The 56,430-nt window shown below is 73.2% G+C and carries 51 protein-coding genes (2 of these 51 cut by a window edge); 29 read left to right on the top strand and 22 right to left on the bottom strand.

Features of this window, described 5'->3' with window-relative positions; all coding sequences use genetic code 11:
• Positions 1–244 carry the start of a methyltransferase gene (locus ACIRRS_RS14090; RefSeq protein WP_402969623.1) on the bottom strand. It extends 806 nt beyond the left edge of the window, so the window shows 244 of its 1,050 coding nt (coding positions 1–244); it begins with the start codon at positions 242–244; its stop codon lies beyond the left edge, outside the window.
• Positions 241–1,953, bottom strand: coding sequence for an AMP-binding protein (locus tag ACIRRS_RS14085; RefSeq protein WP_402969620.1), 1,713 nt, complete (start codon positions 1,951–1,953; stop codon positions 241–243). Before ACIRRS_RS14085 ends, ACIRRS_RS14090 begins: the two co-directional genes overlap by 4 nt.
• A gap of 676 nt (positions 1,954–2,629) precedes the next feature.
• On the opposite strand from ACIRRS_RS14085, the gene ACIRRS_RS14080 reads away from it, so the two are divergent.
• Positions 2,630–3,490, top strand: coding sequence for a toll/interleukin-1 receptor domain-containing protein (locus tag ACIRRS_RS14080; RefSeq protein WP_402969617.1), 861 nt, complete (start codon positions 2,630–2,632; stop codon positions 3,488–3,490).
• Positions 3,491–3,895: 405 nt separating this feature from the next.
• Here ACIRRS_RS14080 and ACIRRS_RS14075 read toward each other — a convergent pair whose 3' ends face one another.
• Both ACIRRS_RS14075 and ACIRRS_RS14070 read right to left on the bottom strand, forming a co-directional pair.
• Positions 3,896–4,882, bottom strand: coding sequence for a hypothetical protein (locus tag ACIRRS_RS14075; RefSeq protein WP_402969614.1), 987 nt, complete (start codon positions 4,880–4,882; stop codon positions 3,896–3,898).
• A complete protein-coding gene (locus ACIRRS_RS14070; RefSeq protein WP_402969612.1) occupies positions 4,848–4,994 on the bottom strand; it encodes a hypothetical protein in 147 nt (48 codons plus the stop codon). The genes ACIRRS_RS14075 and ACIRRS_RS14070 overlap by 35 nt, the downstream gene beginning before the upstream one ends.
• Before the next feature lie 445 nt (positions 4,995–5,439).
• Between ACIRRS_RS14070 and ACIRRS_RS14065 the strand changes: the two genes are divergently transcribed.
• Complete coding sequence (locus tag ACIRRS_RS14065; protein ID WP_402969609.1) at positions 5,440–5,610, top strand: response regulator transcription factor; 171 nt, start codon at positions 5,440–5,442, stop codon at positions 5,608–5,610.
• A 231-nt stretch (positions 5,611–5,841) separates the two neighbouring features.
• On the opposite strand, the gene ACIRRS_RS14060 is transcribed toward ACIRRS_RS14065, so the two are convergent.
• From ACIRRS_RS14060 to ACIRRS_RS14040, 5 genes are all read right to left on the bottom strand, one after another.
• Positions 5,842–7,569, bottom strand: coding sequence for an ATP-binding protein (locus tag ACIRRS_RS14060; protein WP_402969606.1), 1,728 nt, complete (start codon positions 7,567–7,569; stop codon positions 5,842–5,844).
• A gap of 457 nt (positions 7,570–8,026) precedes the next feature.
• Entirely contained in the window at positions 8,027–8,545 is a 519-nt protein-coding gene (locus ACIRRS_RS14055) for a hypothetical protein (RefSeq protein ID WP_402969604.1), read from the bottom strand.
• Positions 8,546–9,261: 716 nt separating this feature from the next.
• Positions 9,262–9,771 carry a cupin domain-containing protein gene (locus ACIRRS_RS14050; RefSeq protein WP_402969601.1) on the bottom strand — a complete coding sequence of 170 codons (510 nt, stop codon included), beginning with the start codon at positions 9,769–9,771 and terminating at the stop codon, positions 9,262–9,264.
• Between the two features lie 179 nt (positions 9,772–9,950).
• Entirely contained in the window at positions 9,951–10,412 is a 462-nt protein-coding gene (locus tag ACIRRS_RS14045; protein WP_402969598.1) for an SRPBCC family protein, read from the bottom strand.
• Between the two features lie 152 nt (positions 10,413–10,564).
• Complete coding sequence (locus ACIRRS_RS14040) at positions 10,565–11,632, bottom strand: GNAT family N-acetyltransferase (protein ID WP_402969595.1); 1,068 nt, start codon at positions 11,630–11,632, stop codon at positions 10,565–10,567.
• A gap of 30 nt (positions 11,633–11,662) precedes the next feature.
• Between ACIRRS_RS14040 and ACIRRS_RS14035 the strand changes: the two genes are divergently transcribed.
• Positions 11,663–12,133: a MarR family winged helix-turn-helix transcriptional regulator gene (locus ACIRRS_RS14035; RefSeq protein WP_402969592.1), complete on the top strand. Its 471-nt coding sequence runs from the start codon at positions 11,663–11,665 to the stop codon at positions 12,131–12,133.
• A 79-nt stretch (positions 12,134–12,212) separates the two neighbouring features.
• Here the strand turns inward: ACIRRS_RS14035 and ACIRRS_RS14030 are convergent, their stop codons facing one another.
• Entirely contained in the window at positions 12,213–12,839 is a 627-nt protein-coding gene (locus tag ACIRRS_RS14030; protein WP_402969590.1) for a TetR/AcrR family transcriptional regulator, read from the bottom strand.
• A gap of 245 nt (positions 12,840–13,084) precedes the next feature.
• Between ACIRRS_RS14030 and ACIRRS_RS14025 the strand changes: the two genes are divergently transcribed.
• Positions 13,085–13,573, top strand: a complete 489-nt coding sequence (locus ACIRRS_RS14025) for a PaaI family thioesterase (protein WP_402969588.1) — start codon at positions 13,085–13,087, stop codon at positions 13,571–13,573.
• 79 nt (positions 13,574–13,652) lie between these two features.
• On the opposite strand, the gene ACIRRS_RS14020 is transcribed toward ACIRRS_RS14025, so the two are convergent.
• The gene (locus ACIRRS_RS14020) at positions 13,653–14,327 is read right to left on the bottom strand and encodes a TetR/AcrR family transcriptional regulator (RefSeq protein ID WP_402969585.1); all 675 of its coding nucleotides are present in this window, start codon (positions 14,325–14,327) and stop codon (positions 13,653–13,655) included.
• A gap of 96 nt (positions 14,328–14,423) precedes the next feature.
• Positions 14,424–18,254: a type I polyketide synthase gene (locus ACIRRS_RS14015; RefSeq protein WP_402969582.1), complete on the bottom strand. Its 3,831-nt coding sequence runs from the start codon at positions 18,252–18,254 to the stop codon at positions 14,424–14,426.
• A 286-nt stretch (positions 18,255–18,540) separates the two neighbouring features.
• Here ACIRRS_RS14015 and ACIRRS_RS14010 point away from each other — a divergent pair, with 286 nt between their 5' ends.
• The 21 genes from ACIRRS_RS14010 (at position 18,541) to ACIRRS_RS13910 (ending at position 42,030) form a co-directional block, all read left to right on the top strand.
• On the top strand, positions 18,541–19,356 hold the full coding sequence (locus tag ACIRRS_RS14010) for an alpha/beta fold hydrolase (RefSeq protein ID WP_402969579.1): 816 nt from the start codon (positions 18,541–18,543) through the stop codon (positions 19,354–19,356).
• 114 nt (positions 19,357–19,470) lie between these two features.
• Positions 19,471–20,298: an oxidoreductase gene (locus ACIRRS_RS14005; protein ID WP_402969576.1), complete on the top strand. Its 828-nt coding sequence runs from the start codon at positions 19,471–19,473 to the stop codon at positions 20,296–20,298.
• A 30-nt stretch (positions 20,299–20,328) separates the two neighbouring features.
• Complete coding sequence (locus tag ACIRRS_RS14000) at positions 20,329–21,576, top strand: MFS transporter (RefSeq protein WP_402969573.1); 1,248 nt, start codon at positions 20,329–20,331, stop codon at positions 21,574–21,576.
• Positions 21,577–21,706: 130 nt separating this feature from the next.
• The gene (locus ACIRRS_RS13995) at positions 21,707–22,174 is read left to right on the top strand and encodes a TIGR03618 family F420-dependent PPOX class oxidoreductase (protein ID WP_402969570.1); all 468 of its coding nucleotides are present in this window, start codon (positions 21,707–21,709) and stop codon (positions 22,172–22,174) included.
• 34 nt (positions 22,175–22,208) lie between these two features.
• Positions 22,209–23,354, top strand: coding sequence for an FAD-dependent monooxygenase (locus ACIRRS_RS13990; RefSeq protein ID WP_402969567.1), 1,146 nt, complete (start codon positions 22,209–22,211; stop codon positions 23,352–23,354).
• Positions 23,355–23,382: 28 nt separating this feature from the next.
• Entirely contained in the window at positions 23,383–24,444 is a 1,062-nt protein-coding gene (locus tag ACIRRS_RS13985) for a phenazine biosynthesis protein (protein ID WP_402969564.1), read from the top strand.
• The gene (locus ACIRRS_RS13980) at positions 24,445–25,797 is read left to right on the top strand and encodes an aldehyde dehydrogenase family protein (protein ID WP_402969562.1); all 1,353 of its coding nucleotides are present in this window, start codon (positions 24,445–24,447) and stop codon (positions 25,795–25,797) included.
• A gap of 45 nt (positions 25,798–25,842) precedes the next feature.
• Positions 25,843–27,027: an acyltransferase family protein gene (locus tag ACIRRS_RS13975; RefSeq protein ID WP_402969559.1), complete on the top strand. Its 1,185-nt coding sequence runs from the start codon at positions 25,843–25,845 to the stop codon at positions 27,025–27,027.
• Positions 27,028–27,161: 134 nt separating this feature from the next.
• A complete protein-coding gene (locus ACIRRS_RS13970; protein ID WP_402969557.1) occupies positions 27,162–27,680 on the top strand; it encodes a hypothetical protein in 519 nt (172 codons plus the stop codon).
• A 58-nt stretch (positions 27,681–27,738) separates the two neighbouring features.
• Positions 27,739–28,971, top strand: a complete 1,233-nt coding sequence (locus ACIRRS_RS13965; RefSeq protein WP_402969554.1) for a 3-deoxy-7-phosphoheptulonate synthase — start codon at positions 27,739–27,741, stop codon at positions 28,969–28,971.
• A gap of 129 nt (positions 28,972–29,100) precedes the next feature.
• Positions 29,101–29,634: a hypothetical protein gene (locus tag ACIRRS_RS13960; RefSeq protein WP_402969551.1), complete on the top strand. Its 534-nt coding sequence runs from the start codon at positions 29,101–29,103 to the stop codon at positions 29,632–29,634.
• Entirely contained in the window at positions 29,618–31,315 is a 1,698-nt protein-coding gene (locus tag ACIRRS_RS13955) for a GH3 auxin-responsive promoter family protein (protein WP_402969548.1), read from the top strand. Before ACIRRS_RS13960 ends, ACIRRS_RS13955 begins: the two co-directional genes overlap by 17 nt.
• Positions 31,316–31,350: 35 nt before the next feature.
• On the top strand, positions 31,351–32,208 hold the full coding sequence (locus ACIRRS_RS13950; protein ID WP_402969545.1) for a class I SAM-dependent methyltransferase: 858 nt from the start codon (positions 31,351–31,353) through the stop codon (positions 32,206–32,208).
• A gap of 1 nt (position 32,209) precedes the next feature.
• Positions 32,210–33,640: an NAD(P)/FAD-dependent oxidoreductase gene (locus ACIRRS_RS13945; RefSeq protein ID WP_402969542.1), complete on the top strand. Its 1,431-nt coding sequence runs from the start codon at positions 32,210–32,212 to the stop codon at positions 33,638–33,640.
• The gene (locus ACIRRS_RS13940; protein WP_402969539.1) at positions 33,637–34,791 is read left to right on the top strand and encodes a hypothetical protein; all 1,155 of its coding nucleotides are present in this window, start codon (positions 33,637–33,639) and stop codon (positions 34,789–34,791) included. Before ACIRRS_RS13945 ends, ACIRRS_RS13940 begins: the two co-directional genes overlap by 4 nt.
• Positions 34,788–35,582 carry a DUF6182 family protein gene (locus tag ACIRRS_RS13935; RefSeq protein WP_402969536.1) on the top strand — a complete coding sequence of 265 codons (795 nt, stop codon included), beginning with the start codon at positions 34,788–34,790 and terminating at the stop codon, positions 35,580–35,582. The genes ACIRRS_RS13940 and ACIRRS_RS13935 overlap by 4 nt, the downstream gene beginning before the upstream one ends.
• Positions 35,575–36,258 carry a LysR substrate-binding domain-containing protein gene (locus ACIRRS_RS13930; RefSeq protein ID WP_402969533.1) on the top strand — a complete coding sequence of 228 codons (684 nt, stop codon included), beginning with the start codon at positions 35,575–35,577 and terminating at the stop codon, positions 36,256–36,258. Before ACIRRS_RS13935 ends, ACIRRS_RS13930 begins: the two co-directional genes overlap by 8 nt.
• Positions 36,255–37,076: an alpha/beta fold hydrolase gene (locus tag ACIRRS_RS13925; RefSeq protein ID WP_402969530.1), complete on the top strand. Its 822-nt coding sequence runs from the start codon at positions 36,255–36,257 to the stop codon at positions 37,074–37,076. Before ACIRRS_RS13930 ends, ACIRRS_RS13925 begins: the two co-directional genes overlap by 4 nt.
• Positions 37,070–39,784, top strand: coding sequence for an AMP-binding protein (locus tag ACIRRS_RS13920; RefSeq protein WP_402969527.1), 2,715 nt, complete (start codon positions 37,070–37,072; stop codon positions 39,782–39,784). Before ACIRRS_RS13925 ends, ACIRRS_RS13920 begins: the two co-directional genes overlap by 7 nt.
• A 101-nt stretch (positions 39,785–39,885) precedes the next feature.
• Positions 39,886–41,325 carry an MFS transporter gene (locus tag ACIRRS_RS13915; RefSeq protein WP_402969524.1) on the top strand — a complete coding sequence of 480 codons (1,440 nt, stop codon included), beginning with the start codon at positions 39,886–39,888 and terminating at the stop codon, positions 41,323–41,325.
• A 69-nt stretch (positions 41,326–41,394) separates the two neighbouring features.
• Positions 41,395–42,030: a LuxR C-terminal-related transcriptional regulator gene (locus tag ACIRRS_RS13910; protein ID WP_402969521.1), complete on the top strand. Its 636-nt coding sequence runs from the start codon at positions 41,395–41,397 to the stop codon at positions 42,028–42,030.
• Here ACIRRS_RS13910 and ACIRRS_RS13905 read toward each other — a convergent pair.
• Genes ACIRRS_RS13905 through ACIRRS_RS13895 form a run of 3 tightly spaced genes read right to left on the bottom strand, consistent with a single transcriptional unit; the run spans position 41,996 to position 46,400 of the window.
• Entirely contained in the window at positions 41,996–43,522 is a 1,527-nt protein-coding gene (locus ACIRRS_RS13905; protein ID WP_402969518.1) for a long-chain fatty acid--CoA ligase, read from the bottom strand. The genes ACIRRS_RS13910 and ACIRRS_RS13905 overlap by 35 nt on opposite strands.
• A complete protein-coding gene (gene hemA, locus ACIRRS_RS13900; protein WP_402969515.1) occupies positions 43,519–44,772 on the bottom strand; it encodes a 5-aminolevulinate synthase in 1,254 nt (417 codons plus the stop codon). Before hemA ends, ACIRRS_RS13905 begins: the two co-directional genes overlap by 4 nt.
• Positions 44,773–44,819: 47 nt before the next feature.
• Complete coding sequence (locus ACIRRS_RS13895) at positions 44,820–46,400, bottom strand: class I adenylate-forming enzyme family protein (RefSeq protein ID WP_402969512.1); 1,581 nt, start codon at positions 46,398–46,400, stop codon at positions 44,820–44,822.
• A 194-nt stretch (positions 46,401–46,594) separates the two neighbouring features.
• Between ACIRRS_RS13895 and ACIRRS_RS13890 the strand changes: the two genes are divergently transcribed.
• Together ACIRRS_RS13890 and ACIRRS_RS13885 are read left to right on the top strand one after the other, a co-directional pair.
• Positions 46,595–47,479: a hypothetical protein gene (locus ACIRRS_RS13890; protein WP_402969509.1), complete on the top strand. Its 885-nt coding sequence runs from the start codon at positions 46,595–46,597 to the stop codon at positions 47,477–47,479.
• A gap of 115 nt (positions 47,480–47,594) precedes the next feature.
• Entirely contained in the window at positions 47,595–48,326 is a 732-nt protein-coding gene (locus tag ACIRRS_RS13885) for a ComEA family DNA-binding protein (protein WP_402969506.1), read from the top strand.
• 234 nt (positions 48,327–48,560) lie between these two features.
• Here ACIRRS_RS13885 and ACIRRS_RS13880 read toward each other — a convergent pair whose 3' ends face one another.
• From ACIRRS_RS13880 to ACIRRS_RS13865, 4 genes are read right to left on the bottom strand one after another with little or no spacing between them, the layout of a single operon-like run.
• Positions 48,561–50,264, bottom strand: coding sequence for an ABC transporter ATP-binding protein (locus ACIRRS_RS13880; RefSeq protein WP_402969503.1), 1,704 nt, complete (start codon positions 50,262–50,264; stop codon positions 48,561–48,563).
• A 34-nt stretch (positions 50,265–50,298) separates the two neighbouring features.
• Positions 50,299–50,559: a lasso peptide biosynthesis PqqD family chaperone gene (locus tag ACIRRS_RS13875; protein ID WP_402969500.1), complete on the bottom strand. Its 261-nt coding sequence runs from the start codon at positions 50,557–50,559 to the stop codon at positions 50,299–50,301.
• A gap of 37 nt (positions 50,560–50,596) precedes the next feature.
• Complete coding sequence (locus tag ACIRRS_RS13870) at positions 50,597–51,031, bottom strand: lasso peptide biosynthesis B2 protein (RefSeq protein ID WP_402969497.1); 435 nt, start codon at positions 51,029–51,031, stop codon at positions 50,597–50,599.
• Positions 51,028–52,902, bottom strand: coding sequence for an asparagine synthase-related protein (locus tag ACIRRS_RS13865; RefSeq protein WP_402969494.1), 1,875 nt, complete (start codon positions 52,900–52,902; stop codon positions 51,028–51,030). The genes ACIRRS_RS13870 and ACIRRS_RS13865 overlap by 4 nt, the downstream gene beginning before the upstream one ends.
• A gap of 432 nt (positions 52,903–53,334) precedes the next feature.
• Here ACIRRS_RS13865 and ACIRRS_RS13860 point away from each other — a divergent pair, with 432 nt between their 5' ends.
• Positions 53,335–53,463 carry a hypothetical protein gene (locus ACIRRS_RS13860; protein ID WP_402969492.1) on the top strand — a complete coding sequence of 43 codons (129 nt, stop codon included), beginning with the start codon at positions 53,335–53,337 and terminating at the stop codon, positions 53,461–53,463.
• 241 nt (positions 53,464–53,704) lie between these two features.
• Here ACIRRS_RS13860 and ACIRRS_RS13855 read toward each other — a convergent pair whose 3' ends face one another.
• Both ACIRRS_RS13855 and ACIRRS_RS13850 read right to left on the bottom strand, forming a co-directional pair.
• A complete protein-coding gene (locus tag ACIRRS_RS13855) occupies positions 53,705–54,664 on the bottom strand; it encodes an aldo/keto reductase (protein ID WP_402969489.1) in 960 nt (319 codons plus the stop codon).
• Between the two features lie 12 nt (positions 54,665–54,676).
• Positions 54,677–55,633 carry a molybdopterin-dependent oxidoreductase gene (locus ACIRRS_RS13850; protein WP_402969486.1) on the bottom strand — a complete coding sequence of 319 codons (957 nt, stop codon included), beginning with the start codon at positions 55,631–55,633 and terminating at the stop codon, positions 54,677–54,679.
• A gap of 217 nt (positions 55,634–55,850) precedes the next feature.
• On the opposite strand from ACIRRS_RS13850, the gene ACIRRS_RS13845 reads away from it, so the two are divergent.
• Positions 55,851–56,264 carry a VOC family protein gene (locus ACIRRS_RS13845; RefSeq protein ID WP_402969483.1) on the top strand — a complete coding sequence of 138 codons (414 nt, stop codon included), beginning with the start codon at positions 55,851–55,853 and terminating at the stop codon, positions 56,262–56,264.
• Between the two features lie 111 nt (positions 56,265–56,375).
• On the opposite strand, the gene ACIRRS_RS13840 is transcribed toward ACIRRS_RS13845, so the two are convergent.
• Positions 56,376–56,430 carry the end of a helix-turn-helix domain-containing protein gene (locus ACIRRS_RS13840; RefSeq protein WP_402969480.1) on the bottom strand. It continues 662 nt past the right edge of the window, so 55 of the gene's 717 nt are visible here — the last part of the coding sequence; its start codon lies beyond the right edge, outside the window; it ends in the stop codon at positions 56,376–56,378.

The raw sequence follows: 56,430 nt of genomic DNA, 5'->3' as shown, positions 1-56,430 counted from the left end.
GGCGCAGCATGCCCAGGCCCACGAGGTAGCACAGCAGCCGCGTCAGTGCGCCGGGGTCGGTGCCGGTCAGGTCCGCCAGCTGTCGCGTGTCGGCGGGGGAGCCGGCGAGGTGGTCGCCGATCCGCAGTTCGGCCATGGCGTGGAGCGCCTGGGTGCGCCAGGCACCCGTCAGCAGGTGCAGGACTTCGCGTTGGGCGTGGTCGTCGGGCCCGGCGTCCGCGCCGGGGTCGAGGGCGCCGGTCACGGCGCCGCGTCCGACCCGGTCGTCCGCCGGGCGGCCCCGCTCGCATCGGCGGGCCGTCCGGCGCCCGGCAGGGCCTGGTCGCCGGTCAGCCAGTCGCGTAGGACGTTCTTGCGGACCTTGCCGAGCTCGTTGAGGGGGAACGCCGGCACGGTCTCGATGCGGGTGGGCCAGTACCAGTCGGTCATGCCGCGTTCGGCCAGCCAGGCGTGCAGTTCGGCGAGGTCGGGGACGCGGCCGTCGGACGGGACGATGACGGCGCAGGGCAGTTCGCCGTGCTCGGCGGGGTAGCCGACCAGGACGACGTCGGCGATGGCCGAGTGCTCGCGGAGTTCCGCCTCCACGTCCAGGACGGGGATCATCAGCTGGGTGGCCCCGGAGATCCGGTCGGAGGCCCGGCCCGCGTACGCCAGGCCGCCTTCGCCGTCCGGGCGCATGAGGTCGCCGGTGGCGTACCAGCCGTCGGTGTCGGCCGCGCGCCACAGCAGGCGCCCGGTGTCGCGGTCGAAGGTGCCCAGACAGGTGGAGGGACCGCGCAGGTCCACCGGGGAGGCGTCGTCGGGGCCGGCCGAGGGGTCCGTGCGCAGCTCGATGCCGGGCAGCGGTCGGCCGACGCTGCGGGTGGCCCGCTCGGCCGGGTCCTCGGGGCTCGTGGCGGTGATCGCTCCGGACTCGGTGGACCCCAGGCAGTTGACCACGTTCCTGCTCAGCGTCCCGCGCAGGAGGGCGACGAGTTCGCGGGTGGGGCTGGCGGCCATCGCGGCCACCGCCTCCCAGTCGGGCAGGTCGCGCGGGTGGAGGCGCTGTTCGCGGGCGAGGGATTCCAGCATCGCCGGCGGGGCGATCAGGGCGCCGGTCCGGTAGGTGCTGAACAGGTCCAGCCAACGGCCGTCGTCCCACTCGTCGCAGTAGAGGGCACTGAGACCGTGGACGAGCGGGCGCAGGACGCCGTTGCGCAGGCCGGCGCCGTGGCTGAGCGGGGTGAGCACCGGGAACGGTTGTCCCGGCTCCGGGGGCGGGACGACCAGTGGCCGTCTGGCGCCGGCGTGGAGGGTGTTCTGGCTGTGCACGACGGCCGTGGCGCTGCCGGTGGTGCCGGAGGAGAACAGCACGGTCGCGGCCTCATCCGGCGCCAGGGTGCTGCCCCGGGGGGCGATCGGTCGGGCGGCGCGCAGACAGGCGTCGAAGTCGAGCGCTCCGGTGGCAGCCGCGTCCCCGACGATCACGCGGTGGCGCAGGGTCGGCAGGCCGTCGGCGAGCCGGGCGACGGCCTCGGTGTGGTCCGGGCCGGGCCGGTGGTCCGCGGCGACCAGGACCACCGCCCGGGTGGAGGCCAGCATCCGGCCCACCTCGCGCCAGCCGAAGCGCAGCGAGATCGGCATGGTCGCGGCGCCCGCGCGCCAGCAGGCGAGCGTCAGCACGGCCGTCTCCCACCAGTCGGGCAACTGGAACGCCACCACGTCGCCGCGCCGGACACCCAGCGCGTGCAGCCCGCCCGCGAAGCGCTCCACCCACGCGGCCAGCTCGCCGAAGGTCAGTGACACCGCCCGCCGCTCGGCGGCCCGCCAGCTCACGATCACCCGCTGGTCGGGCGTCCGCTCGGCGGCACCGCGCAGATCGTCCAGGAACGTCGCGTCACGCCACCATCCCTGTTCCCGGTAGCGGGCAGCCACTTCGGGCAGCGGACGCATGGTCTCGAACAGATCCGACATGATCGCTCGCTCCGTGAGGATCGGTGGAAACGCCCCGTGCATCAGCCCGGCTCTCCGGCCACGAACGTTTCCACCCCGCCAGGCTGTGCCAGCACACTGTCACAGCCCTGCGGGAAGGGACTCTTCAGCGCGCCGAAAGAGTGGGACCGGCCGCCGCCGAGTGCGGAGATCGAACACCGCTGGTTGCAGTTCTGGTTGCGTTCACCCCCGTCCAGCACCGTTCAGAGCCCGGCCGGTGGGTCACTCCGCCGCAGGTCAGGACGCGTACGGCCGCCCCCGGACAGTCGGACGAACATTTGGAAAGCGTGTTGGGGGCAATCCCTCACGAGTTCGAATCTCGTATCCTCCGCCGACAGAAGGCCCGGACCGCACAAGCGGCCCGGGCCTTCGTCGTTGCATGGCGGCATTGAGCGCAGCTTTGGCGCGACGCTTGGCCCCGCGCCTCCGGCAGGCGTCTCCCGCCACTGCGGCACGACACGATCAACCTCCTGCCCCAGGATCTCGGCACCACTCCTCGCGAACCCCTCGAGCGTGGGGAGCCCCCGCAGCCTGCCCGTTCGGGCGGCCCTGCTCATCAGGAACCTCCCGGCGACCAACTGGCCACGCCCCAGGCGACTCCCCACCACCCGCCCTGACGGTATGTCATACTGACGATAAGTCACCGACTGGAGGTCCGATGTCAGGACAACAGCACACCCTGTTCATCTCGCACGCCTCCGAGGACAAGGAGGAGCTCGCGCGCCCCCTCGCCGTCGCGCTTGAGCAGCTAGGACTTCGCGTCTGGTATGACGAGTTCAGCCTCTCACTGGGCGATAGCCTGTCCGCGTCGATCGATAAAGGACTACAGGAGTCGGAATACGGCTTGATCATCCTGAGCCCCAGCTTCCTCAAAAAGCCCTGGCCTGAGTACGAGTTTCGCAGCCTCCTGACCCTTGAGATGGGCCACTCCAAGAGAATTCTCCCACTGTGGCACAAAATTGATCGCAGCGAGGTCATGAAATTCAGCCCACAGCTCGCCGACAGGGTCGCGCTGAACACCGAGGGGAAGGATTCTCTGAGCCTGGCGCTCTCGGTTCTCAAGGTGGCCTCACCGGAAATGTTCAACGAGCTGTATCGCCGCTACATCTCACAGAAAATGCTCGCCAACGGCGAACTGCCGAAAGAGGACCTTCGCAACCTGCGACGTGGCGAGGTGGGACCTCCCCTGACTCAGGCCCAACTCAGGCGCCTACGCCTGATCCGAGAATCTCTCATGGACGCCTGGCCGCAGGACTGGGAAGAGATGGTTGCGGATTTTCGCCGCGACCTTCTCTCAAGCCGCGAGAAGGAAATCAACATCTGGGAAGCGATCGCGGGTACATATCTCACGACCTGCCGCCTATTCCCGCTAGATCCACCAGAGAGGCGCGACCTCGTATCAAAGCTGATCATGGCGACGCTGGGCGCTGCCAACCCAGCCAGAGATGACGATCCCGAATGGCTCAAATTTGCAAGGTCAGAACTGCTGGGCGAACTAGCAAATCATCCGTCCTCATAGGCGGGCAGCCCGAGATCAGTTCATCGGCGGCTACACGCCGTGACCGGCAGGTGAGAATGCTGTCGTTGGCGAGCATGCTGCTCCGAGCCTTCAGTGGTCTCGCCGCCTTGGAGCTGATGCGCTGGGCTCCGCGAATCCGCTGGCCCGCGGTCCTGCACTGGTTGACGTCCCAGCCCCAGGCAGTCGTGGGCTTCCCACCCGGATCAGCGGAGGACCGATACTTATGATCGCCCGGCTCGCCCTAAGTGGATGCTGGCTTCGACCGCGGTCTCAGTTCTGGTCTCATTCACCGCCGTCCGGCTGGATTCGGCAGTTGTCTAGCGGTTCGCTCCGCCGCAGGTCAGGACAGCTACGGACCCCGGCGGACACCCTTCGGGAGAATTGGAAAGCGTGTTGAAAAAAACCTCACGAGTTCGAATCTCGTATCCTCCGCGCTTCACGAAGGCCTGGACCGTCTGAGACGGTCCAGGCCTTCGCCATGTAGAGGAAGCGCGGCCGTGGTGTTCCGTCAGGCACGGTGCCGACGGATTCGCCAGAAAGCCAGGGTGGCCAGGAGGGCCGCCAGGCCAGCGAAGAGGGCCGTCTCCAGGTACTGGAAAATCTGGTAGCGGTTGGCGGGTTGCTCCGCGATCTCGAGGTGGATGTCGCCCTTGGCCAGGCAGGTGGGCAGTTCGGAGAACGAGCTGTGGTCCGTGCAGTCCTGGAACCAGGCGGTGTGGCCGACCTCCTTGCCCGCAGAGTCGAGGATCGGGCTGGAATCGACGGCCCAGGGCTCGCCGGGGACGCGCAGGCCGCGCCGATGTCGCCGTAGGTGCCGATCTTCGTCAGGTGACCGATCAGTTCGGCGGTGAACGCCACCGAGGTACGGAGTGGCGCTTCGTAGTGTGGGCGGATCAAGGCAGGTACGGCGGTCTGGAGAGCAGCGAAGACCACCAGTGTGGCAGCCATGGCGGGCACGGTGCGGCCGACCACCAGGCCCAGGGTCGCTCCCAGGACGAAGGCGAAGGTCGCGTAGCCCAGCAGGGCGATGCCGCGTGCGGCGAAGAGCACCGGCTCGAAGCGGTTACCGAGGACGGTGGCGACCGGGCCGCTCGCCCAGGTCAGCAGCAGGCTGTACAGGTCGGCGACGGCCACGCTCAGCAGGCCGAGCATTCCGGGTTTGGCCGCGAGCCACCGGCCACAGGTCACGCTCTGGCTCCAGACCAGTCGGTGGGTGCCGACTTCCAGCTCCCGGGCGATCAGCGGTGCACCCCAGAACACGCCGATACCACCGGGGACGGCGAGCAGCAGGTAGCCGAGCAGGTCGACCCGGAGGCTGTAGCGGTCGGCGAAGGCGCCGAGCGGCCCATTGCAGGCGTCATGGGTGGCGCAAGTGCGCGAGGGTGTCGTCATAGGCTCCGTGGACCTGCCTGCCGAGCGCGACGAGATAGGCGGCCAGGAGCAGGAGTGCCCCGAAGCCCACGAGCACCTGTGTGCGGGACTGGCGCCAGGTCATCCAGATCATCGGTGAGCCTCTCCAGTGGTTGATGAGGGTACCCCCGGCCGGAGGCCGGGGAAGGACCGGGTGCCGGGCCGGTCCTCCCGGGCGAGGTAGGCGAGGACCAGTTCTTCGAGACCGACCTCGGTGCTGGTCCACGGTCCGCCGGCCGTCTTGGACGGCATTGACGTCACCCGCGCCCTGGCCGGCTCCGGAGTCGCCGCCCCGCTCCGGGTGGTCATCGTCACGACCTTCGACGAGTACGTCCATGGGGCGCTGCGCGCAGGCGCGGTCGGCTTCGTCCTCAAGGGCGCTACCCCTGCGCTGCTCATCGAGGCAATCCGGGCCACACACGCCGGGGACACCCTGGATCTCCCAGTCCATCACCCTGCGACTGCTCCGAGACCTCGCTCCGACCCTCACGACGCCCGTCGCCCAGCCCGCCCAGCCGCTCTCGGCGCGCGAGACGGAGGTGATCCGTGCCATCGCGAGGGGTCGAACCAACCAGGAGATCGCCGCAGCCCTCTTCATCACCTTGAGCACGGTCAAGAGCCACCTAGCGACGATCCAGACCAAACTCGGCGTCCGCAACCGCGTCGAGATCGCCGCCTGGGCTTGGGAAAGCCGCCTCATGGACTCCTAGGGAAAACACGCTTGCGCTAATAAAGCGTGTTGGGGGCAGCCCCTCACGAGTTCGAATCTCATATCCTCCGCCTCGCCTGAACAAGCACTAGGAGGGCCCCACCGCTCCGTGGTGGGGCCCTCCTTGGTTGTACTCAACGCTGATCAGAGAGCGATCACTGTCACCAGTGGCGAAGCCGTTGCTCGCCACCGGATGCTGTCACAGCCTTGGCCTGCTACTGACACGCGATTCTTACAGGACGTCCTTGATGCGGCTCAGGTAGCGGTCAGTGAACATGCCCCACCAAGTCCGCAGCTCGGAGAACTGCTCCTCAGGAGTCTCGTGCTGCGACTCGGCCTTGGCGTAGGCGACGAGTAGGAGAGTGATGGCCTCCACGGCGCGGCGAGCTGTCCCAGCCACACGGGGGTTCCCATTCTGGTTGGCCTCGTCCGTGAGCAGCCGCAGGGGCTCGTACATCTCCCGGTAAAAGCGGTGGCGCTTATTCAGGCGAACGATCGTCTGAGACTTTAGGTGGGTGATGAGCATCAGCTGATCACCCGGGATGTTCACCGACTCGACTACGAAGGGCAGGGCCTTGACCTCCTCGATGTAGGCCGCCTTCTCTTCCTCCGTGTCCTTCCCGACGTCGTGGGCCAGGTCTTCCCACTCAGTCTGCTCTTCCTGTTCGGTGGGGACGTCCTTGACGCGGCTCTTCGGCATGCTGCGTTCGGCTTCGCTCAGGGCCTTGACGACAAGCTCGTGCTCGCGACGATCCTTCGAGTCCTCTCGGTCCATCTCCCCCCAGATGCGGTCGAGTTCCGTCCGCGCCTTGGGGATCCAGATCTTGGCGAGTTCCCGCAACTTCGTGCGAAGTGCTTCGTTGGGGACGACGCCGCGCTTGACGTTGCGGACGCCCATCATGCGGTCGAGCTCGGGCTTGAAGTGCACCTCGAAGCCGATGTAGCGGTCCGGGTCCTGAACACCTCTGGGGAAAAGCTTAGCCACGTTGGTGTAGCTGATCTCGCGATCGAAACGCATGAAGCTGATCGCACCCAGGTTGTCCGGGATCCGGAGCCGGGTCGCAAGCTCATCGCCACCGCGGCCCTTGATCCGGATGGCTGTCCGAGGAGCCAGCGTGATCACGACGCGCACGAACTGGTCCGTGCCCGGGATCGGGACGAACTCGTCGTGGAAGACTGTCGGCTCGAAGTGTGCCTCGGCCTCGACAGGGTTGCCCCGGCGCTCGGCATCCTCTCGCAGGACCTGGTCCGCCCATGTGCCCTTGCGCATGAAGGTCGGGTCGTGGGCGAGCAGCGGCGTGCCATCGACAGTGACCTTGATGCCGCCGGAGATGAATTCCCGAAAGATACGTGCGAGCTCCGTCATGACCTCGGTGCGAACGAGGTTCGGTGCACTTTGACCGTGCTCGTTGACCACCCGGTCCGGGTCGATCTTCGACCAGCAAACCAGTGTTCCCGGCCCCTCAGGGAAGTAGGTCTGAAGGTGAGCCGGCAGCGGCTCGAGGTCCGGGGGAAGGATGCTGGCCTCGCCTCCTCGCTCCTCGGCAGCGTTGGCGTCGTGCAAGTCGAAGTAGACGTGGTGGATCTCGTCCGAGTCGGTCGTCCGCGACCACGCCTCGATCCTCAGACCGACACTAAGCCCGGCAAGTTTGGCACCTACACCGAACTTGCCAATCGTGGTGGTGGACATGAAGCGGCTGGAGAAGCCGAACTGCATGTAGTGCTGAAGAGTGTGATCGTCCATGCCGCGGCCATCGTCGACCACGACGATCTCGTCCACTACCTTCTTGCGCCCCTTAGGCGCCTCATGGATGTAGAGGTGGATGTTGTTGCTGCCCGCCTCGATGCTGTTATCGATGAGTTCGGCCACTGCGGCGGGGAAGTTGAAGCCGGAGTCGCGAAGGCTGGTCAGGGCCTGCCCCGTGAGCATGACGGGGATGGGCTTGCGAGTATCGGTCATCGGGGGTTCTCTCCTTGTCGCGGAACGTGAGTAAGGGCGCGGCGGAAGGCAGCTTCGAGATCCTCGGAAGGACAGAACGGACAGGTCAGGCCACTCTTTTGTGGACTGGCCGGATGGAGCTGGTTGAGGATCTGCAGGGCGTCCGCGGTGAGTCGGTGGTACCAGGCAGCCTCCAGCCAGAAGGCCCGCTTGGCAGTTCCGGTGGGGACGAAGATGAAGTGGGTGGCATGCCGCATGTATGGATGTCCGGCGAGCCGTGTCTGGAGGCAGGTATCCGAACGACCCACGTAGATCGGGGTGGCGTCGGTGCCCCGGCGGGCCCGGAGCAGGACGTACGCCCCGGGGACTCCGCGGGGGAGGAGGGATTGGACTGACGCGCGCGTGAAGCGGAACGCCAGTCTCACCCCTCCGTCGCTCGGAGCGGCCACCGAAGGTGGCTCCCAGACGCCGAGATCCGTCACGCGGGCACGGGGGTCAGCAGGAAGCGGGTGTGGGCCCGGATGCCCTTCCACGCACGCTCCACCGTCGCGATCGAGACGTGGGCCGCAGCCGCCGTCTGGGCCGCGGTCTGGTCGCGCAACAGGCCCAGCAGGCACGTGGTGCCGTGGGCCCCAACCGTCGCGGCATACGTGGTGAGTTCCCGCAACGTCTCCTCCGCGACCACGTGAGACTCTGGGGTTTCGTAGGACACGAGGTCCACGGTCGCGGTGCCCTGGTCGTCAACCTGGGTCGTGCGGCGGTGGATGGCGTCCGGCAGCGGGCGCTTCGAGGCTGACTCGCGGCCGTTCTGCTCGCTGCGGTCGGCGATCCGGCGCGCGTCGTTGAGGACGTTCCGAACGAGCCGTCCGGCGGATTCCGCGACCCGCTTCTCGCCGAGCGCGAGGCTCAAGGCGGCTTCGATCAAGTCGAGCTTGCGGGAGTCACGGCCGGAGCGCTGCTCCAAGGCGTAGAGCGTGGTGAGTGCGGAGATGCGCACTAGGTCAAGCGGCAACGTAAGCTGCCCTTCCGGTGCCCTGCGGCTATACGCCGGGCCCTGTCTAAGTGATCCACTATCCCTTTGGCCGGAGTCCCCTATCGGTGGACTACGGCATTAGCGGATACATCAAGCGTAGAGCGGCACCCGACGTCGTGCGATGCCTTCCCTACATCTACTAGGGGACAGGCGGGGCCAGGTTCCCCTCACGGGAGGCAATAAGATCTTGGTCGCGGCCCTGTTCGGTGAGGAGAACTCCATGGTGCACAAGCCGGTTGTGCTCACCGGCCCCGAGAGCGGTCACAGCCTCGTCGTATTCTCCTCAGGCTGGGGCGGCAGGCACTACCCAACGTAGGTCGGCCGGAGCGTCGACGGTGCGATCACCCGCTTCGTGAGAGAGTTCTTCGTGGCACCGCAGCCGGGCCGCGGTCCTGTCGACGAGTAGCACCAACAGCGCCAGGTCGCGGTCTCAGTTCTGGTCTCATTCACCCCTGTCCAGCCATGTTCGGCCGCCGGATATTGATTCGCTCCGCCCCAGTTCGGAACAGGTGTGAACCCCGGCAGACGGGGTTCGGGAGAATGGGAAAGCGTGTTGGGGGCAACCCCTCACGAGTTCGAATCTCGTATCCTCCGCCGGCAGAAGGCCCGGACCGCACCACGCGGTCCGGGCCTTCGTCGTTTCCTGGTTGCGGTGGACGGGGAATTCCGGGCCCCGTCGATCACGCGGAACGCTCCAGGGCGTCGCGCCAGGCCGGGCTGTCGACGTAGTGGTTGTCGAAGCGCTCCGAGGAGTCCTTGATCTCCTGGAAGCTCGCCTCGCCGCGCATGACCCGACCCAGCAGTCGCAGGTAGTCGAAGCGGGCCATGCCGGGCGTGAAGGTGAACAGGACATCGGCTTCGTGTCCGGGAGCGGCGGCGAAGGCGTGGGGGGTGTGCGGCGGCACGAGGAGGAAGTCCCCGGCGTTGAGCACGGTGATCTCCTCGCCCAGCAGGACCTGCAGTGCGCCGTCGATCACGTAGAAGAGCTCGGAGGCGCGGGTGTGGAAGTGCGCCGGGGCACCGACGGCACCCTTCGCGAACGTGGAGCGGTAGGCGGTCATCAGACCGCCGGTGGTGTCGGAGTCCGCCAGCAGCGTCATGACGCTACTGGGGTCGCTCGCCGTCTCCGCCTCCGCGGCGCGGGTGAGGACGGCCGAGAAGCTGGCATTCTGGGTGTTCATGCTGGTCATAGCGTTGGACTCCTTGGTGGTGCGCCGTACTTGCCGGCTCGTTGAGACCACTCTAGGGGCGCAAAAGACCCTCACCATGGTGCAAATATGATCGAATTTTTGAGGTCAATTGGCGCCGGGGTTCTGTTCGGTGATGTCGGCCGGCCGGTTGCTGCCGTCGGGTTGCGCACGGTCCCACCTCAGTTGCCGGCGCCCAGCCGCACGGCCAACACCCGGCCCCGCTCGGCCTGCACCGCTCCGGCCTTCCCGGCCGCATAGCGGAGCAGGCCGAAGGGCGCGTGCAGCCGCAGGGTGTCGACCACCAGGGAGCCTCCTTCGCCCCGGGCGGTGATGGCGAAGCGGTAGTCCATCCGCACACCGCCAGGACTGACCACCTCGCCGCTGACCACCGCCTCGCCCGGCAGTCGGGCGCCCTCGGCGCGCAGGGTGACCTGGATGACGTTGTCGTGCCGGACCAGTCCGAGGAACCGGAAGCGCTCGACCGCCACGTAGTGCGTGACCCCGCCCTCGCACCGCACATCCCGCACGTCAACGAGCAGCGGGGACAGGCCGACGTAGTTCCGGGGCTCCGCAAGATGCGCGAGCACGGCGGCGGGCGTCGCCGCGACGTCGTAGGTGCAGCTCAGTTCGGTGCTGGGCACGTCCGACTCCCCTGTCCTGTCCGGCTCCGGCCGTCGTCGTGGACCGGCAACGATCGGTGGATGATCGCACCGTCCTGCCGCCTCTGAAAGGCCGCCGTACCGGGGCGACGCTTCACGAGGTCGAATCTCGTACCCTCCGCCTTCGTCGTGTTTCAGGGGGTCAGGGGCTTGGTGAGGCGGGTGGTGGTGGAGGGGGTTCGGGTGGGGGTGGGGGTGTAGCCCTCGGATTGGTAGAGGGTGAGGTTGGGGGTGCTGCGGGAACCGGTGTGGAGGACGGCCCGGGCGCAGGTGGGGGTGGCGGCGGATTCGGCGGTGCGCAGGAGCCGGCGGCCCAGGCCGTGGCCGCGGAGGTCGGGGGCGACGGCGAGGCGGCCGATGTGCCAGTCGGTGGCGGTGCGGCGGGCGCGGACCATGCCGAGGAGGCGGCCGTCGCGCCAGAGGCCGGTGGTGTGCCAGTCGGCGAGCCAGGCGCGGACGTCCTCGGGTGACTCGTGGAGGGCGGGGATGTCGAGGGTGTCGTTCGCGAGGGCCTCCTCGACCCAGCAGCAGCGCTGGAGGACGGTGACCTCGGGCGCGTCCTCGGGGGTCAGCGGCCGGACGTAGGAGCCGGGCAGCGGGCCGGGGAGGGCCTCGGGGCGTTCGCGCTCGCGCAGGGGGCGCAGGGCGTGGGCGACCCGGGTCAGCTCGTCCAGGACGCCGCGGGCCGCGGCGGCGAGGGGCGGGGTGGGGCGGACCCGGCCGTCCTCGACCGCGTCGCCGATGCGTATCGCGACGGTGGCGGCGAGCGGGACCAGGCGCAGGGTGGTCACGACCTGCTTGGCGTGCTGGACGGCCCGGGTGCCGGCCGAGGTGTGGCCGTAGCTGACGAAGCCGACGGGCTTCCAGGCCCACTCCCGGTGGAGGTAGTCGAGCGCGTTCTTGAGGGTCGCCGGCATCGCGTGGTTGTACTCCGGGGTCACCACGACGAAGCCGTCCGCGGCCTCCACCAGGGCGCTCCACCGCCGGGTGTGCTCGTGCCGGTACAGGCCGGCCGCCGGGTGCTCCTCCTCGTCGAGGAAGGGCAGGCCGAGGTCGCCGAGGGCCACGGGCACCAGCTCGACGCCGAGTTCGGAGGCGGCGGGGGCGAGGGCGTCGAGGAGCCACTCCCCCACGGCCGGTCCGAGGGCGCCGGGGCGGCTGCCGGCCACGAGCACGAGGACGCGCAGACTTTTCGTTGACATGGAAATGAAAGTAGCGGGTAGATTGATTACATGTCAACGAGATCATCGGACGACCGCACGCCCCGCTGGCTCAGCTCCGACGAGGAGCGCGCCTGGCGGGCCTTCCGCCGGGTGGTGGCCGCCGTCCAGGCCGGTACGGTGCGGGACCTCGTCGAGGTCGGGCTCTCGGAACCCGACTACGAGGTGCTGAGCACGCTGTCGGAGCGGCCCGGGAACACCAGCACGCTCCACGAGCAGGCCGCGAAGATGGACTGGTCGCGCAGCCGCCTCTCCCGGCACGCCGGTCGGATGGAGGAGCGCGGGCTGCTGCGGCGCGAGCCCGACCCCGCCGACGGCCGGGGCTGTCTCCTCGTCCTCACCGAGCAGGGCCTCGACACGCTCGCGGAGGCCGCCCCGGCCCATGTCGCCTCGGTGCGACGGCACTTCATCGACCGGCTCGCGCCCGAGGACCTCGCCGCGCTGGAGGCGATCGCCCGGAAGGTGGAGGGTGCCGAGGGCTGAGAGAAGGAGGGAGAAGGGAAGAGAAGGGAAAGGCCCCGACCGGGGAGCGGTCGAGGCCTTCCGTCACGTCGGCGGGGAGTCAGTCGACGAGGATGCTGGGGAGGACGAGGTCGAGGACGCGCTGGAGTTCGAACTCCAGGTCCAGGTCGGCGCCTTCGCGGTCGCTGCGGCAGAGGCGGAAGAGGGCGCCGAGGTAGGCGTCGCGCAGGAGGTGGCCGACCTGGAGGGGGTCGGTGCCGGGGCGGATCTGGCCCGTGGCGACGCCGGCGCGGACGACGTCGGCGAACACCTCGGCGGTGTACGGGTGTTCGGTGATGGGGAGGCCGGCCCGGACCCAGCACATGAGCATGACCCGGCTGAGCTCGGACATCTCCTCGTGGTTGATGTCGACGAGGGCCGTCATGCATCTTCTGAGGGTTCTGCTCACGTCCGTCTCCGTGAGCACCTCCTGCTGGAGCTTCTCCTCCAGCCGCTCCCTGCGCTGGTTGCTCCAGGTGGTGATGAGCTCTTCCTTGTGCTGGAAGTGGTTGAAGAAGGTGCCCCGGGCGACGTCGGCGCGTTCGGTGATGTCGTCGATCGTCGTCTGCTCGAAGCCCTTCTCCTCGAAGAGGCTCAGGGCGGCGGTGAAGATACGTTCCCTCATCCGCTGCTTGTTGCGTTCCCGGCGGCTCGTCGCGACCAGTGTGGCGGAGGTTTCGTCAGCCATGCGTGCTCCTGAGGGGAGTTCGGGACCGCGGCGGGCCGGGTCGGTCGGACCCTTACGGAACTTATACTAGGATTTAAGTTTAGAGTAACATGCCAGGTTCATATTGCCTCCCCTCAACTGGCAAGCGGCAAAGCACACTTCATGACGGCGAGACGTCAATCACAGTGCCGAACTGCACGGATGGTGCAAAAATCGATCCCACGAGTGATCGTTCCTCGACCCCATCGCCGATCGGAGCCGCACGCATGGGTGAGCAGCCCCAGACGCAGACCGCGCCGCGCACGGCGGTGAAGATCCCGGCCGACCTGCTCGGCCGTTTCGCCGAGGCCGGCGTCGACCTCGAGACGATGTTCGCCGGAGGGCACCTGGGCAACCGCATGGGGGTCGAGCTCCTCGAAGCCACCCCCGGCCGCGTCGTGGGCACCCTCCCGGTCGAGGGCAACACCCAGCCGTACGGGCTGCTGCACGGCGGCGCCTCGGCCGTCCTCGCGGAGCACCTGGGCTCGATCGGCGCGACGCTGCACGCGGGCCCCGCGAAGGTGGCGGTCGGCGTGGAGCTGAGCTGCACCCACCACCGGGGGCTGCGCTCGGGGATCGTGACGGGCACGGCGACCCCGCTCCACCTCGGGCGGACCATGGCGACCTACGAGGTCGTCATCACCGACGAGCAGGACCGCCGGGTCTGCACCTCGCGCCTGACCTGCCTCATCCGGGACGTGGCCCCCGAGGCCTGACGGTTCGGGGACGGCGTCCGGCCCACGCCATCCGGCCCACGGCCCGCCCTGAGGGCCGTCAAGTGGCGGGCGATGAGGCCTACTTCGCGTCGTCGGCGACTAGGCCTTCGATGACGAGGCCTTCGGTGGCGAGGCCGTCCGCGACGATGCTGGGCAGCAGGAAGTCCACGGTGCGCTGCAGCTCCGTGGCCAGGTCCTCGCCCTTGAGGTCCCCCCGGCACCACCGGAAGAGCGCCCCCAGGTAGGCGTCCCGGAGCAGGTGCCCCACCCGTACGGGATCGACGCCCTCCCTGATCCGGCCCTCCGCCATGCCGGCCCGGATCACGTCGGCGAACACCTCGGCCGTGCGCGGCTGTTCGGTGATGGGCAGGCCCGCCCGCACCCACGAGGTGAGCATGACCCGGTTGAACTCCGGCTCCTCCTCCTGGTTGATCTCGACGAGCGCCGTCATGCACCGCCCGAGGGCGAGGCACAGGTCGTCGTGTGCGGGCGTGACCTGCCGCATCTTCTCCTCGAATCGCGTCTGGCGCTGACTGCTCCAGGTCGTGACGAGCTCTTCCTTGTGCTGGAAGTGGTTGAAGAACGTGCCCCGCGCGACGTCCGCGCGCTCCGTGATGTCGTCGACCTTCGTCTGCTCGAAGCCCTTCTCGGCGAAGAGGCTCAGGGCGGCGGAGAAGATGCGTTCCCGCATCCGCTGCTTGTTGCGTTCGCGGCGGCCCGTGACGGCGGGAGCAACCGGGGGTTCAGCAGACATGCGCTCTCCAACGACGTGTTGCGTGGCCCGTACGGCGGGGCCTGGCTCTCGTCTGCGAAGTTATACCAGAAGTTAACTTTGATGCGTAGTACTCATTTACACCTTGGTCGATGCAACCAGCTGACCGAGACTCTCCCGGCCGAGCAGGCGGCCCACGGGCAGGTCGATGCCCAGGGCGTTGCGTATGCGCTGACGCAGCCTGACGGCCGTGATGGAGTCCAGGCCCAACTCCCGCAACGGGCGGCGGCGGTCGATGCGTTCGGGCGTCATGCCGAGGAGGGCCGCCGCGTGGGTCAGGACGGCCGTCTCGCGGTCGGCGCAGGGCCCGGGGGCGGGGACGGTCACGGACTCCGGCGCGACGACCCCAGAGGGCCCCTCGGGGGCATCCGCCGAATCCGCCGAATCCACCACCGTCTCCACCGCCCGTGGCATGCCCGTCAGTTGGAGCAGCTGGACCCCGCGCAGCTCCGCCAGGACGCGCTCGCCGTCGTCCGCGTGGATCACGACGTCCGCCCGCAGCACGGTGTCCCCGGGGCCCGCCGCGCCCTCCGCCGCCGGGCGGAGCACGGCCGAGCTCCACACCGGGCTCGACAGGTCGGCCGTGTCCCCGTGCACCGTCACGGAGTCGATGCCGACGGGCAGGTAGGTGTGCCCCGCGCCGTCCGACGCGCTGCGGGGCAGCACCGCCAGCAGCGGCTGCAGCGGGATCTCCCAGGCCGCCGGGTGCCCGGGCGCGGGCACCCGCATCCGCGCCACGGCGCGGCCGCCGCGCCGCCAGAGGCGGACCACGCCCGCGAGTTCGCGGGGGACCTCGTAGCCGTACGCCCGGAGCTGCTCGTAGAAGTCCGGGGCCGGCAGGTACTCGGTGCACTGGGCGAGCAGGTCGTCCAGATCCTCGACCGCGCCGTCGTCGGCCTCCGGCGGGGAGGAGGTGAGGCGGGCCGTCAGGCAGGTCCGGGGCGGTTCGCCGCCGGGCCCGGACGGGACGACCTCGACGGTGGCGAGGTGGTCGGAGCCCTCGGGCCGTAGCCGGACCCTGAGGGAGGCCCCGCACGCCTGGCGGCGGTCGACCAGCTCCCCGGTCAGGACGACGTCCTCCAGACGGTGCCGCCCGCCGAGTTCGGAGCGCGCCGCGCCCAGCACGGCGTCCACGTACAGCATCGGCGGCACGACGGCCGTGCCCCGGTAGGAGACCCCCAACGCCTCGATGTCCAGGGGCCGTTCGTAGGTGTAGCCGGTGGCCGTCGAGGCGGCCGCCGGCGCCTCCCGCAGGTGCTCGTCGTCCCAGGGGTAGCGGGGCAGCGGCAGGGGGCGGGCCGAGGCCCCGAACCAGCGGGAGAAGTCGACGGCGGCGCCCGCGGCGTGCAGGCGCCCGGCCGCGCGGGCGAGTTCGACGGCCTCGTCCTCCGTACGGCGCAGGGAGGCGACGGCCGGGTACGGGGCGCCGAGCGCCTCCATCGTCTCCTCCACGGCCGAGGTCAGCAGCGGGTGCGGGCCGACCTCCAGGAAGACGCTCTCCTCCTGCTTCGCCACCAGCGCCACGGCGGTCGCGAACCGCACCGGGCGGCGCAGGTTGTCCATCCAGTACCCGGCGTCCAGGGCCGCCCCGGGGACGGCCTCGGCGCGCACGGTGGAGAAGAGCGGCAGCGCGGCCCCGCGCGGCTCGATGTCGGCCAGGGCGGTGAGGAGTTCGGGCCGCAGCGGGTCCATGTCGGGCGAGTGGGAGGCCACGGCGACCTTGACGAAACGGGCCAGCCGGCCGCGCTCCGCCAGGCGTTCGGCGAGGCCGGCGAGGAGGTCCCCGTCCCCCGCGAGGACGGTGGAGTGCGGGGAGTTCTCCACCGCCACGCACAGCGCCTCGGGGTGGCGGGCGGCGGCGGCCTCCGCCTCGTCCGGGGAGAGGTCGGTGGCCAGCATCCTTCCCCGGCCGCCGAGTTGGCGCATCAGCCGGCTGCGGCGGCAGATCACGGCGGCCGCGTCGCCCAGCGACAGGGCTCCGGCGACCACGGCGGCGGCCGTCTCGCCCATGCTGTGGCCGACGCAGGCGGAGGGGGCGACGCCGAGGTCCTGCCAGAGGGCGGCCAGCGACACCTCCATCGCCCACAGGGCCGGCTGGACGATGTCGATCGCGGTGGGGAACTCCGCCTGCTGGGAGCGGAGCAACTCGACGACGGACCAGCCGAGTTCGGCGCTGATCGCGGCGTCGCACTCGGCCATGCGGGCGCGGAAGGCGGGGAAGGCGTCGAGCAGCCGTCGGCCCATGCCCGGCCACTGCGCGCCCTGCCCGGGGAACACGAAAACCGTCTGCCGCGGCGCGCCGAAGCCGGCCTCGCCCAGGCCGCCGTCGGCGATCTCCTCGCCGGCCGCCAGCGCCTCCAGCCGGTCGGCGACCTCCTCGTGGTCGCGGCCGATCACCCAGATCCGGTACGGGTGGTGGTCACGGCGCAGCGCGGCCGCCGCGCACAGCTCGCGCAGCGGCTCCCGGTGGCCCGCGCCGCCGGGCCGCAGGTAGCGGGCCCAGGCCGTGGCGAGCCGCTCCAGGGAGTGCTGCGAGCGGGCGCCGATCACCAGCAGCGCCGGGCGGCCGTCCGCCGCCTCCGCCCTGGCGGTGGCGGGCTCCGGTGAGCAACACCGCACCACCACATGGGCGTTGGTGCCCGAGAGGCCGAAGGAGCTGACGCCGAGGTACGCGCCGTGGCGGTCGTCGAGCGGCTCGTTGGCGGTGACGACGCGGACGGGGAACGCCGGGTCGGCGAGCAGCGGGTGCGGGGTGGCCAGGTGCAGCGAGGCGGGGATCAGGCCGTGGTGGGCGATCAGGACGGTCTTGATCAGGCCCGCCATCCCGGCGGCGGCCTCGGCGTGGCCGATGTTGCTCTTCACCGAGCCCGTCGGCAGGGGCCGGTCCGGGCCGCGCTCCGGGCCCAACGCCGCGGCCAGCGCGGACAGTTCCACCGCGTCCCCGACGGCGGTGCCGGTGCCGTGCGCCTCCACGTAGCCGAGGTCGGCCGGGGTGATCCCGGCGCTGCGGCAGGCCTCGCGGAGCATCTCGGTCTGGCCCGGGACGGAGGGCTTGACCAGCAGCCCGCTGCCCCGGCCGTCGTTGTTCACCGCGCTGCCGGCGATCACCGCGAGGACGCGGTCGCCGTCGCGCCGGGCGTCCGCGAGCCGCTTGAGCAGCACGACGCCGACGCCGTCGCTGCGCACGAACCCGGAGGCGTCGGCGTCGCCGAAGGCGCAGCGCCCCTCCGGGGAGAGCATGCCCGCCTGCGAGTAGGCGATGGAGTCCCGGGGCGAGAGGACGACGTTGACGCCCCCGGCGACGGCGAGGTCGCTCTCCCCGGTGAGCAGGCTCTGCCGGGCCGTGTGCACGGCCACCAGGGAGGAGGAGCAGGCGGTGTCCAGCGAGAGGCTGGGGCCGCGCAGGTCCAGGGCGTACGAGACGCGGCCGGAGGCCATCGCCCGTAACTGGCTGCCGATGGTGCGGCGGATGTCCTGCTCGGCCAACTGCCGGTGCTCGTCACCGTATTCGGCCGTCGCCTGGCCGATGAAGACGCCGGTGCGGCTGCCCGCCAGGGCGGAGGGGCGGATGCCCGCGTCCTCCAGCGCCTCCCACACGACCTGGAGCAGGACGCGGTGCTGCGGGTCGATGGCGCGGGCCTCGGCGGGCGAGATGCCGAAGAAGCCGGGGTCGAAGGCGAAGGGGTCGGCGATGAACCCGCCTCTGGCCGACACCGACTTGCCCGGGGTCGCCGGATCGGGGCTGTGGTACGCGGCCGCGTCGTAGCGGTCGCCCGGGATCGCAGTGACGCTGTCGGCGTTGCCGACCAGGTGCTCCCAGAACTCGTCGGCGTTCGAGGCGCCGGGGAACCTGCACCCCAGGCCGATGACGGCGATCGATCGGTCGGACGCTACTTCGGACTGATCCATGTGGCGTACCTGCCTTCATGTGCGAGCGAAGCATCGGGCTGCGAATCGATAGTCGTCCAATCATTGACGCAAGGTCAAGGTTGGACTGACTCCGCCTACTTGAATCGATGGACACCGACTCGCCCCACCTGCACCGAAGGACCCTTCGACGCGCGGGCACGCCCTCCCGGGCATGGCTCAGAACGCGCGCTTACTTGGCTTGCAGTTAAAAGTGATACTTGCATCCAACCTCGACTCATGGTCCCATCTTGTCCGGTAGTTGACGAATCTCAAGGAGGCACTCGACATGCCGAGTACGGGGTTACGGATCAACGGTGGGGATGCCGACGTCGCGTACGGCATCGAGGGCAGCGGCCCGGCCCTCGTCCTGGTGCACGGCACCGGGACCGGCGGGGACGCGTGGGCAGCCCAGGTCGAGGCGCTGAAGGACAGGTTCACCGTCCTCACCCCGGACCTCTCCGGCTCCGGCGCGACGGTGGACCACGGCGGGCCGCTCACCCTCGACGACCTGGTGGCCGAGGTGCTGGCGGTGGCCGACCACGCCGGCCTGGACGCCTTCCACCTCGCCGGGCACTCCCTCGGCGCCGTGGTGGCGCTGCGCCTCGCGGCCGAGCACCCCGAGCGCGTGCGCTCGGTCGTCTCGCACGCCGGCTGGGCCCACACCGACGAGCGGATGACCACCGACTTCCGCTACTGCCTCGATCTCCTGCGCACCGACGCGGAGTTCGGCACCTCGCTCGTCCCGCAGATGTTCCCCCTGGCCACCCTCGGCCCCCGCTACTGGGAGGCCACCGACGCGGCCTCCCACGAGAAGCTCGTCCAGCAGATCGCGCAGAACGGACAGCCCGGCACCGCCCGGCAGTTCGAGGTCGGCCTGACCGTCGACATCCGCCCCCTGCTCGGCCGGATCACCGCGCCGGCCCTCGTCTTCGCCAGCACCCACGACCGCGTCTGCGGGGCGAACCAGCAGGCGCTGCTGCGCGAGGGCGTCCCCGGCGCCTCCTACGCCGAGATCGACGCCGGCCACAACGCGCTCGGGGAGGACCCGGACGGGTTCGCCGCGGTGCTCGGCTCGTTCCTCGACCGGCACACCGGCGCCTGAGCACGGCGGCGCCCGGGTGCACCGGGCGTCCGGACATGCCTGGCACCTGAGCGCTCCGCCCCCGAACCCCGGCCTCCCCGGCCGTCGCAACACACCGAAAGTTGGAGGAAGTTCATGTCCGTTTGGCTGATCACCGGCAGCTCCCGCGGCCTCGGCCTGCACATCGCCCGGGAGGCCCTGGCCCAGGGGCACCAGCTGGTCGCCACCGCGCGCGACGCGGAGACCGTGCGCGCCGCGCTCGGCGAGGACGCCGGTGAGGTGCTGATCCTGCCGCTCGACGTCACCGACGAGCGGCAGGCGCGGGAGGTGGCCCAGGCCGCCGTCGAGCGCTTCGGCCGGATCGACGTCCTGGTCAACAACGCCGGCCGCGGCCTGCTCGGCGCCGTCGAGGAGGCGTCCTCGGAGGAGGCGCGCGCCGTCTTCGACATCAACGTCTTCGGCCTGCTCTCCGTGACCCGGGCGGTGCTGCCGCACCTGCGCCGCCAGCGCTCCGGCCACATCCTCAACATCAGCTCCGTCGGCGGCTTCACCGCCGGTTCGGGCTGGGGCATCTACAACAGCACCAAGTTCGCCGTCGAGGGCCTCAGCGAGGCGCTGCGCTCCGAGCTCGGCCCGCTCGGCGTCCACGTGACGATCGTCGAGCCCGGGGTCTTCCGCACCGACTTCCTGGACGAGTCCTCGCTGCACCGCACCGCCGCCTCGATCGAGGACTACGCGCCGACCGTCGGCAAGACCCGCGAGTGGGCGCTGGACACCAACCACCAGCAGCCCGGCGACCCGGTCAAGGCCGCCCGCGCCATCGTCGCCATGACGGCGGCGCAGGAGCCCCCGATGCGCCTGCCGCTCGGCGCCGACTGCGTGGCGCGCATCGAGACCAAGCTCGAGGGCGTCGCCAAGGAGGTCGACGCCTGGCGGGAGATCGCCGTGGACACCGCCATCTGACCGACCGTCTCTCGTTAGAGGAGGACTCCGATGAGCTCGGTGAGTTCGGCCGGGCGGGTGGACCCACGGGTCTGGCTGCTCGCTCTGGGAACATTCGCAACCGGTACCGACCTGTTCATCGTCGCGGGGCTGCTGCCCGCGGTGGGACGGGACCTGCACCTCTCGACGGCGCTCGCCGGCCAGACCTCCACCGCGTTCGCCGCCACGTACGCGGTGGGGGCGCCGATCCTGGCGGGGCTCACCGCCAGGTTCCGGCGCAAGCCGCTGCTCATCGGGGTCATGCTGGTCTTCGGACTCGGCAACCTCCTGTCGGCCGTCTCGGCCGACTTCACCGTGCTGCTGATCAGCCGGGTGATCACCGGCGCGGGCGCCGCCCTGTACTCGGCCAACGCCTCCGCCGTCGCCGCGCGCATCAGCCCGCCCGAGGTGCGCGGCCGGGCGCTGGCCATCGTCTACGCGGGGATGACCAGCGCCATCGCCTTCGGCGTGCCGATCGGCAACTGGATCGGCGAACTCGCCTCCTGGCGCTGGGCGTTCGGTCTGGTCGCCGTCCTCGCGGCGGTGACGGTGATCGGCATCCAGTTCTTCCTGCCGGACGTGCCGACCGGCCCCGGGGCGACGGTGCGGGAGCGGATGGCCAGCATCCGCATCCCGCAGGCGCCCACGCACCTGCTGGTGACGGCCGCGTGGACGGCCGGCACGTTCACCGTCTACACCTATCTCGGCTCCATCCTGGAGCAGGTCACGGATCTGACGACGGGTCAGCAGTCTTGGGTCCTGCTGATGTTCGGCGTCGGCAGCTTCGGCGGGGTCTTCGTCGGCGGACGGCTGGCCGACCGGTTCGGCTCCGTCGTCGGCCTCACCCTCACCATCAGCGCGCTCGGCGTCTGGCTGCTCGTGCTCACCCCGGCGATCCGCTGGCCGCTGGCCGCGGCGGTGGCCGTCGGAGTGTGGGGCCTGGTGCACTGGCCGAGCTTCCCGCTGCTGCTGCACCGGGCGCTGGGCATCGGCGGGGACCGCGGCGACATGCTCCTCGCGCTCAACAACAGCGCCGTCTACGTGGGGCAGATGGCCGCGGCGGCGGTCGGCGGGCTGCTGGCCAACGCGGGCATGCTCCGCTGGAACCCGCTGGCCGGCGCCGGATTCGAGCTGCTCGCCGGGATCGCCCTGGCCGTCAGCGTGGGCGCCGCCCGCCGGGGGCTCAGGCGCCCGGCACCGGCGGCGGCCCCGGCCGCCCCGCAGGCCGAGGAGGCGTCCAGCCCCGCGCTGCGCGGCTGAGGCCCGCCCGCACCCGTACTGCCCGTACTGCCCGCACCGCCCGCACCGCCGTAGCGCCCGTACCGCCGCGCCACCGAACGAAGGAACGCCCGCCCGGACGAACGCACCCACCCCGACGGAAGGACACGGCATGCCCGCTCACCAGGAGATGGAGGTCGAGGCAGGCCCTCGCCTCTCCCCCGCCGTCCGCGCCCTCGCGGACGGGCCCAACTTCGGCGCCCTGACCACCCTGATGCGCGACGGGACCCCGCAGACCCAGATCGTGTGGGTCTCCACCATCGGCGATCACCTCGCCCTCAACAGCGAGGTCGCCCGGCAGAAGGTGCGCAACCTGCGCCGCGACCCGCGCGCCACCGTCACCATCTGGCAGCACGACGACCCGCTGAACTTCGCCGAGGTGCGCGGCCGGGTGGTCGAGGAGGTCCTCGGCGACCGCGCCCGCGCGCACATCGACGAGCTGTCCCGGAAGTACCTGGGCGGCCCCTTCCCCGACGAGTTCATCGCCTCGGACCGCGTGCTGCTCCTGGTCGCGCCCGACCGCCAGCTCGTCCGCGACCACGCGCGCTGGGCGGCGGGACTGCCCCAGCAGCAGCGCTGACCCGTAACCGTCCACCCTTGCGTGAGGAGTCACAGTGAAACGCCGCATCCTGATCATCGGCGGGGGCATCGGAGGTCTGGCCGCCGGAGCCGCGCTCGGACAGCAGGGCGTCGACACCACCGTCGTCGAGATCCAGTCGGAGAACCTCGTCGCTGGCGTCGGCATCAACATCCCCGGGAACGCGCTGCGGGCCCTGAAGCAGCTCGGTCTGCTCGACGAGGTCCTCGGCCACGGATTCACCTTCGACCGCGTCGACTTCCACGACTCATCCTCCCGGCTGCTGCTCGCGCTGCGCTCGAAGCTGGGTATCGAGGGCGTGCCCGCCAACTGCGCCATCCAGCGCCGGGACCTGGCCCGCATCCTGGAGAAGGCCTGCGTGGACGTGGGCACCTCGATCCGCTACGGCACCTCGGTGGACACCATGCGGACCACCCCGGACGGCGGGGTCGAGGCCGTCCTCACCGACGGGAGCGCCGAGCGCTACGACCTCGTCGTCGCCTTCGACGGCATCCGCTCCTCCTTCCGCAGGCGCGCCCTCGGCGTCGAACCCCGGTTCACCGGCTACTCGGTGTGGCGGGTGGCCCTCGAACGGCACCCGGACGTCACCCGCAACATGTACTTCCAGGGCATGGGCACCAAGGCGGGGCTCTTCCCGCTCAACACGGATGTCATGTACCTGCTGCACGTGACGCCGGAGCCCGGCAACCCGCGCCACGAGCGGGCGCTGTTCCACGACCACCTCACCGAGCGGCTCTCCGGCTACACCGGCCTGATCGGCGAGCTGCGCGACCGCATCCGGCCCGGGTCCGACATCGTCTACGCCCCGATCGAGGAGGTCCTCCTCCCGCTGCCCTGGCACCACGAGGGCCTGCTGCTGCTCGGGGACGCCGCCCACGCCATGGCGCCGCACCGCACCCAGGGCGCGGCCATGGCCATCGAGGACGCCGCCGTGCTCGGCGAGGTCCTCGGCCGCGAGGGCGAACTCCCGGCCCTGCTCCCCGAGTTCCAGGAGCGCCGCTTCCCCCGCGCCAAGATCGCCCAGGACGCCTCCCGCAACATCCTGCTCTCCGAGATGGACACCGCCGACCGGGCCCGCCTCGACCGGCAGACCGACTTCATCCGCAACGGCCTGGAGGCGGTGTCCCACCAGGTGGACGACGCGCTCAACCTGCCGTTCTGACGCCGCACCGCACCGAAGGGACGAACGCGTGACCACCACCCCCGCCCGACCCGACTTCGACGCCCACGTCCGCGCCCTGGCGGCCTGGCACTTCGACGACCGCACCGGCTCGCCGTTCTGGCTCGCCCGCCGCGACTGCCTGGGCTTCGACCCGCGCACCGACATCACCGGCGCGGCCGACCTGCTGCGCTTCCCCGACGTCAGCCGCGACCTGCGCACCACCCCGGCCGCCGACCTGATACCCCGCGGGGCCGCCCCCGGACAGGTCTTCCACGTCTACGAGTCCGGCGGCACCACCGGCGCCCCCAAGCGGATCGTCGACGGCGCCTACCGCACCCGCCTCGGCGCCTGGACCAGGGCGCGGCTGACCGCCCACGGCGTGCCCGAGACCGGCGACTGGCTGCACCTGGGCCCCACGGGCCCGCACGTGGTCGCCTTCGACACCTCCCGCTACGCCGAGCCCGCCGGCCTCTGCCACACCGTCGACCTCGACCCGCGCTGGGTCAAGCGCCTGCTCGGCGCCGGCCGGCAGCAGGAGGCCGACGCCTACATCGACCACCTCCTCGACCAGGCCGGCGAGATCCTGCTGACCCAGCCCGTGCGCGTGCTGAACACCACGCCCCCGCTGATCGAGGCGATCTGCGCCCGCCCCGACCTGTACGAGCTGGTGTCCACCCGCGTCGAGGCGATCGTCTGGGCCGGCACCTCCTTCAGCCCGGAGAGCCTGCGCGTCGTCCAGGAGGACTTCTTCCCCGACGTCCGCCTCGTCGGGATCTACGGCAACAGCCTGATGGGCGTGGCCCCCCAGCGCGTCCCGACGCCCGAGGACGCGTACGCCTGCGTCTTCGAGCCCTTCGCCGAGACCACCCGCCTCGACCTCGTGGACGAGCAGGGGCGGCAGGTCGCCTACGGCGAGCGCGGGCGGGTGCGGCTGCACCTGGTCAGCGAGGAGATGTTCCTGCCCAACGTGCTGGAGCGGGACACCGCCGTACGCGTCCGGCCGCTCGTCGAGGGCGGCCCCGACGGGCTCGCGGAGGTGGCCAGCGTGGCGACCTTCGAGGACGCCGACGTCGTCGAGGGGGTGTACTGAGTGCTCGTCGTCGACCCCCTCGTCGCCGGGAAGGCCCGGCCGAGCGCCGACCGCGCCCTCCTCACGGACGTGCACGGAGATCCGCTCGCCGACGTCGGCCTCGCGCCCCGGCTCGCCGCCCAGGCCGCCGTCGACCGGCTGCGCCGTACGGCCGACGGCGCGGCGCCCGAGCCCGAGGTGTTCCGCATCGCGGCGCAGCTGTTCGCCACGGCCGAGCTGGACGGCGAGGGCCCCGGGGAGTACGTGCGCCGCACGGTGCGCGGCACCGGGCTCGCCTCCACCACCGTCCGCCGGGCGCTGGAGGACCTGGCCACCGAGATCGGGGACCTGCCCGCCACCGCCGCCGCGGAGCTGCCCGCCGGGCGGCTGCGGCCGACCCACCGCGTCCACCGGGCGCCGGCGGGCCGGGTGTTCGCGGCCGTCATGGCCAGCAACCACCCGCTGCCGCACACCTCCTGGGTGCAGCCGCTGTTCCACGGCTACAGCGTGGCCGTGCGGCCCGGCAGCCGCGACCCGTTCACCCCGCGCCGCCTGGTCGCCGCGCTGCTCGCCGCCGGGCTGCCCCCGGAGAAGCTGGCCGTCCTGCCCAGCCCGCACGCCGTCGGCACGTTCCTGCTGGGCGCCGCCGACCGCGGCATCGTCTACGGCAGCGAGCAGGCCGTGGCCGCCTGGACCGACCACGCCCGGATCGCCCCGCGCGGCCCCGGGCGCTCCCGGGCCCTGCTCGACCTGCCCCTGAGCGACGGCCTCCTGGACCACCTGGCCGTCGGCGCCGCCTTCGACGGCGGCACCCGCTGCACCAACCTGTCGGCCGTCCTGACCAGCAACGACGTCCACGAGACGGCGGCCGGGCTCGCCGACCGGCTGGCCCGCGTCCCGGTGCGGCCGGCCGCCGACCCGGAGGCCGTGCTGCTCGTCGTCGGCCGCGACCGGGCCGAGGCGCTGCGGCGGCAGATGGCCAAGCTGGCCACCGAACTCACCGACCACAGCAGCCCGTTGTACGGCGGGGACTTCCTCGTCGACCTCGGCGACGGCTCCTTCCTGCCGCGCCCGATGGTGTTCGCCGCCGACCGCGCGGACCACCCGGCCGTCGGCACCGAACTGGGCTTCCCGTTCGTCGTGGTCGCCCCCTGGAGCCCGGCCGACGGCATGGCCCCGCTGCGGCCCTCGCTGGTGCTCAACCTGCTGACCGACAACGCCGCGATCACCGGGCAGGCGCTGCTCGACCCGTCCGTCCGGAAGATCACCGACGGCGCCGTCCTCCCCTGGGACCTCGTGCCGGGCATGCCGCACGACGGCAACTACACCGGGTTCCTGCTGGACGCCAAGGGCGTCGTCACCCCGGCCGGCTGAACCGGCCGCCACCCCGCTCACCCACCCCCGTCGGGAGTCCCAACCATGTCCGAACCGACCAGGACGACCGTGCCCGCGTCCGCGCGCTTCGCACGGCTCCCCTCGCTCACCGGCATGCGGTTCTTCGCCGCGTTCCTGGTGTTCATGTTCCACTCCACCCTGCCGCCGTACACGCCGTTCACCGGCGACACCGCCACCGCCGTCACCCACGCCGTCAGCAAGGCGGGCTGGCTGGGCGTCGGGTTCTTCTTCGTGCTCAGCGGGTTCGTGCTGACCTGGTCGGCGCGCCCGGGCGACAAGCCGCTCCAGTTCTGGCGGCGGCGGTTCGTCAAGGTCTACCCCAACCACGTGGTGACCTTCGTCGCGGCGCTGCTGCTGTTCGCCTGGGCCAGGACCACCTGGGAGCGGGGGCTGCCCAACCTCCTGCTGCTGCACACCTGGATCCCGGACGCGAAGACGTTCCAGAGCGTCAACCCGCCGAGCTGGTCGCTGTCCGTCGAGGCCGTCTTCTACCTGTGCTTCCCGCTGCTGCACCGGCTGATCCAGCGCATCCGGCCCGAGCGGCTCTGGTTCTGGGTGGGCGTGCTGGCCCTCGCCGTGGTCGCCGTCCCGGCGGTCGCGTACGCGGCCCTGCCGGGCTCCCCGACGATGCCGCTGAAGTTCGACGCCTCGGTGTGGCAGTACTGGTTCGTCTGGCAGCTGCCGCCGTTCCGCATCCTGGAGTTCGCGATCGGCATCCTGATGGCGCGGATCGTCATGACCGGCCGCTGGATCAACCTGCCGGTCACCCCGGCGCTGGCGCTGGTCGCCGTCGCGTACGTGGCCGAGATGCGGGTGCCGTGGCTGTACGCGATGAGCGCCGTGACGATCGTCCCGGTCGCGCTGCTGATCTCCGCGATGGCCGCGAGCGACATCGCGGGGAAGCGCTCGATCCTGCGCAACCGGGTCTGCGTCTGGCTCGGCGAGGTCTCCTTCGCCTTCTACCTCGTGCACGACATCACCGTGCACGTCTTCGTCGACGACTACGGGCTCAGCGCGACGCACAGCGCGCCCGTCGGGGCCGCGATCCTGGCCTCGGAGGTGCTGATCAGCGTCTTCTTCTCGTGGCTGCTGTACATCGGCGTGGAACGGCCGCTGATGAAGCGCTTCGGGCGCACCCGGCCCGCGCTGCCGAGCAGCGCGGCCACCGAGCCCGAGCACCGGCCCGCCGGAGCCGTCCCCGCGCACTGACACCGCGTGTCACCCCAGCCGGGGTGGTCGCGCCACGCCCCCGGCGTGGCCACCCCTCCCTCGTACGGGCGCGATCGCAGGATGTTCCCTCCCCGCACCACCCCGCACACCGAGGACAGCCCAGGAGACCGATGATGACCCCGCTCAAGCTCGAGTCGAAGCCCGACGTCCACGCCAGCACCCGGATGCTGCTGGCCGGCGACGGCTCCACCACCCTGCTGCTGCAGGCCCTGACCGGGCACGACCTGTCGATCCGGGTCGACGCCCAGGGCGACACCCCGGCGGACCGGCTCCCCGTCGGCATCCGCTCCGCGCTCGGACTCGCCGACACCGCCGTCGTCCTGGAGCGCCGCTCCTGCCTGGTGACCCCCGAGCAGGAGGTGGTCAGCATCAACCGGGTCGTGTTCGACGACACCGCCCGCAGCCGGATGGGCGAGCCCGACCCGGTCACCCCCATCGGCCTGCAGCTGCGCGGCCGGCAGGTGCACCAGCACCGCGAACAGCTGTCCACCGGGGTCATGCGCTGGCGGGACAGCCTCACCGAGCGGTGGGTGGACTCCGCCTTCAAGGAGTACGTCATCCACTACGCCGCCGGCGGACGCGCCTACGTGCACGAGCAGTTCAACCCGCACATGGTCCAGCTCGCGAACTAGCCGCCGTACTCCCGGCGAAGCCCAGCAACGCCCAGCGAAGTCCAGCGAAGGAAGCCCCATGTCCCAGGCCCTCGCCGCCGCCGAGGCGGCGTCCCGCACCCCGCACTCCCACGCCGGAGACCAGACCGGCTGGCGCTTCTACCGGGCGGGCCAGCAGCCCTCCTGGTCGGACCCGGCCCGCAGGGACGAGGTCTGCGCCGACCTCGCCGGCCGGCCCGTCCTCGCCCGGCTGCCCGACCTGCTCCGGCTGCGCGGCGAACTCGCCTGCGTCGCGGCCGGCGACGGCCTCGTGCTCCAGGCCGGCGACTGCGCGGAGAGCTTCGCGGAGTGCACGCCCGAGCACACGGCCCACAAGGAGCGGGCCCTCACCCGCCTCGGCGACGCCCTCGCCGTCACCACCGGCCTCCCGGCCGTACGGATCGGCAGACTGGCGGGCCAGTTCGCCAAGCCCCGGTCTGCGCCCACCGAGGACGTGGACGGCCGCCCGCTGCCCGTCTTCCGGGGCCACATCGTCAACTCCGAACTGCCGGACGCCGGTTCGCGCCGCCACGACCCGGACCGGATGCTGCGCGCCTACCGGGCCGCCCGGACGGTGGCCGAGTCGCTCACCCGGCCGCAGGGCCCCAACCGGGCGCTCGGGCAGCGCACCTGGATCAGCCACGAGGCCCTGGTGATGGACTACGAGGCCGCCCTGGTGCGGTTCGACGAGTCCACCGGCGGCTGGTTCCTGGGCTCCACCCACCTCCCGTGGATCGGGGAGCGCACCCGGCACAGCGAGGGCGCGCACGTGCGGCTGCTGGCGGACGTCCTGAACCCGGTCGCCTGCAAGGTGAGCGGCACCGCGTCCGCACGGGACCTGCTCGACGTGGTCGAACGCCTCGACCCCGCGCGCGAGCCCGGCCGCCTGACCCTGATCGCCCGCTTCGGCAAGGACAAGGTGCGCGCCCAACTGCCCGCCCTGGCCCAGGCGGTGAAGAACGCCGGCCACCCCGTCGTCTGGCTCTGCGACCCGATGCACGGCAACACGTACAAGGCCGCGAACGGGCTCAAGACCCGGCGCCTGGACGACGTCGTCGACGAGATCCGGGGCTTCGTCACCGCGCTGCAGAGCGTCGGGGTGCGGCCCGGCGGCCTGCACCTGGAGACCGCCGCCGTCGACGTCACCGAGTGCGTGGGCGCCGACGTGCCGGACGAGGAGGCCCTGACGGCGCGCTACACCAGCCTCTGCGACCCCCGGCTCAACCCCGTCCAGGCGGCCCTGGCCGTCGACTCCTTCGTGTCGGCCCTCTAGAGGAGGCCTCCCATCGACGCCGACCCCGGGCACCCGCCCTTCTGCGTACTCCTCGGCCCCGACTACGCGGGCAAGTCCTCGGCGCTCGACCGCCTCGCCGCGGCCGAGCCCCGGTGGCAGGTCCTGTCCGTGGACGACGCCCGGCTCGCCCCCGAGCACGCCCTGATCGGGCGGCTGCGCCGCAACGTCGTCAAGGACGTTGCGCCGCACCGGAGTTCGTTCTCCCCGGAGTTCCTCACCACGCTCGTGCAGACCGCCGTCGTGCACCTGCGCGACGAACTGCTGCGCGCCGACGCCGGCGCCCCCGTCGTCGTCGACTCCTACTACTACAAGCTGCTGGCCAAGTGCCGCCTCGCCGGGGCCGGCCGCAGCCCGCTGCTCGACTGGTGGCGCACCTTCCCCCGGCCGAGCCGGGTGGTCTACCTGGACGCGCCGCCCGAGGCGACCTGGCGGCGCTGCCGGGAGGGCGCCGACCTCAACGTCCTGGAGCACTACGGCCCGAGGCCCGACTGGGACGGCTTCCGGCGGTACCAGGGCGACCTGGCCAAGGTCATGCGGGACGAGGTCCACGGCCTGCCCGTGACCGTCGTCGAGGGAGCCGTCGGCCCGGAGGCCGCCGCCGAGGCGGTACGGGAGGTGCTCGTCCGTGAGTTCCGCCGATGACTGGTCCGACCCCGACCGCCTGCGGCGCTACCGCGAGCGCGTCCTCGCCGAACGGCGGGCGCTGCGGGCCGCGTTCGCCGACGCACAGGGGGCGCAGCGGCGGGTGCTGGCCGACCTGCTGGCGTTCAACTCCGGTACGGAGTACGGCAGGCGGCACGGCTTCGCCCGCATCCGCACCCTCGACGAGTACCGCCGGGCCGTCCCCGTGCAGACCTACGCCGACCTGGAGCCCTGGATCGAGCGGGCGGCGGCCGGGGAGCCCGGCGTCCTGACGGCCGACCGCCCGGCGGTGTTCTTCACCAGCAGCGGCAGCACCGGCGCCCCCAAGAAGATCCCGGTCACCCCCCGGTTCGTCCGCACCACCTTCCTGCCCTTCTACCTCGCCGCCTGGGCGCCGCTGATCGAGGACTTCCCGGGCGTCCTGGGCGCGCCCGACGCCGTCCTGAACCTCAAGCACGACCCGGTCGCGGCCCCGCCCACCACGGCCTCCGGGCGCCCCCATCTCGGCGCCAGCCAGGTCGACTTCGGGGCCGCCTTCGGGGAGCCGCTGTCCGCGGAGCCCGGCACCGGCGCGCCCTGGGCGACGCTCCCCGTGCCCGTGGAGGCGGGCGACCACGCGGAGAAGACGTACCTGCGGCTGCGCCTGGCGGTGGAGAGCGACCTGCGCTGCGTCATCGGCATCAACCCGGCGATGGTCGCCGCCCTGCCGTACCAGCTCAACCTGTGGTGGCCCCGGATCGTCAAGGAGGTCCGCGACGGCACGCTCGGCGGGCTGCCGCACCGCGACCCGAACCCCGGGCGGGCGGCCGAGCTGGTGCGCCTGGCCCACCGGCACGGGACGGTGCTGCCGCGCCACGTCTGGCCGCGGATGCGGGCGCTGTTCTGCTGGACCAGCGGGCCGGCCTCGCTCTACCTGCCGCGCCTGTGCGAGGAGTTCGGGCGCGGAGTGGCCGCCCTGCCCGCGCCGGTGGCGGCCTCGGAGGGCCCGGTGGGCGTCGCCCTGGACCGGCACCCGAGCGCCGGGAGCCTGGTCGTGAACGCCGCCGTGTACGAGTTCGCCGACGCCGACCAGGACCTCGGCCCCGACACCGCGACCCTGCGGCCCGAGGAGCTGGAGGCGGGGCGCGACTACCACGTGGTGTTCAGCCACGTCGGCGGGCTGTACCGCTACGCGGGCGGCGACGTGGTCCGCGTCGTCGACCGGCAGGGCGGCGTCCCCCGCGTGGAGTACGCCGGCCGGGCGGGCCGCTCCGACCACGCGGGCGAGCGGCTGCGCGACGCCCAGGTGGTCAGGGCGCTGCGGGCCGCGCTGGGGGCCGCCGGCCTCGGCGTGCGGGGCGTCTCCTGCCGGGTCTCCCCACAGCCCTTCTCCCGTTACGAGTTCGCCCTCTCCCCCGTCCGCCCGTGGAGCCCGGGTGAGGCCGAGCGCCTCACCGCCCTGCTCGACGAGGGCCTCGGCCGCGAGTCGCCCGGCTACCGCACCGCCCGCGCCAGGGGCCGGCTCGCCGCGCCGACGCTCCTCCTCCTGGACCCCGACGCCTTCCAGCGCGACTGGCAGGCCCGGGTGGAAGGCGGCGTGCGGCCCACCCAGGTCAAGGACCGGCTGTTCCGGCAGGCGCCCCAGGACTGGGCCCGGCTGACCGGACAGGCCCCCGAACGGCCCGGCACGGCAACCCCCTGACGCCGGCCGGAGCACCCACCAACCGGAGGACCGACATGAGCACCCCCCTGGACGCCGTCGAACGCACCGCGCTCCTCACCGCCGCCCTGCGCGCCGCCGAGACGAGGCGCGCCGACCGGCTGTACGAGGACCCGCACGCCGCCGGCCTCGCCGGCGAGATCGGCCCCGACCTGCTCGCCGAGGTGCGCCTCGCCACCTTCCCCCCGGGCCGCGAGCGCACCCTGCCGAGCACCCCCGACTACAACGCCATCCGCACCCGGTTCTTCGACGACCTCCTCCAGGAGGCGGCCGCCGACCCGGGCACCACCCAGATCGTGCTGGCCCCGGCCGGCATGGACTCCCGCGCCTACCGCCTGGACTGGCCCGAGCGCGTCCGCTGGTTCGAGGTGGACCGGCCGGCCGTCCTCGCGTACAAGGCCGAGCGGCTCGGGGCGGCCCGGCCGCGCGCCGACCACCGCCGCGTCGCCGTGGACCTCACCGCGCCCGACTGGGAGGCCCGGCTGGAGGCGGCGGGGTACGACCCGGCCGTCCCGTCCACCTGGCTGCTCGAAGGGCTCCTCTACTACGTCCCCGAGGCCGACGCCCACCGCGTCCTGGAGCGGGTGGCCGCCGTCTCGGCCCCGGGCAGCCGGATCGCCGCCGACCTCGTCAACGCGGCCGCCCTGACCCTGCCGCACATGCGCGGCCTGCTCGACGTCTTCGCGGGCTGGGGCTGCCCCTGGCTGTTCGGCACGGACGAGCCGGAGGAGCTGTTCGCCCGGTACGGGTTCGACGTGCGCGCCGCCCAACCCGGCGAGCCGGGCGCCGACTTCGGGCGCTGGCCCGATCCGGTGCCCCCGCGCGGCGAGCGCGGGGTGCGGCGCGTGTTCTTCGTCCACGGGCGGCGGCGCTGACATGCCGACCGCAGTGATCGCCGGAGGAAGCGTCGCCGGGCTGGCGAGCGCGCTCGCGCTGGCCGGCGCCGGGTACCGCGTCCTGGTCCTGGAGCGCGCACCGGAGCCGCCCCGGTGGCCGACCACGGACGCCGCCTCCCCGTGGAAGCGCCCGACCGTCCCCCAGGGCCTGCAGTCGCACACGCTCACCTCGCTGGGCGTACGCGTCCTGCGCGAGCGCGCGCCGAAGGTGCTGGCCGCCGCCGAGGCCGCGGGCGCGCCCGTCCTCGACCTCACCCGGGCGGCGCCCGCCGGGGGCGCGATGCAGCCCGGCGACGGCGACCTCGTCGCGCTGGGCTGCCGCCGCTCCACCCTGGAGATCCTGCTGCACCGGGCCGTCCGCGAACTGCCGCAGGCCCTCCTCCGGCACGACACCACCGTGATCGGCCTCGAACTGCGGCCCGGGGACCGGCGCGTGGAGGCCGTGCTCACCGGCACGGGCGAGCGCCTGCCGGCCGACGTGGTGGTGGACGCGACCGGGCGCCGGGCGCTGTCCCGCCGCTGGCTGCACCGCGCCGGGGTCCCGGTCGCGGCCGACCTCACCGCGCCCGCCGGGCTGGTCGGGCACACCCGCTTCTACCGGCTCAAGGGCGCCGGACTGCCCGGGCCGCTCGACCGGGGCCACGGCGTCGGGGACGTCCACGGGCACTACGCGGGCGTGCTGCACCCCGGGGACAGCGGCACCTTCTCCGTCGCCCTGGGCTCCCTCCCGGGGGACGAGGCGCTGCGCGGCCTGAGGACCCGCCCCGGCTTCACGGCGGCCGCCCGGGCCACCCCGGGCCTGGCCGCCTGGCTGGAGCCCGGGGTCTCCTCCCCCGTCTCCCCGGTGCGGGTGATCGCCGCCCCGCCCAACACCCTCCGGGGGGCGGCCGGGCCGGAGCAGGTTCCCGTCCCGGGCCTGTTCCAGGTCGGCGACGCCGCCTGCCTCACCAACCCGCTGTTCGGGCGCGGCATCTCGCTCGCCCTGGAGCACGCCTTCCGGCTCGCCGACCTGCTCGCCGAGCGGCCCTCCATCGACGCCGGGCAGCGCCTGGCGGCCGCGCGGATGACGTACGGGCTGTTCCTGCCCTGGTACGAGCAGGCCGCGGCCTCGGACCGGCTGCGCATCGCCCGCTGGCGGGCCGCCGTGGACGGCGCCGAGGCCACCGTGCCCCTGCCGAGCAGCGGCCTGCCGAGCAGCGAGGAGATCGTGCGCGCGGCCCGGGCCGACGGCACGGTGTGGCGGCGGTTCACGCGGATGCTGATGACCCTGACCACGCCCGCGGAGCTGTTCGCGGACGAGGAGTTCCTCGCCCTGGTCCGGCAGGCCCCCGCCACCCCCGCGGCGGCCCCGCCGCCCGGGCGCGGCGAGCTGGTGCGCCTGGTCGCGGCGGCGGAAGGGGGCCGGGCATGACCGCCCCCGTCGTGGCGGGCCCCCGCCCCCGCCCGGGCGCCGCCGACCGGCCCCGGGTGCTGCTCGCGCCCGTCACCATCACCCCGTCCAAGCCGCTCAGCCCGAGCCACCTCAAGGGGCTGCTGTGGACGGACGTGATGTACCGGGCGACGCTCCCGCTCGCGGAGGTCGCCTACCGCTACAGCCACACCACCTACCACCCGACCGAACAGACCCTGGGCTTCTGGGAGTTCCTCGACCGCACCCGGGGCGCCACCGACGTCACCGGGTTCGGCGAGGAGCGGATCGGCGAGCTGTACACCGCCTTCCGCGCCGCCGACCGCGCCCCCGCGCGGGCGCTGGCCCCGTACGCCGAGGCGGTCGAGCAGGGCTGGGTGCACCCGGTGGCCACCCGCGTCCTGCGGCTGTGGTCCCGGCACTACGCGGCCCTCGGCCTGCACGACCCCGGGCTCCTGCGGCACCAGCCGCCCGGGCTGGGCCTGGACGCCGCCCTCGACCGGCTCGCCGTCCTCGGCATGTGCCTGGACCAGCGCGGCCTCGGCGGCCCCGCCTACCTGGACCTCACCCGCTTCGGGCTGCCCCTGCGCCGCCTGGTCTCCGCCGACGGCCGGCCCAACTACCTGGCCTGCGCGCTGCGCGAACTCGTGCCGCTCGCCCCGGAGTTCGACGAGGTCGTGCTCCTCTACGACGACGAGCTCGACGCCGACTACCAGCTGCTGGAGCGCGTCCTGACGGCGCTCGGCCCCCGGGTGCGGCGCATCTCCGTGGGCCGCGTCCCGATCGAGGGCCGCGTCCACTCCTCCCGGCACGGCGCCTGGCGCGGCCTGCACGCCGGGACGCTCCTCGACACCGCCTCGGCCGGGCACTCCGAGGAGGCCGTACGGCTGGGCACGCGGCTGTACTTCGTCGCCGTGCTCGGGCCCGGCCGGCAGCAGTCGTACCGCGAGGACCTGCTGCTGCAGTGCGTCCGGCGCGCCGCCCGGCTGCTGGACGAGGCCGGGCCGGAGGCGGACGGGGAGGCGCTGCGCCGCGAGCTGGCGCGGCACCGCAAGGACCACGCGTACGTCAACCCGTACCGGCTGACCACCCACCTCCTCGGCAGGCGGCACGCCGCCCCTGCCGCCGACCTGCTGAAGGCGGTGTTCCTGTGACCACGGCCCCCGTCACCCCGACCCCCGTCACCCAGGCCCCCATCACCCCGACCCCCATCACCCAGGACTGCCTGCGCGCCCGGGAGGCGATGCGCATCCGCGCCGCCCGCCCCGACCTCGCCGCCCGGCACGACCTGACCTCGACGGACGGCCTGAGCGCCGCCCGCAGCGCCATCACCGCGGAGGGCGAGGCGGGGAGCCTCGTCGCCGTGGTGCTCAGGAGCTTCGACCTGGCGCGGTGGGTGCGCGACACCTGCGTCTTCGCCCTCGGCGTCGAACCCGCGCGGGCCGCCGAGTGGCGCGCCTCCTTCACCCGCACCGTCTTCCTCGCGGGGGACCCGGAGCGGCTGCGGGAGCGGTTCCGCTTCGCGCACGTCGCCGGGGACGGCTCCGCGGCCTGGACGGCTCCGGGGCCCGCCTCCGGGACGGCGCCGCTGCGGCGGCTGCTGAAGCTGTTCGACGCCTCCGCCGGGCTCCCGGAGCGGCCCGACACCCTCGTCGAGCTGCCGGACGGCCCCCGCCCGCCGGGGCGGCCCCGGGCCCGCCGGGACCTGTACGTGGCCACCGCGGAGTGCACCGTCGCCGAGGCGCTGGTGCACGTCAACCACGTGCTGGCGGAGGCCGTCCTGGACGGGCTGGTCGCGCCCGGCGACCACCTGGTCCTGCACCAGGTACCGCGGATCGTCAGCCCGCCCGCGCGGCTGGCCCACGTACGGGTGACCGCCGAGAAGCACCGCCCCGGACGGCTGAAGGCCGCCGCCGGGCTGACCGAGGAGGCCCGCGTTGCCTGAGCAGAGCCCTGAGCAGAGCCCTGAGCAGAGCCCTGAGCAGAGCCCTGAGCAGACCCCTGACCGCGCAGTCCCGACCGTCCGGTTCGGCTACCACGGCTCCACCGAGGTCCCCGGCCGCATCGTCGAGCTGTCCGGGTTCCCGGAGGCCGCCGTGCGGCTGGTCGAGTACGACATCGCCGACCCCTTCCAGGGCGTGCGCGCGGGCGAACTCGACGTGATGATCGTGAAGTTCGGCATCCGCGAGCCCGACCTCGTCTGCAGCCGGGTGCTCACCGAGGACGCCCGGGCCGTGGTCGTCGGCGCCGGGCACCCGCTCGCCGGGCGGGCGTCCGTCTCGATCGAGGAGCTGGCCGACTACGACGCCTTCGCCCCGCCCGGCCGCTTCCCCGCGTACGTCTGGGACGACGTGGTGCCGCCGCGCACGCCCGCCGGGCGGCCGATCCGGCGCATCACCCGGGTCCGGACCGTGCCGGAGATGATGCGCACCGTCGCCGCCGGGCAGGCCGTCCACATCTCGCTGGTCTCCCTGACCGACCTCGCGCCGCCCGGCATCAGCGTCGTGCCGATCCACGACCTGCCGCCCGCGCCCGTCACCCTCGCCTGGGTGCGCGGCGCCGAAAAGCTGAGCCACGTACGGGAGTTCATCACCACGGCCGAGGCGGAGGCCTCCCGGTGAGCGCCGCCCCGCGCACGCCCGTCGTGCTGCTGCACGCGCTGTCCCTGCACGCCTCGATGTGGCAGGCCCAGGTGCGGGCCCTGCGCGAGCGGGGGCACCGGGTGCTGGCCGTCGACCAGCGGGGCTTCGGCACGGCGCCGCTCGCGCTCGGTGAGGCCCCGCCCCCGCCCTCCCTGGACGTGGTGGCCGAGGACCTGGCCCGCACCCTCGACTCGCAGGGCGTCGGACGGGCGGTGCTCGCCGGGTCGTCCATGGGCGGCTACGCGGCCATGGCCTTCCTGCGCCGCTTCCCCGACCGGGTCGCGGGGCTCGCCCTGCTCTCCGCCCGGGCCACCGCCGACGACCCGGCGGCCGCCGCCCAGCGCCTGCGGTTCGCGGAGCTCGTCCTGGACCCGGCGCACCGGCCGGTGATCGTGGAGCAGGTCACCCCGCTGCTGCTCGGCGACACCACCCGCGCCCGCCGGCCCGAGCTGCTCGCCCGCGTCCTGGCCGACGCCCGGGCGGCCGACCCGGCCGCGCTGGCCTGGGCCCAGCGGGCGATCGCGGCCCGGCAGGACTCCACCGAGGTGCTGCGGGCCGCCCGGGTGCCCGCGCTGGTGATCGCGGGCGAGCAGGACGCGCTGGTCGCCGCGCAGGAGTCGCGACGGCTGGCGGAGCTGCTGCCGCAGGGGCGGCTGCTCACCCTCCCGCAGGCCGGGCACCTCCAGCCGCTGGAGGCCCCCGAGGAGGTCACCCGGGCGCTCGCCGGGCTGCTGGACGAGGTGGACGAGGTGGGCCGCTCCGTGGCGCCCGTCGGGAGCGGGGCCCGGGCATGCTGACCGACGACCACGCGGCCTGGGGGCACACCTCCTCCACCGGCCTCGGCTTCACCCACCACACCATCGTGGACGCGCACTTCCGCGCCTGCGAGGAGCCGTACCTGGCCCTGCTCGCCCGGGCCGGCCTGCGCCCGGGCCAGCACGTGCTCGACGCGGGCTGCGGCCCCGGCGACTTCCTGCTGCACCTCGCCGAACTCGTCGGCCCCGGTGGCCGGATCACCGCCGTCGACCTGGCCGAGGAGAACGCCGCCCTCGCGGCGCAGCGCACGGCCGCCGGGCGGCTGCCCTGCCCCGTCGAGGTCCGCACGGCCGACCTGCTCGCCCTGCCCTTCCCGGACGACAGCTTCGACGCCGCCTGGTGCGCCAACACCGTGCAGTACCTCGACGACGAGGAACTCGGCGCCGCCCTGGCCGAGTTGAGGCGCGTCGTACGCCCCGGCGGCACCGTCGCCGTCAAGGACCTGGACGCCCACCTGATCACCGCCCGGCCCGCCGACCCGTACCTGTTCGCCGACTTCTTCCGCACGGCGGGCGCGAGGCCCGGCTACGCCCGCCAGCTCCTGCGCACCCGCGAGCTGCACCGGCACCTCCGGCTCGCCGGCCTCACCGGCGTCCGCCGGCAGGCCGTGCTGATCGAGCACCACGCCCCGCTGACACCCGCCGCCGCCGGGTTCTACAAGGCCGCCTGCGCCCGACTCGCCTCGCAGGCCCTCTCGTTGGGCCTCGACGACGAGTGGCGGCGGTTCGCCGACCGGGCCGCGCCCGACCACCCGCTGGACGACCCCGACGGATACGTGAGCGAGGGCAACGTCCTCGCCGTCGGCACGGTGCCCGCCGGCACCGGCACCACGAAGGAGCCCGCCGTGACCACGGCACCACCGACCGACCTCTCCGACCTCTCCGCCGCCACCGACGGCCTGACGATCACCGGGCTGCTGCGCCGCAACGCCCGCGACTTCCCCGACCACCCCGCGCTCACCGGAGGCACCGGCCCCGGCGCCGTCACCTGGACGTGGTCCCGGCTGCGCGCCGAGACCGCCGCCCTCGCCCACGGCCTGGCCGGGCTCGGCCTCGCCCGCGGCGAGCGCGTGCTGATCGCGATGTCCAAGCGGCCCGAGCACTGGGCCGCCGACCTCGCCGCGATCCACCTCGGCGCCCTGGCCTGCACCCCGTACGACACCCTGAGCACCGAGCAGCTGCGCTTCATCGCCCGGCACAGCGCCGCCACCGTCGTCCTCCTGGAGGACGAGGAGCAACTGCGGCGCTGGCGGCCCGTGGTGGAGGAGATGGACGGGCTGCGTGCGGTGGTGCTGGTCGACGCCGACGCCGTCCCGGCGGACGAGGCCCTCTACGTCGCGTACGCCGATCTCCTCCGCCAACTCCCCGATGCTCAGGCCTTCGAGGAGCTCACCGACGCCGCGACGCCCGACACGCCCCTGACCGTCGTCTACACCTCGGGCACCACCGGCGACCCCAAGGGCGTGGTGATCTCGCACCGCAACGCCGTCCACGAGTCGCTGATGCAGGGGCGCCTCCTCCCCGTCCCCCCGCACCCGCGCACCGTCGCCCACCTGCCGCTGGCGCACATCGCCGAGCGGGCGCTGGGCATCTACATGCCGGTCGTCACCGCCGGCCACGTCACCCTCTGCGAGGACCCGGCCCAACTGCCGCAGACGCTACGGGCGGTGCGCCCGCACGCCTTCTTCGGCGTGCCCCGGGTGTGGGAGAAGCTGGCCGTCGCCGCCCGCGCGCTGCTCGCGGAGCTGCCGCCCGAACGGGCCGGCGCCGTGGAGCGGGCGCGGGAGACGGCCGTCGAGGTGCACCGGCTGCGCTCCGCCGGCCTCGACGTTCCCGCCGAACTCGCCGCCCGCCGTACGGAGTCGGACGCCCTGCTGCGGCCCGTCCGCGCCGCGCTCGGGCTGGACGAGTGCCACCGCGCCCTGAGCGGCGCCGCGCCGATCCCCACCGCCGTCCTGGAGTTCCTGGCCGGCCTGGGCATCTCCGTGTACGAGGTGTGGGGACTCAGCGAGACCACCGGCGCCGCGACCGTCAGCACCCCGGAGGCCTTCGCGCTGGGCGCCGTCGGCCGGCCCGGGCCCGGCGTGGAGGTGCGCACCGGCGCCGACGGCGAGCTGTTCCTGCGCGGCCCCGTCGTCTGCGCCGGGTACCTGCGCCCCGACGGCGGCCTCGACCCCGCCACCGACGCCGAGGGCTGGCTGCCCACCGGCGACGTGGGCGCCGTGGACGGGCGCGGCCTCGTGACCGTCACCGACCGCAAGAAGGAGCTGATCATCACCAGCGGCGGCAAGAACATCGCCCCGACCGCCATCGAATCCCTGCTGCGCGCCCACCCGTTGATCGCCCAGGCCGTCGCCGTCGGCGACCGCCGCCGCTACGTCACCGCGCTGCTCGTCCTCGACGAGGAGGCGCTGCCGACCTGGGCGCGGGCCAACGGCCTCGACCCGGCGGAGCTGGCCACGGCCACCGCCCGTCCGGTCGACCACCCGGCCGTCCGGGCCGCCGTGGCGCAGGCCGTCGCCGAGGCCAACGCCTCGCTCGCCCGCGTCGAACAGGTCAAGAAGCACCGCCTGCTGCCCGGCCCGTGGACGCCGGAGAGCGGCGAACTCACCCCGAAGCTCAGTCTGCGCCGCTCGGCCGTCGCCGAACTGCACGCGGACGTCATCGAGTCGATGTACGCCGGGGACTGACCGCGAGCACGGCGCCCCCTGTACGCCGGGGACCGACCGCGAGCGCGGCGCCCCCTTCGACTCCCTTCCTCTCCCTCCTCCTCACGAAAGGAGCCACCCCTGTGTCCGACGGATTCCGTCCTCCCACCAGGGTCGCCCTCCTCGCCTTGACCTGCATCGGCCAGTTCATGGTGCTCCTGAACAACACCATCACCAGCGCGGCGCTACCCGACATGCAGAAGCGCCTGGACACCTCGCTGACCGGGCTGCAGTGGATCGTGAACGCCTACGTGCTCGCCGTGGCGATGCTGCTGCTCGCCGGCGGCGTCTTCGCGGACCGCTTCGGCGGCAAGCGCGTCTTCCTCGGCGGCATGGCCGTGTTCACCGTCGCCTCGCTGCTGTGCAGCCTGTCGGCGAGCGTCGGCTGGCTGCTGGCCGCCCGCGTCCTCCAGGGCATCGGGGCCGCCGCGCTCAGCCCCGCCAGCCTCGCGCTGCTCGCCTCCGGCCACCCCTCGCCCCGGGACAGGGTCAAGGCGATAGGCCAGTGGGCCACCTTCAGCGGCATCGGGCTGGCCGTCGGGCCCGCGGCCGGCGGCATCCTGGTCGAGGCCTTCGACTGGCGCGCCATCTTCCTGATCAACATCCCGATCGGCCTGGTCACGCTCGCCGTGGGCGCGCGCATCCTGCCGGACAGCCGCAACCCCGAGGCGCCGCCGCTCGACCTGCCCGGCCAGGTGCTGGCCCTGCTCGTCGTCGGCACGCTGGCCTTCGGGCTCACCGAGGCGGGCGACCAGGGCTGGACGGCGCCGCCGATCCTGGGCTGCTTCGGCGCGACGGTCGTCCTGCTCGCCCTGTTCCTGGTCGTCGAGGCCCGGGCGGCCCGGCCGATGCTCCCGCTGCGGCTGTTCCGGCTGCGGCTGTTCACCGTCTCCAACGCGGCGATGATCGTCGTCGGCTTCGGCCTGATGGGCTCGGGCTTCTTCTTCACCCAGTTCTTCGCCACCGTCCAGAGCCACTCGGTGATGCGCTCCGCCATGGAGACCCTGCCGTGCACCGTCGCGATGGTGGCGTGCAGCCCGTACGCCGCGCGGGCGGCCACCCGGTTCGGCTTCCGCGCAGTCGTCACCGTCGGCCTCGTCCTCGCCGGGGGCGGCCTGGTCACGATGGCCGCCGTCCAGGCCGACACGCCCTACCTGAACGTGTGGTGGCGCCTGGCGGTCACCGGCATCGGCTTCGGCCTGACCATGTCCCCGCTGACCGGGGCGACGATCTCCTCGGTCAGCCGCGCCGAGGGCGGCCTCGCCTCGGGGATCAGCAGCACCACCCGCCAGATCGGGGCGGTCTTCGGCGTCGCGGTGCTCGGCGCCGTCGTGCGCACCCGCCAGGAGCACGGCGCCTCGTACGGCAGCGGCCTGAACACCGCCTTCCTCGTCGCCGGGGCCGTCACCCTGCTCAGCGCCGTCCTCACCGGCCTGTGGCTGGTGCAGCGGCGGTCGCCCGAGCCCGAGGCCCCGGAGATCACCCCGACGCGGACCCCTCAGCCGACGGGCTCCCGCTCCTGACCGACGGCCCCGGGCGGTGCGGAGCGCACCGCCCGGGGCCCCCACCCCTCGTCCTGGGAGAAACCGACCATGTCCGTTCCACCGCCCCGGCCCGCGCGGGGCCTCACCGTCGCCCTGGCCGTCCGCAGGGACATCCACCGCTACGGACTCGAAGGGATGCTGCACTCCCTGGAGTCGGTCGCGGACATCTACAGCTACGCGACCGTCGCCGACGCCGCCGCGCTCGCACCGGACGTCCTGCTCACCTCCGTCGACGAACTCGCCCCGACAGTGGACGAGTCGACAGCGCAAAGACTTCGCGCGCACCACGTGCGGCTGGTCGTCCTGATCGGCCCCGAGGAGCGGATGAGCCCGGCCTGGGCCTCGCACGTGCACGGCTTCGTCGACCGCTCGGCCCTGCACCTCGGTGTGCTGCGCGACGCCGTCTCCGACGTGTGCGCCGGCCGCTTCCACGTCTCCGCGAGCCTCGCCCGCCGCCTGGTCGTCCCCGCCGCACCCGCCCCCGCCCCCGCGCTGACCGCCCGGGAGACCCAGGTGCTGGAGCTGGTCGCGGACGGCCTGAGCAACAAGCAGGCCGCCCGCTCCCTGGGCATCTCCGAGAACGGCGTCAAGCGGCTGATGGGGAACATCCTCGCCAAGCTGAACAGCCCCAACCGCACCCTGGCCGTGGTCAGGGCACTGGAGACCGGTCTGCTGGCGAGGTGAGCAGCAGGGCCGCCAGCTCCCGCTTGAGGACCTTGCCGCTGGGGCCGAGCGGCAGCCGCTCGACGAACTCCACGCGGCGCGGCCGCTTGTAGCCCGTCAGCTCCAGCCTCGCCAACGCGTCGATCTCCTCGGCGAGTTCGGCATCCGTACGGGAGCAGGCGCGGCGAACCACGACGGCGCAGACCTGCTCCCCGCGCACCTCGTCCGGGACGCCCACCACGGCGATCTGCTCGACGTCCGGGTGGCGCAGCAGCACCTCCTCCACCTCGCGCGGGTAGACGTTGAACCCGCCCTGGATGATGACGTCCTTCTTGCGGTCCACGAGCGTGAGGTAGCCGTCCGGCCCCAGGCGGCCGAGGTCCCCCGAGCGGAACCAGCCGTCCACCAGCACCTCGGCGGTCGCCTCCGGCAGGCCCAGGTAGCCCGCCATCACGTTGTGGCCCCGGACGACGACCTCGCCCACCTCGCCCGGGGGCAGCAGCTCCACCCCGCCCTCCAGGTCGGCCCGGGCCACGGCCACCTCCACGCCCGCCACCGGCAGCCCGACGGTGCCAGGGCGGGGCACGGCGCCCGGCTGGTTGTAGGCGACGCAGGGCGAGGTCTCCGTCAGCCCGTACCCCTCGTACACCTCGCAGCCGAACACCCGCCGCACCTGCTCCAGCACGGGCACGGCCAGGGCGGAGCCGCCGCTGTAGGCGCGCCGCAGCCGGTGCGCGGGGGCGCCGGCGGCCACGGCCCCGAGCAGGGCGTGGTACATCGTCGGCACGCCCATGAGGACGGTGCAGCCGTGGCGTTCCATCTCCCGCAGGGCCGTCCCGGCCTCGAACCCCGGCGCGAGGACGAGGGTGGCGCCCGCCGCGAAGCAGGTGCCCATGACGCAGACCTGGCCGAAGGTGTGGGACAGCGGCAGGCAGCCGTACAGCACGTCGTCCTCGCGGACGGCGAACGGGGAGACGGCCGTGACCTCGATGTTGGTGACGAGGTTGCCGTGCGTCAGCATCGCGCCCTTGGGGCGGCCGGTGGTGCCCGAGGTGTAGAGGATCGCCGCCAGCTCGTGCGGGGCCGCCGGCGTGTACGTCTCCACGGGCGCGGCGTCGGACCGGTCCCCCACGGTGAGCAGCTCGACGCCGGCGGCCGCGGCCGCCGGGGCGCCCTGATCGAGGCCGGCGTCCTCGCAGACGAGGGCGCGGGCCCCGCAGTCCCGGAGCACGAACTCCACCTCGGCGGCCCGGGACCGCGCGTTCACCGGCACCACGACCGCCCCCAGGGCGAGCGCCCCGAAGTAGGCGGCCGGGAACCGGGGCGAGTTGGGCAGCAGCAGCACCACCCGGTCGCCGGGGCCCACGCCGTGGCGGCGCAGGACCCCGGCGAACCGGCGGGCCCGGCCCCACAGCTGCTCGTAGGTGACCGCGGTGTCACCCTGGATCAGCGCCGGACGGTGGGGCCGCCGTGCCGCCGTGTCGGCGAGCACGGCGGCCAAGGGGCGGGTCACACAAGCTCCTTGACGCCCGCGGTGGTGCGCCCGGCCGCGCGGTCGGAGGCCGTGACGATGCCCAGCTCCTGCCAGATGCCCGCGAGGGCCTCGGCGAACTTCTCCACGTCGGCCTCCGTGTGCGTCGCCGACGGGGCGATGCGCAGCAGCTCCTCGCCCTCGCGCACGCTGGGGGCGTTGATGGCCTGGACGTAGATCCTGTGCCGGTTCAGCAGCAGCGCCGAGGCCTCCTTGCACAGGGCGTCGTCGCCGACCAGCGCCGAGACGATGTGCGAGTCGTGCGAGCGGAACGGCACGTCGGCCTCGTCCAGCAGCCGGTGCAGCAACCGGGCGTTGCGGGCCAGGTTCTGCCGCTCGACCTCCGAGGCGCGCAGGTGGCGCACGGCGGCCAGGGCGCCGGCCGCGGTGGCCGGGGGCAGCGAGGTGGTGAAGACGAACGCCCGGGAGAGCGTGCGCACGGCGTCGATCAGGTCCTGCGGCCCGGCGATGTAGCCGCCGGCCGTGCCGAGGCCCTTGGCGAGGGTGCCCATGACGACGTCGAACCGGTCGGCGATGCCCTCGCGCGCCGCGATGCCCGCGCCCTGGGGCCCGTACATCCCGATGGCGTGCACCTCGTCGAGGAAGGTGGTCGCGCCGTAGCGGTGGGCGAGCTCGGCGATCTCGGCGAGCGGCGCCACGTCGCCCGACATCGAGTAGACGGACTCCAGCACGATCAGCTTGGGCGCCTCCGGGTCGGCCTCGGCGAGGAGCCGGGCCAGGTGCGCGACGTCGTTGTGGCGGAAGATGCGCTTCTCGGCACCGCTGCGCCGCAGGCCGTCGATGATCGAGGCGTGGTTCAGCTCGTCGGAGAAGACGATCGTGCCGCTCGGGTTCCCGGCGATGACGGCGAGGGAGCCGTCGTTGGCGGTGTAGCCGGAGGTGAAGAGCAGCGCGGCGTCCTTGCCGTGCCAGTCGGCGAGTTCGCGCTCCAGCTCCACGTGGCGGTGGTTGGTGCCGCCGATGTTGCGGGAGCCGCCGGAGCCGGCGCCGAAGCGGGCGACGGCGTCGTGGACGGAGGCCAGGACGGCGGGGTGCTGGCCCATCCCGAGGTAGTCGTTGCTGCACCAGACGGTGACCTCGCTGTCCTCCTCGGCCGTACGGGCGATGGCGCTCGGGAAGTTGCCGGCGCGGCGGCCGATCTCCAGGAAGGTCCGGGTGCGGCGCTGCTCGTCGGTGAGCTGCTCGGTGAAGTAGTCGAGGTGCCTGGGCATGGTGGGTCCTCTCGGTTCGGTGCGATCGGTTCTCAGGGCTCTGTACGTCAGGCCGTCGCGGCGCTGTGCGCGCGCAGCCGCGCCCGGTCGGGCTTGCCGCCCGCGTTCATCGGGAGTTCGTCGAGCACCAGCACCCGCTCGGGCGCCAGGGCCGGGGCGAGGGAGGCGCTGATGTGCTTGCGGACGGCCTCCGGCTCGACGGCCGTGCCGGGCCGGCAGGTCAGGGCGGCGTGGAGGTGCTCGGTGCCGTCGGCGTCGCGGACCCCGTAGACGGCCGCGAGGGCGACGCCGGGCAGGGTGAGCAACTCCCGCTCCACCACGGCCGGGTAGACCTTGACCCCGTCGACCTTGACGACCTCGGAAACCCGGTCGAGCAGGTGGAGGTAGCCGCGTTCGTCGCGGTAGCCGATGTCGCCGGTGCGGTACCAGCCCTCGTGCAGCGCGGCGGCGTCCAGGGCCGGGTCGAGGTAGCCGTCCAGGATCTGCGGGGAGCGCATCCGGACCTCGCCGACCTGGCCGTCGGCCAGCAGCGCGCCGGTGTCCACGTCGTGCACCCGCACCTCGACTTCCGGGAACACCCGGCCGACGGTGGCGGCCAGGGCCGGGTCGGCGTGCCCCGCCGGGTCGAGGAAGGAGATGCGGCCGCTCTCCGTGGTGCCGTACAGCTGGAGCAGGATCGGGCCGAACACCTCCAGGGCCCTGGCCAGGCGGCCGGGCGCGGCGGACGTCCCGCTGTAGCTCAGCAGCCGCAGGCCGTCCAGACCGGCCGCGCCGGCGTCGCGGTGGCCCAGGTCGTCGAGGTGGTCGAGCAGCCGGTACAGCTGGGTGGTGGCCATGAAGGTACGGGTCACGCGGTGCTCGGCGACGGCCCGCGCCACCTCGGCGGCGTCGAACTCCGGCAGCAGCACGACCTCGCCGCCCACCGCCAGCGCCCCGTCGACCAGGAGCCCGGCACTGTGGCTCAGCGGGGTGCTGAACAGCGCGGTGACCTCGGGGGCCTCGGCGGGCGCCTCGATCGCGATGCGCACGGTGCCCTCCCAGGCCCGTACGGACTTGCGGATGCCCTTGGGGCGGCCGGTGCTCCCGCTGGTGAACATGACCACCGCGAGGTCCTCCGGCTCACCGCGCTCCGGGGCGACGGGCCCCGGATCGTCCGTGGGCGCCACCCCGGCGGCGCCGACCTGGCCCGGGCCGACGAGCAACGCCCCGGCCTGACCGGCCAGTTCGGCGGCGCGCGCCGCGCCGGCGGCGTCCGCGTACAGGACGCCCGCGCCCGTGTCGCGCAGGATGCCGAGCTGGTCGGTGAGCGGCAGCATCGCGGCGCTGGTGCCCGGGTTGGTGGAGCGCAGGAAGCAGACGGCGGCGCCGGCCAGGTGGGCGGCGTGCCGGACGGTGATCATGTCCGGGCTGTTGGGCGCGGTCAGGACGGCGACCACCGTGCCGCGCCCGACGCCGTTCGCGCGCAGGGTGCGGTAGGTGCCGGTCACCGCCCGCAGGTACTCGGCCGCCGTCATCTCCCCGCCCGGGTGCCGCAGCACCACCTTGCCGGGGTGCGCCGCCACCGCCCCCAGCACCTCGGGCACGTACCCGCCCGTGCCCGACCACCAGGCCCCGCCCGTACCCGCCATCTCGCCCACCCCTTCCGGTCGTTGACCCGACGCGTCGAGTCTTCTCGTCGCGCGGGGCCCGGCACAGGCGTGTTCGTGCACCCCGATCGCGGGGCCCGACGGGGTACCCGACCGGGTAGGGCCGGTATGGCGATTGCGTGCGTCCGGGGCGAGCTGTCACCGTGTCAGCGCTCCTACGACCACGGGGGTCACCCATGCCCGCGCCATCGGAGGCTCCCGCCTCCGCGTACGACCGCCCGCCCTACCGGCTGCCGGACCTGCCACGGCGCACACCGCGCGCGTGGGTGCTGGACGTGCTGCTGCCCTGGCGGCTGGCGAGCCGGATCTACGGGCCCTACCGGATGCTGCGGATGTCCGCCTCCGGGGTCACGGCGGTGGCGGGGGCGGAACTCCTCGAACCGGCGCTGCAACCGGTGGTGACGTTCATCGCCGCCCAGACCCTCGACCCGCTGGTGGAACGCCTGATGCTGGCCCGGGCGCTGTTCGGGCTCGGCCTCGTCCTCCTCCTCGTCCGGCTCGCGAACGGGGCGTCCGCCGACGAGCTCTTCCAGGACTCCTTCGGGGACGGCGTCGTCATGCTGCTCAGCGGCCCGATCGCCCTGCTCCTCGCCTGCGCCTCACTCGTCCTGCTCGCCCGCCCCGGAACCCGCCGGCGGGTGGGCCGCCTCGTCCTGCGGCCCCTGCTCACCGGCCTCGTCACCTTCGGCGTCTTCCTCGCCCTGATGACCACCGGCCGCAGCGCCTACCTCGGCAACTCCACCGGCCTCACCCTGCTCATGGCCTACTGGGTGCCCGCCTTCACCCTCCCCACCCTCTACCTGATCCACCGCAACTCCTTCGCCGTCCGCGGCCACCCCCTGGTCCGCCCCCTCGTCGCCGTCCTCCTGACCTGGCTCACCCTCCTCGGCCACGTCACCCTCATCCACCCCAAGACCCCCACCCCCTCCACCCCCGCCGTCCTCGCCGCCCTCCTCGCGGGCCCCCTCGTCGTCACCACCACCGCCACCATCGAACTCCTCCGCCTCCGCCACCGCTCCCACATCGGCTTCCGCGGCCCCCTGCCCGCTCAGCGCAGGTGATGGCTCGTCACATCGCCATCACAACTCGACAACGAGCCGCCGCCCCGCCCTCCGCTTCTGCGAGGCTGGCGCCCTCTCCAGACCACCGGGACGAACCACCGAAGGGCGCCGCCGCATGGTTGTCTACACCTACAAGGGCCCCCGGGCGGCCCCGCCGCCGCCCGCCTCCCCCCGACGACCGGGCGGCGCCTGGTACTTCCTCGTCGTGCTGCTCACCTTCGGGATGCTCAGCGCGGTGCCGTTCGCCCACGCGGCGGCCCGGCTGCAGCGCAAGGACCTGCTGGTGCGCACGGCGGTCTACGCGGTCGCCGCGGTCGTCATCGGCACGCTGTCCTCGCTCGCCCCCAAGGACGCGGCCGGCCACACGACCGGCACCCTCGGCGGCCTGCTGGAGGGCGCCTCCATCCTCCTCGCCGTGGCCACGGCGGCCACCGCCTGCTACCAGCTCGTACCGCTGCGCCGCGAGGTCTTCGGCCTCACCACCGGCCCGGCCGCCCACCCCGCCGTCGGAGACCCGGTCGTCGCGGCCCGCCTCGCCGCCCGCGCCCGCCGCGACGAAGCCCGGGCCCTCGCCCGCAAGGACCCCGTCCTGGCCCGCGACCTGCGCATCGGCCGCCCCGCCCTCCCCGGCGAGTACGACGACGGCGGCCTCGTCGACCTCAACCACGCCGACGCCGAGGAGATCACCCGCGCCTGCACCGTCGAACCCGCCCTCGCCGAGCGCATCGTGGCCGCCCGTCAGGAACTGGGCTCCTTCGGTTCCCTCGACGAGGTGTTCGTCTTCGCCCGCATCGAGGACGGCACGGCCGCCCTGATCCGCGAGTACGCAGTCCTCCTCCCCCGGTAGCCCGCTTTCCCGCCCCTCGGCCCCCTCGGAAGGCCTGCCGCCTCCTCGGCTTCACCGCCCACCACGGCGCGGTGAAGCCGGGGAGGCCGGCGGTGATCAGCGCGGGGAGAACGCGGCGGCGTTCTCCACCGCCCACTGCCGGAACGTGCGTTCGGGCGGAGTAGCCGGCCGGGGCACCGCGCCCCGGCCTCCGCATGCTCGCACGCCGGTCGGTCCCGCTCCCCCCACGTTCCGTCAGCGGCCGGAGAGTTGCCGGAACGGCGCGTGGGTGCGCAGGAGGTCGGGGTAGGGCGCGGTGGCGGAGGCGGCGCCCTCGGAGAGCATGACCACCGTGTCCGCCGCCTCGATCGTCGACATCCGGTGGGCGATGACGAGCAGCGCGCACTCCTTCCGCAGCTCGTGCAGGTTGACGGTCAGGGCGGCCTCGTTGGCGGGGTCGAGGTGCGCGGTCGGCTCGTCCAGCAGCAGCAGGCGCGGGCGGGCGAGCACGGCCCGGGCGATGGCGACGCGCTGGCGTTCGCCGCTGGACAGGCGCAGGCCGCGTTCGCCGACCTCGGTGTCCAGCCCGGCCGGCAGGCCGTCCACCTTGGCGGTGAGGTTGACGAGGCCGAGGACCTCCCGGAGGCGCTCGTCGGTGGTGTCGGGGGCCGCGTAGCAGAGGTTCTCGCGCAGGGTGCCGTGCAGCATCGGGCAGTCCTGCTCGACCCAGCCGAGGTGCGAGCGCCACTCGTGGGGCCCGAGGTCCTCGGCGGGCCGGCCTCCGAGGCTGATGCTTCCGCTCCACGGTTCGTAGAAGCGGTTGATCAGCGCGAAGGTGGTGGACTTCCCGGCGCCGGACGGGCCGACCAGGGCCACGAGGGCGTTCGGCGGGACGGTCAGCGAGAGGCCCCGGAGGATCGGGGTGTCGGGCTGGTAGCCGAAGCGCAGGTCACGGATCTCCAGTGCCGGGGCGGTGGTTGACCACCGTACGGTGCGGGGCGCGACCGAGGGGGCGGCCTCCTCGACGGGCAGTGCGTAGACCTCCCGGATGCGCTCGGTGGACCCTTTGGCCCGGTTCACCGAGGCGAGGCCCTCCATCAACTCGGTGACGGGCCCGTTGAGTTGGGTCGCGTACAGCAGCATCGCCACCAGGGCGCCGAGCGACAGGGCCCCCTGGTCGACCCTGGTCGCGCCGAGCAGCAGGACGAGCACGAAAGCGGCGTTGATGGCGAGTTGGGCGGTCGGGGCGATCACGGCGGTGAGCCGGGCGCCGCGCATCGCGGCCTCGTAGGCCTCGCGGGCGAGCGCGTCGAGGTGCGCGGCCTCCCGCCGTTCGGCGCGGTTGGCCCGTACGGTCCGCAGCGCCGACAGCGCCCGTTCCAGCCCGGCCGAGACGGCTCCCACGGCCGTCTGCACCTCCTCGGAGGTGCGGCCGATCGCCGCCGACAGCCTGCTGATCACCAGCCCGCAGGCGAGGAGCACGCCCAGGATGAGCAGCATCAGGACCGGGTCCAGCAGGAACATGGCCACCACGCTGCCGAGGGCGACGCACAGGTTGGTCGCGATCTGGACGGCGACGTGCGTGAGCGCCTCGCGCAGGACGACCACGTCCGTCGAGGCCCGCGCCATCAGGTCGCCGACGCGCTGGCCGTCGAAGGCGTGCATGCGCAGCCGCAGCAGGTGCCCGGCGAGCCGCGTCCGGGTGGCCAGGACGAACCGCTCGCCGGTGCGCTCCAGCAGGTAGACGGCGCCCGCGCCGATGAGGGCCTGGGCCAGGAGCAGCGCGACGAGCAGGCCGGCGGGGCCGAGCAGCGGGCGGTGCGCGGTGACGGCGTCGACCACGCCCTTCGCCGCGAGCGGCTGGGCGACGCCCACGGCGGCGGCCGCCAGGGTGAGGAGCAGGGCGGCGCCGAGGGAGCGGCGCTGCCCGCGGGTCAGGTTCCAGAGCTGTCGGAGCACGGTGCGCGACCCCCTTCCGGGCCTCGGGGGCGGCTCAGCCCGCCTCCACCAGGCCGGAGGAGCGCAGCCGTTCGGTCATCTCGGCGAGGTCCTGGCGCGCTTCGGCGGCGGCGATGCCGAAGTGTGCGGAGAACTCCTCGGCCACCTGGTCGACGGTCCGGCCCTCGAACAGGCGCTGGAGGGCGTAGGCGCCGGTCTGGTTGAGCTGCCAGTAGGCCCCGGTGCGCTGACTCAGCAGCACGGCGCCGTCGTCCGTGTCGGTGGAGACGGTGTGGGCGGTCAGGCGGAGAGTCATGCGGGTCCTCCGATGATCGAACGATCGAAGCGGACGGTCAGGCCGTACGGGCCGGGCGCTTGGGGGCGACGGTGACCAGCGGCCGGAAGTACCCGTCCGGGTAGGGCTCGTCGATGACCCGCCCCTCCGCCTCGACCCAGGCGTGGGCGCCGAACGGCGTGGTCCGCACGCCCGCCTGCCAGGTGGGCCAGACGCCCTTGAACCGGCACAGCAGGGCCGTGGCGATCGACCGCTGGAGGCAGTTGTGCACGGCGCAGCGCAGGCTGACCGCCACGACGGCCGTACGGGCGGCGGAGGCCTGGGCGGCCGTGCCCGGCCGGGCGCCGGTGCTCAGCGCCGCCAGCACGGCCCGCAGCCGCCCGGGCGACAGCCGGGCCAGCGGCCGGGCGAGGGCGACAGCGGCGAGCGGGAGCAGGCGCCGGCGCAGGGGCAGCCGGGTGCGCGGCTGGAGCGCGCAGGGCGGGCTGGTCACGGCGTCTCCTTCCCGTCGCGGGCCCCGTCGCGGGCCCCGTCGCGGGCCGCGGAGCCGGCCAGGACGGGCTCGGCGGTGGAACGCGCGGCGATCTCCCGCAGCCACAGCTCGGCGCCGATCGTCGCCTCCAGCTGCGCCGACCAGACGTCCCCGCTGCGCGGCGGCGTGATCAGCGTGGTGCGCAGTCTGCGCACGTCGATCAGGCCGCGCCGCGCCAGCTCCGAGTCCGCGAACAGCTCCAGCAGGTCGGGCACGTGGTCCTGGAGCGAGCGGTCGACGGGCTCCTCGCAGTCCCCCTTGGTGGTCCGGCCGAGGATCACCTCGGGCACGAGGCCGCGCATCGCGGCGGCCAGCACCGGCTTGTACCGCCACGGGCTGTACCGCTCGTGCGGCAGGATCGCCAGCACCGCCTCGACCACCCGGTCGTCCAGGTACGGGAGTTCGAGCGGCAGCCCCTCGGCGGCGTAGTCCCGGCAGACGAGCCGCAGCACCGGGCCCGCGCTGCGCAGGGCGGACAGCGCCTCGTGCTGCCCCCGGTCGGGCGCCAGGGGCTCGACCTGGTCGGCCACGTCGTGGAAGACGGCCCGGGTGGCCGCCACCGCGTCGCCGGTGGCCCAGGGCGTGGCCGGGATCCGCTCGCCCCAGCCGAGGGAGGGCGTACGGGGCGGCGGCGCGCTGCGGGCGATGTCGTCGGCGCACTGCCGCCACCATCCGGCGAGGTCTCCCCCGCGCAGCAGTCCGGCCAGGCTGGGCAGCAACGGCCAGCTGTTCAGGGCCTGGTGGGCGCGCAGCTGCCGCCAGGCGGTGACGGGGCTGCGGCGCACGAGCGTGTGCAGGTAGGAGGCGCCGCCGGTGAACAGCTCGTCCGCGCCGTGGCCGGCGAGGTGCCGGGTGGCGCCGTGCGCGACGAGGTGGCGGGCCCCGTAGCGGATCGCGTTCATGCCCCGGGTGGCGGCGCGCGGGGCCTCCGTGTCGATCGCCCAGTACGGCGGGGCGAACACCGGCGGTGCGTCGGTGTCGGGCACGGTGAGGTGCTCGGCGTCGGGCAGGCGGCGGGCGGCCTCGGCGGCGTACAGCGGGTCGTCGTTGATCGCGCTGCCGCCCGTCCAGCAGAAGGTGAGCAGGCCGGGGTCGTGCTCGGCGGCGAGGAAGCAGAGCGAGGTGGAGTCCATGCCGCCCGAGAGGTCGGCGGACAACCGGCCCCGCTGCGGCCGCCGCCCGGCGACCGCCTCGCGCAGCCGCTCGCGCACGGCCGGCGCGCCCTGCTCCAGGGTGAGCTCGGGCTCCGGCGGCTCCCACCAGCGCACGGCCCGGGCGGCGGCGCCGTCGCCGGGCATCAGGAGGCAGGAGTCGGACGGCACCTGGTGCACGCCGCGCCACCAACCGCGTTCGCTCAGCGGCGCGAAGAGCATCCCGTACGTCACGCTCGCCGCGACGAGGGCCTCGTCGGGCTCGGCGCCGGTCAGCCCGGCGAGCACGTCGGCCCGGTCGGCGGCGACGGGCACGCCGCCCAGGCGGGCGGTGTACACGCAGCGCGTCCCGGTGACGGTGCCCTGGAAGCGCACCTGGCCGTGGACGGAGGCGATCAGGTGTGTGTTGCCGGGCAGGGCGCGGGCGAGCCGATCCAGGTCCGACAGGCCCCGGACGGAGGCGGCCAGGGCGTCGAGCCGGCTCCGGGCGACGGGGCTCGACCCGAACGCCGCGACCCGCACGGGGCCGGCCGAGGACACCACCAGGTCCTCCGGCGCCCACGAACCGGCGAGCCAGGGGCGTCCGGATTCGTGGGCGATCGTCTGCGCCGTTCCGTGGCCGATCTGTCGGCCGACGGTGCGGTGGGCCTCAGCACCACCCTGAGAATCCGGAAAAACCACGAGGTAATCGTCGAGCGACTTCACGTGCCTCACCCCCCAGGTATCACGGGCACCACGACGGCATCGGCACCATCGGTGCTTCGCCTCAGAACCGTGCCCGACCACCGGGGGCCGCACAACCGGACACCGCTGATTTCCCCGCCGATCGCGCCAATTCCGTGGTGGCGGAATAGGGGCTTTTCCAGATCGATAATATGCAGATCAAGGGCGGCTCTGATCGCTTTTGATCACTTACGATCACTGGGGGACATGTCATGTCCACATCCAGGAGAAGTCCGACCGGACGACGCTTCGCCGACGAGCCAACCCGACGCACGAGACGTCGGAGCGCAATGGCCGAAGCCGATCCGTCCGCATAGACACCATCACCAGGTGGCGGCTCAATGAAACGGAGGCCGACCGGGCCTCGATCTGGATGAATGGGAGAGCACCGTGACGAAGATGCCCGCGCGCTACACCCCGCCGGCGGCCGCCAAGGTCGGCGACTTCACCAAGGACACCGACGGCACCATCTACACCAAGAAGGACGCGACGACCCTCGGCTTCAAGAAGCCGCGCTGACGCGAACCTTTCCGAACAGCTCGACCACCTGATTGCTCGACGGCCCGCCGGCCTCGCCGGCGGGCCGTCCCGCTTTTCCGGATTCCGGCGCTTCGGAAATCCGTGGTGCCCGTGTTTCCCACGGGAACGGGGAGGAGCGCGGGAAAGTCCCTTCGATTCCCCTTTCGAATCCCCTCGAATTCCCGCACGGGCCGGTTCCGACCGGGTCGGGGCCAGTTCGAGTCCACGTCTCCTCCTCAGCTCACCCGGCCTCGGAGAGCCGCCTCACCTGGTCCTCGTCCAGCCGCAGTTCCAGCGCGCCCAGCGCCTCGTCGAGCTGCTCCACCGAACTCACGCCCAGGACGGGGACGGTGGGGACGGGATGCGCCAACAGCCAGGCCAGCACGACCTGGTTGACGGTCGCGCCGGTCTCGGCCGTCACCTCCGCCAGAGCGGCGAGGCGGGCCCGCGCCCCCGGCCACTCGTACTGCCGCCCCAGCGGCCGGTCGGGCCGGCTGTAGGCGCCGCCGAGGAGCGGGGAGTAGGCGAGCAGGACGGCCTCGGGGTCCGCGGCGAGGTGCTCCAGCAGGGCGGCGTCGGCGTGCCGTTGGATGCCGAAGTCCGCGTCCGGCGCGGGCGCCAGGTAGCTGTGGCGCTGCTGGACGCAGCGGTAGCCGGGCCAACCCCGCTCGGCGGCAAGGGCGTTGGCCCCGGCCAGCTGGGCGGCGGTGTGGTTGCTGCAGCCGAGGACGCCGACCGTGCCGTCACCGACCAGGCCGGCGTAGGCGCCGAGGGTCTCCTCCACCGGGGTCGCCGGGTCGGCCACGTGCGCGTAGTGGACGTCCAGGCGGTCGGTGCCCAGGCGGCGCAGGCTGCCCTCGACGGCGTCGCGCAGCACGGGCGCGGCGAGGCCCTCCAGGTGCTCCGGGAACGGCAGGCCCGGGACGGGCCGGGCGCCGGACTTGGAGGCCAGCACCAGGGAGTCCCGGTTGCGGCGGCGCGCGATCCAGCGACCGAGCAGCTCCTCGCTCTCGAAGCCCGTCCCGCCGGGCGCCCAGACGGCGTAGTTGTTCGCGGTGTCGACGAAGGTGCCGCCCGCCTCGGTGAAGCGGTCCAGGATCGCCGTCGCCGTCCGCTCGTCCACGGTGGTGCCGAAGGTCATCGCCCCCAGGCACAGCGCGCTCGCGCCCGGCCCGCCGACTCCCAGGTCTCGCCGCAGCATCCGCTCGCTCCCCTACTCGTTCTCGGCCCCGGCGACCAGCCGGATCTCGTGCACGTGGTTCCTGGCCCCGGCGAGCGGCTGCACCCGTCCGACGGCGTCGGTGGCCCGGGCCCGGACGAGGTGCTCGCCCGGGGTGAGGTCGTGGACGAGCGCGAAGCGCTGCCAGGCGGGCTGGTCGCCGCGCGGCTCCAGCTCGGCGGGCCGCCACTCGCCCCCGTCCACGGAGACCTCGACGGAGGTCACCTCGCTCGAACTCCAGGCCCGGCCCGCGATGTCGCACGGCCCGGCGGGCACGTGGGCGCCGTCGCGCGGGGTGAGCAGCTTGCTGCTGACGTCGATCTCCCGGACGGGGACGGGCTCGCTCTCCCCCGGCACCACCCGGGTGTAGAGCTGTGTGGTGAAGAAGTGCTCGGGGCGCTCGGCGACCAGCGTGATCCGGCTCAGCCACTTCACCCCGTTGGTGCCGAACATCCCGGGCACCACCGCCCGTACGGGGAAGCCGTGTTCGCGCGGCAGCGGCTCGCCGTTCATCCGGTGCGCGAGCAGGACGGCCTCGCGCGCCTGCTCCAGCGGGAGGTCCTTGACGTACGCCACCCCGCTCTCCCCCGCGTACGAGCCGGTGTCGGCGCCCTCCAGCCGGACGTGCAGGGCCCCGGCGGTCGGGGCGGCCAGGGCGAGGACGGCCGCCAGCGGAACGCCCCTCCACTCCAGGTTGGCGACGGCGCGGGTCGGGACGTCCGGGTTCAGCGGGTTGCCGAAGCACTCGTGGACGGCCGTGAGGTCGGTCTGGGGCAGGGCCAGGAGCGCCGACAGGTCCAGTTCCAGGGGGTGTTCGACCAGTCCGTCGACGGTCAGCGTCCACGCGTCCGCGTCCAGCGCCGGGGCCTCGCCGAAGTGCGTCCGGACGAACACCTGCCCGATCGGGGTCCGGAAGACGTCCGGGGTCTCCGGGTCTCTCCTGCCGCTCATCCGCCACGTCCCCCTCATGTGAATCACCAGTACCAGCGAGGACGTTACCCTCAGCGGCCCCGCTGGTCAGCCGGGTTTTCCACCGGACCGCCGCCGGGCGAGGCGGACGGGTCCATCGAGGTCGGGCATGCCGAGGAGGCCGGCCCCTCTCCTTCGGATCCAGCCGTGTCCGATTCGTTCAAGACCGGCGGCCCGGGAACCGCCTAGCGTGGTGATCATGAACAGCACTCCCGCACCCGCCTTCGCGTTCGTCGGCCTCGCCGTCTCCGACCTGGCCGCCTCGATCGCCTTCTACCGCCGCCTCGGCGTCGAGTTCGCCGAGGGCGCCGAGAACGAGCCCCACGTCGAAGCCCAACTCCCCGGCGGCGGCCCGCTGCTGGTCCTCGACCCGGAGTCCACCATCCGCTCCTTCCACCCCGACTGGCGCCCGCCGACCGGCGGCGGCCGCACCGCCCTCGCCTTCCGCTGCGCGAGCCCGGCCCACGTCGACGCGCTGTACGCGGAGCTGGTCGAGGCGGGCCACTCGGGCGAGCTGAAGCCCTGGGACGCGTTCTGGGGCCAGCGCTACGCGGTCGTCCGCGACCCGGACGGCAACGAGGTCGACCTCCTCGCCCCGCTCACCGAGTCCTGACCGGGGGCGGGCCCACCGTCCCGCAGGACACCACCGACGCGCGCGGGGCGGGCCCACCGTCCCGGAGAACACCACCGATGGGCACGCCCGCCCCGCTCACGCCCGCCCCGCTCACGCCCGCAACAGCGCCGTCACCGACGCACCCGCCAACTCCCGCACGTCCCGC

Source organism: Kitasatospora sp. NPDC101183, assembly GCF_044767945.1.
GTDB lineage: Bacteria > Actinomycetota > Actinomycetes > Streptomycetales > Streptomycetaceae > Kitasatospora.
This window is presented reverse-complemented; position numbering and strand designations above follow the sequence as displayed.

Bases quoted from the DNA above. Each gene is read 5' to 3' on its own strand.
- ACIRRS_RS14085 (WP_402969620.1), bottom strand. From the start codon at position 1,953: ATGTCGGATCTGTTCGAGACCATGCGTCCGCTGCCCGAAGTGGCTGCC.
- ACIRRS_RS14080 (WP_402969617.1), top strand. From the start codon at position 2,630: ATGTCAGGACAACAGCACACCCTGTTCATCTCGCACGCCTCCGAGGAC.
- ACIRRS_RS14075 (WP_402969614.1), bottom strand. From the start codon at position 4,882: ATGACGACACCCTCGCGCACTTGCGCCACCCATGACGCCTGCAATGGG.
- ACIRRS_RS14070 (WP_402969612.1), bottom strand. From the start codon at position 4,994: ATGATCTGGATGACCTGGCGCCAGTCCCGCACACAGGTGCTCGTGGGC.
- ACIRRS_RS14060 (WP_402969606.1), bottom strand. From the start codon at position 7,569: ATGACCGATACTCGCAAGCCCATCCCCGTCATGCTCACGGGGCAGGCC.
- ACIRRS_RS14050 (WP_402969601.1), bottom strand. From the start codon at position 9,771: ATGACCAGCATGAACACCCAGAATGCCAGCTTCTCGGCCGTCCTCACC.
- ACIRRS_RS14040 (WP_402969595.1), bottom strand. From the start codon at position 11,632: ATGTCAACGAAAAGTCTGCGCGTCCTCGTGCTCGTGGCCGGCAGCCGC.
- ACIRRS_RS14035 (WP_402969592.1), top strand. From the start codon at position 11,663: ATGTCAACGAGATCATCGGACGACCGCACGCCCCGCTGGCTCAGCTCC.
- ACIRRS_RS14030 (WP_402969590.1), bottom strand. From the start codon at position 12,839: ATGGCTGACGAAACCTCCGCCACACTGGTCGCGACGAGCCGCCGGGAA.
- ACIRRS_RS14025 (WP_402969588.1), top strand. From the start codon at position 13,085: ATGGGTGAGCAGCCCCAGACGCAGACCGCGCCGCGCACGGCGGTGAAG.
- ACIRRS_RS14020 (WP_402969585.1), bottom strand. From the start codon at position 14,327: ATGTCTGCTGAACCCCCGGTTGCTCCCGCCGTCACGGGCCGCCGCGAA.
- ACIRRS_RS14015 (WP_402969582.1), bottom strand. From the start codon at position 18,254: ATGGATCAGTCCGAAGTAGCGTCCGACCGATCGATCGCCGTCATCGGC.
- ACIRRS_RS14010 (WP_402969579.1), top strand. From the start codon at position 18,541: ATGCCGAGTACGGGGTTACGGATCAACGGTGGGGATGCCGACGTCGCG.
- ACIRRS_RS14005 (WP_402969576.1), top strand. From the start codon at position 19,471: ATGTCCGTTTGGCTGATCACCGGCAGCTCCCGCGGCCTCGGCCTGCAC.
- ACIRRS_RS14000 (WP_402969573.1), top strand. From the start codon at position 20,329: ATGAGCTCGGTGAGTTCGGCCGGGCGGGTGGACCCACGGGTCTGGCTG.
- ACIRRS_RS13995 (WP_402969570.1), top strand. From the start codon at position 21,707: ATGCCCGCTCACCAGGAGATGGAGGTCGAGGCAGGCCCTCGCCTCTCC.
- ACIRRS_RS13975 (WP_402969559.1), top strand. From the start codon at position 25,843: ATGTCCGAACCGACCAGGACGACCGTGCCCGCGTCCGCGCGCTTCGCA.
- ACIRRS_RS13970 (WP_402969557.1), top strand. From the start codon at position 27,162: ATGACCCCGCTCAAGCTCGAGTCGAAGCCCGACGTCCACGCCAGCACC.
- ACIRRS_RS13965 (WP_402969554.1), top strand. From the start codon at position 27,739: ATGTCCCAGGCCCTCGCCGCCGCCGAGGCGGCGTCCCGCACCCCGCAC.
- ACIRRS_RS13950 (WP_402969545.1), top strand. From the start codon at position 31,351: ATGAGCACCCCCCTGGACGCCGTCGAACGCACCGCGCTCCTCACCGCC.
- ACIRRS_RS13945 (WP_402969542.1), top strand. From the start codon at position 32,210: ATGCCGACCGCAGTGATCGCCGGAGGAAGCGTCGCCGGGCTGGCGAGC.
- ACIRRS_RS13940 (WP_402969539.1), top strand. From the start codon at position 33,637: ATGACCGCCCCCGTCGTGGCGGGCCCCCGCCCCCGCCCGGGCGCCGCC.
- ACIRRS_RS13920 (WP_402969527.1), top strand. From the start codon at position 37,070: ATGCTGACCGACGACCACGCGGCCTGGGGGCACACCTCCTCCACCGGC.
- ACIRRS_RS13910 (WP_402969521.1), top strand. From the start codon at position 41,395: ATGTCCGTTCCACCGCCCCGGCCCGCGCGGGGCCTCACCGTCGCCCTG.
- hemA (WP_402969515.1), bottom strand. From the start codon at position 44,772: ATGCCCAGGCACCTCGACTACTTCACCGAGCAGCTCACCGACGAGCAG.
- ACIRRS_RS13895 (WP_402969512.1), bottom strand. From the start codon at position 46,400: ATGGCGGGTACGGGCGGGGCCTGGTGGTCGGGCACGGGCGGGTACGTG.
- ACIRRS_RS13890 (WP_402969509.1), top strand. From the start codon at position 46,595: ATGCCCGCGCCATCGGAGGCTCCCGCCTCCGCGTACGACCGCCCGCCC.
- ACIRRS_RS13885 (WP_402969506.1), top strand. From the start codon at position 47,595: ATGGTTGTCTACACCTACAAGGGCCCCCGGGCGGCCCCGCCGCCGCCC.
- ACIRRS_RS13875 (WP_402969500.1), bottom strand. From the start codon at position 50,559: ATGACTCTCCGCCTGACCGCCCACACCGTCTCCACCGACACGGACGAC.
- ACIRRS_RS13855 (WP_402969489.1), bottom strand. From the start codon at position 54,664: ATGCTGCGGCGAGACCTGGGAGTCGGCGGGCCGGGCGCGAGCGCGCTG.
- ACIRRS_RS13850 (WP_402969486.1), bottom strand. From the start codon at position 55,633: ATGAGCGGCAGGAGAGACCCGGAGACCCCGGACGTCTTCCGGACCCCG.
- ACIRRS_RS13845 (WP_402969483.1), top strand. From the start codon at position 55,851: ATGAACAGCACTCCCGCACCCGCCTTCGCGTTCGTCGGCCTCGCCGTC.